This is a genomic window from Rhodanobacter sp. DHB23, from assembly GCF_014842975.1.
Taxonomy (GTDB): Bacteria; Pseudomonadota; Gammaproteobacteria; order Xanthomonadales; family Rhodanobacteraceae; genus Rhodanobacter_A.
This window is the reverse complement of record NZ_JACYXK010000029.1, coordinates 55,508-110,783: the sequence shown is the minus strand read 5'-3', so window position 1 is coordinate 110,783 and position 55,276 is coordinate 55,508. Positions and strand designations below refer to the sequence as shown.

Genomic DNA, 55,276 nt, shown 5'->3' with positions numbered 1-55,276 from the left:
CATACGCATGGGCAAGGTGCATGCCGACGAGCTGTCGCTGGGCGTCTAGCCGGCGACCCGGTGCTACCATGGCGCGCGCCGGTCCACGGCCCCCCAAACCCCACGAAAAGCCCCACCCATGGCCCATCCCGACGACCTGCGCCGCGCCGCGCTCGAATACCACCGCCATCCGCGCCCGGGCAAGATCCAGGTCAGCCCGACCACCTCGCTGCTGACCCAGCGCGACCTGTCGCTGGCCTATTCGCCGGGCGTGGCCTATGCGTGCGAGGCCATCGTCGAGGACCCGAACGCGGCCAGCGAGCTGACCGCGCGTTCCAACCTGGTGGCGGTGATCACCAACGGCACCGCGGTGCTGGGCCTGGGCGACATCGGCCCGCTCGCTGGTAAACCAGTCATGGAAGGCAAGGGCGTGCTGTTCAAGAAGTTCGCCGGCATCGACGTGTTCGACATCGAGCTGGCCGAGCGCGACCCGGACAAGCTGGTGGACATCATCGCGGCGATGGAGCCCACCTTCGGCGGCATCAACCTCGAGGACATCAAGGCGCCGGAATGCTTCGTGGTCGAGCGCAAGCTGCGCGAACGCATGAAGATCCCGGTGTTCCACGACGACCAGCACGGCACCGCGATCATCGTGGGCGCGGCGGTGATCAATGCGCTGGACGTGGTGGGCAAGAAGATCGAGGACGTGAAGCTGGCCACCACCGGCATGGGCGCGGCCGGCATCTCCTGCGTGAACATGCTGGTGGCGCTGGGCCTGAAGCCGGAGAACATCCTGGCGCTGGACCGCGACGGCGTGCTGCATACCGGCCGCACCGACCTCGACCCGGACAAGCAGCGCTACGCGCGCGACACCGGCAAGCGCACGCTGGCGGAGATCGTCGAGGGCGCGGACATCTTCCTCGGCCTGTCCGCCGGCGGCATCCTCAAGCCGGAGATGGTGGCCACGATGGCGGAGCGTCCGATCATCCTGGCGCTGGCCAATCCCAGCCCCGAGATCATGCCGGAGGACGCCAGGAAGGTGCGTCCGGACGCGATCATCGGCACCGGCCGCTCCGACTACCCCAACCAGATCAACAACGTCCTCTGCTTCCCCTACCTGTTCCGCGGCGCGCTGGACGTGGGCGCCACCGCGATCAACGAGGAAATGAAGATCGCCTGCGTGCGCGCCATCGCGCGGATGGCGCGGATGGAGGCGGGCGACCTCGCCTCGGTATATGGCGGCGAGGCACCGACCTTCGGCCCGGACTACCTGATCCCGCGGCCGTTCGACCCACGCCTGGTGGTGGAGCTGTCCTCCGCCGTGGCGCAGGCGGCGATGGACTCCGGCGTGGCCACGCGGCCGATCACCGACATGGAGGCGTACAAGGAGAAGCTGGGCCAGTTCGTCTACCGCACCGGCCTGCTCATGAAGCCCGTGTACGATCGCGCCCGCGCCGACCAGAAGCGCGTGGTCTACGCCGAGGGTGAGGAAGAAACCGTGCTGCGCGCGGTGCAGACCGTGGTGGACGAGAAGCTCGCCTTCCCGATCCTGATCGGTCGCCCCGAAGTGATCGAGATGCGCATCCAGCGCCTCGGCCTGCGTTTGCGCCAGGGCGTGGATTTCGAGCTGACCAACATCAACGACGACCCGCGCTACAACGAGTACTGGCAGCAGTACCACGCGATGACCGAGCGCCGTGGCGTCACGCCGGACGCGGCCAAGGCCCTGATGCGCACGCGCACCGCGCTGATCGCCGCGATGATGGTCGAGCGCGGCGAGGCCGATGCGCTGATCTGCGGCCTGGTCGGCCGCTACCACAAGAAGCTCGGCTACCTGCGCAGTGTGATCGGCCTCGACCCGGGCGTGTCCTGCACCTCGGCGATGACCGGGGTGATCAACGACAAGGGCGCGTGGTTCTTCCTGGACACTCACGTGCAGGCCGACCCGTCCGCCGAACAGATCGCCGAGGCCACGCTGCAGGCGACCTACCGCCTCAAGCTGTTCGGCATCGAGCCCAAGGTGGCGCTGCTGTCGTACTCCAACTTCGGCAGCTACGACAGCTCGAGCGCTGCGAAGATGCGCAAGGTGCGCGAGATCCTCAAGGCGCGTGCGCCCAGGCTGGACATGGACGGCGAGATGCAGGCCGACACCGCGTGGGACGAGGCGATGCGCAAGCGCGTGTTCCCCGGCACCACGCTCGGCGGCCGCGCCAACCTGTTCGTGATGCCCAACCTCGACGCCGCCAACATCGTCTACAACATGGTGCGCGTGATGACCGACGGCGTGGCGATCGGGCCTATCCTGATGGGCGTGAACAAGCCCGCGCACATCCTCACCACTTCATCCAGCGTGCGCCGCGTGGTCAACATGACCGCGATCGCCGCGGTGGATGCGCAGATCCGCGCAAAGAATTGAGGTTGGCGTCGAAGGAGGGGGCTTCTGCTTCCTCTCGCCTCCGCCTGACTGGCATCGAGCCTCGGTCGTGCAATGTCCTGTCTCCCTCCCCTGCGTGCAGGGGAGGGGCAAGTCAGCACACAGCCGAGACTCGACGCTGACCAGGCCCTTTGGGGGAGCGGGAGAAAGCCTCCGGCCATGCGCCGCCGCATGGCCTCCCTAGACAGACGTCCAACTGGCAGCGCCCAGCCGCGAAAGCTAAACTCGGGCGTCGGCCCGTCGCATCCCCTCGGCGGCCGCTTCCCCTTAGGCATTGCGCCGCTTGGCGCCGCGGAGAATCTCCCATGGATCAGCTCGACGACATCCTCAGCCAGGATCTCGATCCCACCGAAACCCGCGAGTGGATCGACTCGCTCAACGCGGTCATCAACCACGACGGCACCGAGCGCGCGCACTTCCTGCTTGAGCAGATGGTCGATTCGACGCGGCGCGCCGGCGGCTACCTGCCGTTCGACCCCACCACCGCCTACGTCAACACCATCGCGCCGGCCAACGAGGCGAAGATGCCGGGCGACGCGGCGATGGAATGGCGCATCCGCACCCTGATCCGCTGGAACGCGATGGCGATGGTGGTGCGCGCCAACCGCAAGCCGGGCGAGCTGGGCGGGCATATCGCGAGTTTCGCTTCATCGGCCACGCTGTACGACGTGGGCTTCAACCACTTCTGGCGCGCGCCCAGCGCCGAGCATCCCGGCGACCTGGTGTTCCACCAGGGCCACTCCAGCCCCGGCATCTACGCGCGTTCCTTCCTGGAAGGCCGCATCGGCGAGGACCAGCTCGACCTGTTCCGCATGGAAGTGGCCGGCCACGGCCGCGGCCTGTCCTCCTACCCGCACCCGTGGCTGATGCCGGACTACTGGCAGGTGCCCACGGTGTCGATGGGCCTGGGCCCGATCCAGGCGATCTACCAGGCGCAGTTCTGGAAGTACCTGGAGCACCGCGGCCTGATTCCCAAGAGCGACCGCAAGATCTGGTGCTTCATGGGCGACGGCGAGACGGACGAGCCCGAATCGCTGGGCGCGATCTCGCTGGCCGGCCGCGAAGGCCTGGACAACCTGGTCTTCGTGATCAACTGCAACCTGCAGCGCCTGGACGGCCCGGTACGCGGTAACGGCAAGATCATCCAGGAGCTGGAAGGCGTGTTCCGCGGCGCCGGCTGGAATGCCATCAAGGTGATCTGGGGCAGCTACTGGGATCCGCTCCTCGCGCGCGACAAGAACGGCGTGCTGCGCAAGCTGATGATGGAAACCATCGACGGCGAGTACCAGGCGTGCAAGGCCTTCGGCGGCGCGTACACGCGCGAGCATTTCTTCAACAAGTACCCCGAGACCCGCGAGATGGTCGCCAACCTGTCGGACGACGACATCTGGCGCCTCAACCGCGGCGGCCACGACCCGCACAAGGTCTATGCGGCCTACCACCAGGCGGTGAACACCAAGGGCATGCCCACGGTGATCCTGGCCAAGACGGTGAAGGGCTACGGCATGGGCGCGGCCGGCGAGTCGCAGAACCCCACGCACCAGCAGAAGAAGCTGGACAACGACGCCGTGCGCCACTTCCGCGACCGCTTCAACATCCCGGTGACAGACGACAAGCTGGCTGAAGTGCCGTACTTCCATCCCGGCAAGAACTCGCCGGAAGTGGAATACATGATCGAGCGCCGCCGCGCGCTGGGCGGTTTCCTGCCGCAGCGCCGGCGCCACGCCGACGCCAAGCTCAAGGCGCCGGAGCTGTCTGCGTTCGAGCAGATCACCAAGGGCACCGGTGACCGCGAGATCTCCACCACCATGGCGCTGGTGCGCGGCATGAACCTGCTGCTGCGCGACAAGCAGATCGGCGAGCGCATCGTGCCGATCGTGGCCGACGAGGCGCGTACCTTCGGCATGGAAGGCATGTTCCGCCAGATCGGCATCTACGCGCCGTTCGGCCAGAAGTACCGTCCGCAGGACGCCGACCAGCTGCTGTACTACCGCGAAGACCAGAAGGGCCAGGTGCTGCAGGAAGGCATCTCCGAGGCCGGCGGCATGGCTGCGTGGATGGCGGCGGCCACCAGCTACAGCATCAGCAACCAGGCGATGCTGCCGTTCTTCATCTACTACTCGATGTTCGGCTTCCAGCGCATCGGCGACCTGGCCTGGGCGGCCGGCGACATGCGCGCACGCGGCTTCCTGATCGGCGGCACCGCGGGTCGCACCACGCTCAACGGCGAGGGCCTGCAGCACGAGGACGGTTCCTCGCACCTGATGGCCGGCGCGATCCCGAACGTGAAGTCGTACGACCCGACGTTCTCGTATGAAGTGGCCGTGATCCTGCAGGACGGCACCCGCCGCATGGTGCAGGAGCAGGAAGACGTCTACTACTACATCACCGTGATGAACGAGAACTACAGCCACCCCGACCTGCCGCAAGGCGTCGAGGAGGACATCATCAAGGGCATGTACCTGTTCAAGGACGCCGGCAAGCCGAAGAAGGGCGAGACGCGCGTGCAGCTGCTGGGTTCGGGCACCATCCTGCGCGAGGTGATCGCCGCCGCCGAGCTGCTGGAGAAGGACTTCGGCGTGACCGCCGACATCTGGTCCTGCCCCAGCTTCGTCGAACTGCGCCGCGACGGCTTCGACGCCGAGCGCTGGAACCGCCTGCATCCGGAAGCGGAGCAGCGCGTGCCGCATGTCACCGGCCTTTTGCAGGGCCGCCAGGGTCCGGCCATCGCCGCCACCGACTACGTGCGCGAATACGCCGACCAGGTCCGCGCCTTCCTGCCCGACGGCATGCGCTACACCGTGCTCGGCACCGACGGCTTCGGCCGCTCGGACACGCGCGAGCACCTGCGCGGCTTCTTCGAGGTCGACCGTTACTGGATCGCCCACGCCGCGCTGGCCGCGCTGGCGAAGGACGGCAAGGTCAACGCCAAGGACGTGGCGCGCGCGATCAAGGAATACAAGCTCGACCCCGAGAAGCCCAACCCGACCACGGTGTGAGTGGCTTGAAGCAGGACGAGAAAACCCGCCGAAAGGCGGGTTTTCTTTTTTCCTTTGGCGTGCCCGGCAAGCGGCGCCTCAGTCCCCGTCGTTGCGGCGCAATACCTGGCGCAGCAACAGCAGCGCGCCGACGGCGCCGGCCACGATCGCCACGGTGGCGACCGGATGGCGGCGCACGTGGCGTTTCACGCGCCGGTAGCGATAGCTGGTCTCGTCGGCCAGGGCCTCGGCTGCGCGTGCGACCCGGCGCCGGTAAGCGTCGCCGTCGAAACGTGCCGCCGCGCTGCGTCCGCGGGCGACCCAGCCGCCGAGTTCGTCCATGGGGCTTTCGAGATCGCGTGATCCGCTCATGGTGGTTTTCCTTGATTCGTCGAAACCACACTGCCAGTCGTCGCGTTAGCCGGTCGTGTACGCGTTTTGGAACAGGCTCCTACTCCGACAGCGTGCGCTGGATCGCTTCCAGCGCGTGCCCGCGCGTCTCGACGCCATGGCGTGCCAGCAACCAGCCGGCCGCGGCCATCGGCAATGCAATCAGCAGCGCGGACAGCGCGAAGTGCGCGAACAGCCCCAGCACGCCCAGTGCCGCGCCGAGGATGCCGCCGAACTTCGAGCTGGCGGCGATCAGGCCCGAACCGCTGCCGCGCAGGTGCACCGGATAGATTTCCGCCGCGTACGGAATCATCGTGGCGATCACGCCGCCGCTGCTCAGCAGCAGGCCCGCCGTGGCGGCGATCATCGGGATCTCGGCCTGCGTGCCGCTGAAGGCAAGGGCGCAGAACGTGGCCAGCGACGCCGCGGTCAGCGCGATGAACAACACCAGCGTGCGGAAACTGCTCCAGCGCTGGTACAGCCACACCACGGCGGCCGTGCCCGGCACCGCCAGCAGCGCCGAGCGCGCCAGCAGGGCGCTGGCGGCGTGGGCATCCATGCCGAGTTTCGCCAGGTTTGCCGGCAGCCACAGCAGGAAGCCGAAGTTCACCAGGCCCCACGCCAGCCCGCAGGTGCACAGCGCGAGTGTGAGCCGCGCATGCCGGCCGCGCAGCAACTGGCGCAGGTCGGCGACCGGATGCGCGCTCTCCAGGATCGGCGGATCGCTGTCCACGCCGCTGGCGTCCTCGCGAACCGCCGCCGGCGAGCCGGCGAAGCGGGCCAGCACCGCGCGCGCCTGCGCGTGCAGGCCGGCGTCGGCGAGGAAGCGCGGCGATTCCGGGATGTAGCGGTTGATGAAGACGATCAGCGCGCCGGTGGGCAGGTTCAGCAGCCACAGGGCGCGCCAGCTGAAGGTGGGTTCCAGCGCACTGGCCGCGCCCGAGGCGGCGAGGTAGCCGGCCGAGGTGCCCAGCCCGCCCAGCGCCACCAGCAGCCAGCCGCGGTGCGCGGCGGGCACGGTCTCGGCCATCAGGGTGAAGGCGATCGGCAGCATGCCGCCGGCCGCCGCGCCCATCATGAAGCACATCGCCAGGTTCCAGCCGAACGACGGCATCGTGCCGCAGATCGCGGTGCCCATGAACAGCAGCGCCGACAACAGGATCGCCGCGCGGCGACCGAACAGGTCGGCCAGGCGGCCCCACACCAGCGAGCCCAGCGCGGTGCCGGTGAGCGCGAACAGCGCCAGCCAGCCGGCCGTGGTCATGGCGATGCCGTATTCCGCGGTCACGCCGGGCATCACGAAGGCCAGCGAGGCCGGCTTCATCACGTCGATCGCCAGTGCCACCGCCAGCGACGCCGCGAGGACCCAGTGCGCGCGGTTCAGCGGCACGCTGTCGGCCACGTGCAGGTGCGGCCGGTCGCCATGCCCGTGCCGGTTGCGCCGCAATTGCGCCAGCCGCGGCATCAGGCCGTAGCCGGCCAGCAGCACGCCGCCGGGGATCAGCACCATGCCGACCAGCATGCCGGCGTCCATCGGCATGCCGGCGAGCCGGTAATGCATCGGCGCCGCCATCAGGAACATCGGCATGTGCAGCAGCACGCCGGCCGCCACCGCGACGCAGCCCAGCCAGAACGCGAGTGGATGATGGAAGCGCAATTCGTTGGACATGGCGACTGGCGGGTGGACGACAATCGCGAGCTTAGCAGCGGCGCCGCCGCCGCGATGCGATCAGCGCATGGCCAGTCACGGCCGGAATTCGTCGCGCACCTGCGCGCTGCACAGGCGGCGGATGATCCAGCCGAACAGTACGCAAAACACCAGCGCCATCAGCGTGCCGAACACCTGCGCGACGCGCATGAAGCCGTGCATGACCGCGCCCGCATCGGCGGGCATGCCGGCTGCGCGCGTGAAGGCGTCCATCGAGCCCATGAACCACCACTGCCATGCCAGGCCGAACAGCTGGTAGGCGATGGCGAAGCCCATCAGGCCGATGAACAGGCGACGCGCCCATTCGTGCCGCAACAGCAGGCCGATGCTGGCGACCAGGGTGGCGGACGAGACCAGCAGGAAGCCACGGAAGAACCACGCCATGTGCCCGAACATCCACTGCGTTGGCGCCGGCAGGCCCGGCGGCTGCGGTGGCATGGGATGGGCCTGCATCTCCGGCAGGAACAGCAGCTGCAGCATCAGGTTCTGCAGCAGGGCGATCAGCGTGGCGAAGCCGGCCAGGCCGATGAACACCCAGGCCAGCACGGTGACGAAGGTGGAGCGCAGGGGTGGTGGTGTGGACATGCGCGACTCTCCATGGTGGGCATGACGGCCGCCAGCATCGCGGGTTTGCGCGCGCCGGGCAACGGCCCTGCGCAGTCTCAGTATCGCCAGCTCCGGAGGTCCGTGTTCGGGGGCGCGTGGCCGTCGATGTAGCGGGTGATGTCCTCGATCAGCTCCTTGCCGCGCGGCCCCCAGCAATGCGGTGCCATCGGCTGGTAGGTGACGCTGCCGCCGAAGGCGGGATCGTGTGCGCTGCGCAGGAAGGCATCCATCTCGCGCACGCCCATGTTGAGGTTGTAGGTGTCCATGTCGCCGACGTAGATGTGCAGCTTGTCGGCCAGCTTCGGCCCCAGCTCGGGCCAGTGCGTCTGCAGCAGGTGGCGCAGGTCGAAGTGCTGCTTCCAGTACGCCGCCACCGCATGGTCGATGTCGCCGTTGCGCTTGTTCCACAGCCGCTGCGGATAGCCGTCCGCGCCGAGCGGGCCGAAGGCGGCCTCCCAGATGTCCCACTGGCCACCGGAGCGGTCGTGGTCGCCCACCGCCAGCTCGTACCAGTTCTCGTCCTTCATCATCGCCGTGGCGTTGCCGTCGGGCAGGCGCGTGTCCACGCGCTCGACCTTCACCCAGCCCTTGTCGATCCAGTAGGCGTTGGCGTCGTCGTAGATGTTCACCACTTGGTGATAGCGGAAATCCAGCGCATCCGGGCAGGAGGCGAACGCGCCACCGTAGTAGTCCGGATGGAACACGGTCTGTGCCACCGTGATCCAGCCGCCGGTGGAGCCGCCTTCGAGGATGCGCGCCCAGGGTTGCTCGATGGTGCGGAAGCGCCGTGCGATCTCCGGCAGCAGCTCCTGGTGGATGGCGTCGTCGTAGGGGCCTTCGTTGGCCGAGTTCACCGCGTAGGAGTCGTCGTAGTACGGCGAGGGGTGCTGCAGGCTCACCATGATGTAGCGCGGCGTGCCGTCGGCCAGCCAGTAGTCGCGGAAGCCGCTCTTCGGACGGTCGAAGCCGCCCGGCGCGGCGGTGGAGAAGTGGCCCTGCTCGTAGATCACCGGATAGTGCAGGCCAGGGTGCTTGTCGTAGTCCTTCGGCAGCAGCACGGTCGCACCCAGGTAGATCGGCTGGCCCCACCACGCGCTGAGCAGCTTGCTCTTGATGCGGAAGCGCTTGACCTGGGCCGTGTCCTTCGGAAACGGGATCGGCGCGATTACCTGGTCGGCGACCAGGTGCAGCGGCTCATGCGCGGCCGGGTCGTAATGCACCTTCACCGGCTTGCCGTAGAGGTTGCCGGGCGAGTGCTTCCAGTCCTGGCCTTCCCACTGGTCCATGTGCAGCCACACGGTGTGGCCGTCGGCGCGCTTGAACTCGGTGTAGACGTTGACGAAGGGCTGCATCCAGTAGTCGCCGGCGGGCAACTGGCGCAGGCTGGCCAGCGGCGCGCCGAAATCGTCGGCGTCGATCGCCACGGCCTGGCCCGGCGCCAGCGCGACCACGTCATGGCCGAACAACGGCACGCCAGTGACGTCGGCCTCCTCGATCGGCGGCTTGTCGGCATCGCGGCTGATCGCCACGTAGACGCGGCCGGTCACCGGCTGTGCGTGTGCCTGCGCGCTGAAGCTGACCAGGATGCGCGGGCCGTCGTCGGCCGCGTAGGCGGCGGGTGCGAGGGCGGACAGGGCGAGCGCGGCGATGGCGGCGCGGAGGATGGCGAGTGCGTTCATCCGCCGATCCTAGCGGTCCGCGGCGGCGGCGCCCACTGCCTGCTAGATCGATTCGGCCGTGCCCGGTGCTTCGCTGGCGGGCGCTTCCAACTGCAGGCTTTGCCGCCGTCGCAGGCCCGGGAACATCGCCATCCACAGGCCCACCACTACCAGCGTGCCGATGCCGCCGAGCACGGCGGAACCCATCGCGCCCACCCACGCGGCCAGCATGCCGGACTCGAATTCGCCGAGCTGGTTGGAGGTGTTGATGAAGATCGAGTTCACCGCGTTGACCCGGCCGCGCATCGCGTCCGGCGTGTCCAGCTGCACCAGCGAGCCGCGGATCACCATGCTCACCATGTCGAACGCACCCAGCGCGAACAGTGCGGCCAGCGACAGCCACAGGTTCGCGGAAACGGCGAACACCAGGGTCGCCACGCCGAAGCCCGCCACGGAGGCGAACATGGTCATGCCCACGCGCCGCCGCAGTTCGTGCTTCGCCAGCCACAGCGACATCAGCAGCGCGCCCACCGCCGGCGCCGCGCGCAGCAGGCCCAGGCCCCACGGGCCGGTGTGCAGGATGTCGCGTGCGAAGATCGGCAGCAGCGAGGTGACGCCGCCGAGCAGCACCGCGAACAGGTCCAGCGAAATCACGCCCAGCACGTCCTTGCGCTCGCGGATGAAATGCACGCCGGCGAACAGCGTCTTCAGCGTGGCTGGTTCGCGTCGCGGCGGCGCCTGCTCATAGCGCAGCATCGCCATCGTCGTCGCGGCGACCAGGTAGAGCACGGCGGCGCCGAGGTACACCACGCCTGGCCCAGCCGCGTAGAGCAAGCCGCCCACCGCGGGGCCGAGGATGGTGGCCATCTGGAAGGCCGAGCCGCTCACAGCCACCGCGCGCGGCAACAGGGCCGGCGGCACCAGCGCCGGCAGCAGCGACTGCATCGAGGGCGACTCGAACGCCTTGGCCACGCCGATCACGAACACCAGCGCGAGAATGCCGGCCTCGTGGATGCGCCCGCTGAACGTCAGCGCGGCCAGCAGCACGATGGCCGTCCATTCCACGATCTGCCCGATCAGCACCACGCGCCGCCGTTCGAACTGGTCGGCCACGTGCCCCGCCGGCAATGCCAGCAGCACGGAAGGGATGAACTGCACCAGGCCGATCAGGCCGAGATCGAAGGCGCGCCCGGTGATCGCATACACCTGCCAGCCCACCGCCACCGACAGCATCTGGAAGCCGAAGCCGGAAGCGATGCGCGAGCACCAGAACTGCACGAAGGCGGGGTGGCGCAGCAGCGAATCGGAACGTGGGGACATGGAGCGGGCAGGGCCGAAAAACCGCCAGTCTAACCGGGCCGCCGGATGTACAAGCGGCCCATCACGATCCCTGCGACTCAACTGACGATGCGGCGCGATCAGCCCGTGCGCGTAAAGCCGTCCGCGCTCCAGTCCTCGCTGCCGACGCCGTGGTGCACAAAGAACAGGCCGTCGGGGTCGTACTTGCGCTTGGCCGCGGCGAGGCGCGGATAGTTGTCGCCCCAGAATCCACGTTGCCAGTCGCGCAGGAAATAGTCGCTTTCCGAAACGTAGGAACCGGCGCCGGGTGCCACGGCGCGGATGGCGTCCATCGCCTGGTCGATGGCGGTCGCTTCGTGCCGCGCCTTGGCCAGGTCGGGCTGCGCGCCCGGCATGCCGGGATACGCCGGCGGGCCGCCGTTGGCGCAGATCAGCAGGGCGAATGCGTCGAGCACCTGCGGATGGGTGGCGGTGTCGCGGGCACGGGCGAGCGTGTCGGCCGGTGCGCCGGCCAGCCCTTTGTTGAAATGCAGGGCGAAACCCCAGTGCTCCGTAGCGTTGAACAAGGCCTCCGCCAGCTGCGCCTGCCGCCCGGGTTCCAGCAGTGAGGCCGGCAGCCAGGCCGACTGGTAGCCGTGGATGAACCAGCCGGCCTGGTCGTGGTCGCCGGACCACAGGTAGTGATGGCGGGGTGCGCCCGGCCGATTGTCCGGCACGATGGCGTCCGGCAGGTGTTGGCGCAGGAATTCGGCGTCCCAGAGATGTCGGGCCGGCAGCACCAGCGCCTGGAACGGCTTGGTGACGTGGCAATCCTTGCGGGCGCGCACCCAATCGAGGAAGGGCACCCAGGTCTGTTCGGCCTGTTGCCGGGTGAGCCCCTGGAACATCATCGAGACCTCGAAGGTGTCGCCACCGTAGAACTTCATCTGCTCGCCCCAATGCGGGTTGAACAGCGCGCGCTGGTAGAAGTCCATCGCCTCGGCGATCAGGGCGCGGTAGGCCGCGTCCGAGTCGGCCTTGACGGTGAGGTTGATGCCGCCGAAGAACTCCGGCAGCTCGAAGGTGCGCAGGGTCAGCCGCGTGACCACGCCCAGGCTGCCGCCACCACCGCCCTTGAGGCCCCAGAACAGCTCCGGGTTGGTGCGGGCATTGGCGATGCGCACCTGGCCATCGGCGGTGACCACTTCCGCCTCCAGCAGGTTGGACGCCGCGCTGCCCCAGCGCTTCGAGAGGCTGCCGAAGCCGCCGCTCTGCACCAGCCCGGCCACGCCCACCGTGGTGCAGCCGCCGCCCTGCACGTAGCGGCCGCCGCGGGTGGTCACGGCGTTGTAGGCGTCGATCCACATCGCACCGGCTTCCACGCTCACCGCCGGCAGCGGTGCCATGTGGCCGGCGCAATCTTGCGGCACGAAGGCGTCGTGCAGGCTCACCTGGTTCATGTGGCGCGTCCACACCAGCAGCGAATCCGGCGCGTCCGAAGTGCCCTGGTAGCTGTGGCCACCGCCCTTCACCACCAACCGCAGGCGATGCCGGCGCGCGAAGTCGACGGCTGCCACCACGTCGGCGGTGCTTTCCGCCGCCACCGCATAGGCGCTGGGTTGCGAAGCCCAGGCATCGGCCCAGCCGCTGGTCTGGGTCAGCGTGGGGTTGTCGCCCATAGCGAATGGGTTGTCCAACTGCTTCAGTGCCTGCGACGCCTCGCCATGGGCGAACGGTGGCTCCAGCTTCAGCAACCGGCCGCCGACCTGCCGTTTCAGTTGTTCCCATTCCACGGCCGCGGGCCAGCCCGGCTGGCCCGGGCGTACCCGCGAGCGCAAGGCGGTCGCGAGCGTGCCGACGCCGCGCGCCAGGGTCGTGCCGCCGCGCATCAGCAAGGGCAGCAGGGGAAGGGTGACGGCAGCCTTCAGCAAGTCGCGCCTTTTCATCGTATCGCTCCGGACGGGATGTGAGGTGGCCAGCATGGGCCGGTATCACCGCCAATCCCAGCGTGCGGTGACGGATCGCGGGCCGTCGGGGACGAATCGACTTCGACGTGGGACGGGATGCGCGGGGATCTTGCCGTGGCCACGTAGAATCGCCGGGATGAACGAACAGGCGGATGTGGGATACAGGGATTTCCAGCGTTGGCACACCTCGGTCGAGGTGGCCTTCTGGGTGGCGCTGTTCACTCTCAACACGGTGTTCAACTGCATCGTTGCGCAGATCGACGATGCCCGCACGGCGGCTTGGGAGCCATGGGTGAGGGAATCGAGCAGCGCGCTGCTGGTCCTGCTGCTGATTCCCTTCGTCAAGGTGGCGGAGCGGCGCTGGCCATTCCGCTTCGATACGTGGCGCCACAGCCTGCCGTGGCATCTGCTGGCCAGCGTGGCGTTCAGCCTGGTGCACGTGGCCGGCATGGTCGGGCTGCGCAAGCTGGCTTACGGGATGGCCGGCCACCACTACCATTTCGGCGCGTGGTGGCCGAACTTCGGCTACGAGTACCTGAAGGACATCCGCAGCTATTTCACCATCGTCGCGCTGATCTGCCTGTCGCGGCTCTGGCTGCTGCGCCAGCAGGGCGAGGCGAAGCTGCTGGCCGAACCGGACGACGGTCCGCCGGTGGAGCCGGTGGAGCGGCCGGAACGTTTCCTGGTGCGCAAGCTGGGCAAGGAGTTCCTGCTCAACGCCAGCGAGATCGAGTGGCTGCAGGCCGCGGGCAACTACGTGAACCTGCACGTGCGCGGGCGCGACTATCCGTTGCGCAGCACCATGGCCGGCATCGAGGCGCGGCTGGACCCAGCGCGCTTCCTGCGCGTGCATCGCGGCTACTTCGTCAACCTCGACTACCTCGCCGAGATCGAACCGCTGGAAACCGGCGATGCGCGCCTGCGCCTGCGCGATGGCACCACCATTCCGTGCAGCCGCCGTTATCGTGCCGCGCTGCGCGAACGCTACGGCGGCCAGCCTGCCGCAGGCGAATGAGCTTGCGCCGCGGCGCGTGATCGTTCCAAGCTAGCCGCTGGTTCCACCCCGGATGATTCTCCGATGACACCTGCCTCGCCACGCCCGCGTTCCGCACTCGCCGCCCTTGCCGGCGCGCTGCTCCTCGCCGCCTGTTCGCAGGGTGGCGCGCCTGCGCCGGATGCCGCGCAACAACAGGCGCAGGCGCAAGCCAGCGAGGCGGCGCAGAACCTCGCTACCTATCGCCAGTTGCTGGCCATGCACAACGACCAGATGGCGGCAACGATGGGCGAGGACATCGTGCAGCGCTTCCCCGGCAGCGCCGCGGCGAAGGAAGTGCAGCAGACCCTGCCCGACGTCGAGAAGCGCTGGAAGGAGAACAGCGAGAAGACGCGCCTCGCCGCGCTGTGGCAGTACCAGGTGGCGCCGATGGAAGGCGGCACGCAGTCCACCGCATCGATCTACGAAAGCCAGCCCACCGACGTGCGCGTGCGGCTGGTGCTGCGCCGGCACACCAGCTGGGGCCAGAGCGCGTTCCTGTACAGCGATGCCCACGGCTTCGTCTGCAAGGGCGATTGCACCATCGCCGCGAAGTTCGACGACAAGCCGCACCCGATCAAGGCCTATGCGCCGCCCACCGGCGAGCCGGCGCTGATGATCCGCGACGACAAGGGCTTCATCGCCCTGTTGCAGAAATCGAGGAAGATCAGCCTGCCCGTCACCATGCAGGACGGCGAGAAGAAGGTGGAACTGGTCTACGAGGTGGGCGGCTTCGTGCCCGACCAGTGGCAGGCGCTGCCGAAGAAGGGCGGCAAGAAGTAGGAGCCTGTGCAATAGCTCCGCGGGCCACGTGGAGGCATGGGGCAGGCCCCGGCAGGTACACCCGCCGACCGCTCGCGCGTTACAGCACGCATCGACGATGAGGAGTGCCGCCATGTCCCGCAAGACTTCGTGGATGGTCGCCATGCTGGCGATGCTGCTGGGCGCATGTTCCAGCGTGCCCTATGCGCAGCGGATGGCCCAGCGCCAGGCCGCCTATGCGGCGGCCGCCGGTGCGCCGGTGCGCAGCTTCCACTTCTACAACCTGTATTCGTGGGAGTCGTTGGGCAATGACCAGTTGGCCGTCTATACGCAGGCCAACCGCGCCTGGTTGCTCGACGTGAACGCCTGCCCGAACCTGGCCTTCGCCAATGCCATCGGGCTCACCTCGTTCGCCGGCGACGTGTCGGTGAATTTCGACAAGGTGCTGACCGGTCGCGGCTACCCGCCGTGCTTCATCGCGAAGATCCGTCCGGTCGACGTGGCAAGGCTCAAGCTGGAGCAGCAGGCACAGCGCAAGATCGACGCGGTGCCGCGCGAGCAGGCGGCCACGGCGCAGTAGGCACCCGTCGGCGTTCTCGAGAAGCTTCGCGCCGCCATCGAATGGCTGCAGGGTGGATCGAGATATTGGGCAGGCGGCAGCGCCGCTCAACGCACCACGGTCACCGGCACGTGCGCCCGCGCCAGCACGTTGTCGGAAACCGAGCCGACCAGCCAGCGCGCCAGCGCGCCACGTTCGGTATGCCCGATCACGATGTGGTCGATGCCGCGCTGGGCGACCTGGCTGAGCAGCACGTCGCCGGGGCTGCCGTGGGTGAGCTCGATGTCGACGAGGCGGGCGGTGTCGGGATCGAGCGCGGCCAGTTCGTCCTTGAGCTCCTGCATGCGCTGCGTGCCGGAGTCGGTCATCATCAGGGCGCAGGTGTCGCCGCCTTCGGCCACCTGCAGCACCGACACCACGCGCACCCGCCCGCCGCAGCCGCGCGCCAGTTCCATCGCGAAAGCGAAGGCGCGCCGTGCCGCGTCCGAACCATCGTAACCGACCAGCGAATACTTGGGCATGCCCGCTCCTGTCGCGGTGGACGAGTGTGGCATGCAGTGTGGATGCCATTGCGTTAGCGAAACATCAACAAGATGAACGGAGGCGCGTGGAGCTCACGTCGTCGTCACGATGCGGCGCCGAGGCTGCATCGTGCGTTCCCGCCGAGACCTGGCCGGATCGCGACGATCCCGCAAACCTAGGAGACGACAATGAGCAAGCGCACCCTCGCCTTGACCGCCGCCCTGTTGCTGGGTTCGGGCACCTTGGCAATCGTGCCGGCCGTGCCCGCCCATGCCGCCGAGGCGAACGTGAAATGCCACCTCGACTTCAACCTGTCGGGCTGGTCGATCCTCTACAAGCATGCCGAAGGCAGCGGCACCGTGCACTGCGACAACGGACAGCAGGCCGCGGTGAAAATCGCGGTGATCGGCGGTGGCCTCACGGCCGGCAAGTACCGCATCGACCACGGCACCGGCGACATCACGCACGTGCGCAACATCGACGACGTGTTCGGCGGATACGCGCAGGCCGGCGCGGAAGCCGGCGTGGTGAAGAGCGGCACCGTGCAGGTGCTGACCAAGGGCACCACCTCGCTGGCGCTGGCCGGCCATGGCGAAGGCATCAACCTCGGCGTGTCGGTCGGACGGTTCACCATCAACCGCCCCTGAGCACCGGGTTCATTGCGCAAGCGAAGGGCGCCGTGCGGCGCCCTTCGCTTGCGTGGCGGCGTACACTGGGCGTTGCCCTTCCTTCCCTGGAGTACCGCCATGCGCCGCCTGTCAGTGTTGCTCGCCTTGACCTTGCTGTGCGGCCTGCTCGCCGCTCCCGTATTTGCCGACGAGGCCCTGCCGCAGGCCGGCACCGCCGCGCCGGCCTTCCGCCTGCAGGACCAGAACGGCCATTGGCGCAGCCCGGCCGATTACCAGGGCCATTGGCTGGTGCTGTATTTCTATCCCAAGGATTTCACGCCTGGCTGCACCACCGAGGTGTGCACCTTCCGCGATGACGTCGCCAAGCTGCGGCAGGCCGGCGCGTCGGTGGTGGGCGTGAGCCTGGACGACGTGAAATCGCATGCGGATTTCGCCGCCAAGTACCACGTGCCGTTCCCGCTGCTCGCCGATTCGGACCGCAAGACGGCCACCGAATACGGTGTGCTCAACAGCATGGCGGGCATGCACTACGCCAAGCGCACCACCTTCCTGATCGATCCGCAGGGCAGGATCGCCAAGGTCTACGTGGACGTGGATCCCAAGGCGAATTCCAGCCAGGTGCTGGCCGATCTCGCCACCTTGAAGCAGGCCGGGCATTGATGCCGGTGGCGGCACCTGCCGGGCCGCGCGGTTTCGCGGCCTGGCGCGTGGTGGTCTGGCTGCTGTTGCTGCTCGCGGCGTTCGGCTGCGTGCAGTACGCCGGCCATGCGCAATTGCTGTGGGCGCAACGCGTGGACCTGTCGCCTGCCGACAGCGCCGCGATGCACCGCATGCTGGCCTGGGACATCGGCTATTTCGCGGCCGCGTTCGCGGTCATCGTGCTCTGCGCCGGTTGCATCCTGCGCCAGGCCTGGGCGCGCGCACCGTTGCGCGTGGCCTGTGGTGCGCTGGCGCTGTGGGCGCTGGTCGGCGGCGGCATGATGCTGGCGCAGTGGCCACAGTTCGACCGCGCCAGTGCCGACGCGCTGGTCCAGTTCGGCAGCGATGAAGTGATGCACAACGCCGTGCTGCATGCGCGGCGCGTCTATCGCATCACGCTCGCACTGAAAGCCGTCGCGGTTCCGCTGCTGGGGTGGCTGGCGTGGAAGTTGGGTACGCCGGCCGTGGGCTTGCAGTTCCAGCGGCGCCATTGAGACCTGGAAAGGGTCGCGGGCGCCCACGGTTGGACGACGGGCTGATCCCGGGCAGTGCCGATGCCATGCCGGCTGGTGGCGTCGATCGGCTCGGGCAGGGTCTGCATCCTGCGGGCAGGGCGGAAGCACGCGTGAACCGTCGCGCGTTCAGCACGGGTTGACTTGCCGGCAGGTATCGCTGTGCCACTTCGTCCGTGGAATCCGCTCGATGTGCTTACGCCACCTGTCGCTTTGCCTCCTGCCGCTGCTTGTCGCATTGCCGCTGCACGCGCAGGATCTGGCCACTACCTGCCATGCCACCAGCAGCTATGACGTGACGTTGCGGCCGGACAGCCTGCTGTTCGACCGCCCCTCGCCCGCGCCCACGCGGGTGGAGTTGAACCAGGGCGCGTTGCGTGTGGATGGCGCGGTGGTGGGGTTGAACGCGGAGGACCAGGATCGCCTCGCCCTGTTCGAGCGCGACCTGCGCGCGCTGGCGCCGCGCGTGCGCACGGTGGCCCGGCATGGCGTGGACATCGCGGTGCAGGGCCTGCACGAGGAAGCGGCTGGCATGGGCCTGGGCGCCGATGCGCGCATGCAGCTCGATCAGCGGCTGGCGGCGGATGCGGCCAGCCTCAAGCAGCGCATCGGGGCCAGCAACAGCACGAAGGATTGGCAGGGCGACGCGATGAACCAGTACGTCAGCCGGATCGAGAGCGACCTGCTGCCCCTGATCGCCGGCGACCTCGGCCAGCAGGCGCTGAATGCCGCCATGGGCGGCGACCTGCAGACCGCCGCCGATCTGCGCGACCGCGCCGCGGACCTTGCCACGCAACTGGAGCCGCGCATGCGCCGGCGGATGCAGGCGTTACGGCCGCAGATCCTGGCGTTGTGCCCGGCGATCCGGCAGCTGTCCGAGTTGCAGCAGGGCGTGCGCGACAACCGCGGCCGTGCGCTGGACCTGTTGCAGATTGGCGGGTGAGCAGGCTTCGCGCGCACTTTCGCCAGCGACAAAGCGGCTCCCCCGGTGGCGCGGGCCGGCAGAGATTCAGGTGAGCTGGATCGTGTGCCATGGGGCGTCCGGAACTGCCTTGTTCACCGCTCCGGCGCACGTGGTCGACGAGCCCTGCAAGCCGGCACGCGGCCGCGGATTAATCTCCGGCTAAGTAGCCATGAATGAGGATGGCCCATCCATCCCGGCATCCGTCCGCGGCGACCATGGCCATGAATCCCGTACGCGCAACCTGCAACCAGCTGATCCGCCGCAGCGTCGACTTGTGCCGCCTGTATCGCCATGCCGCGCTGGCGGTGAACGAGCCAGGCCTGCGCGTGGTGCTGGTGGAGGAGGCGCAGGCGCTTGCTTCCGTGATCGTCGAGCTGCAGCACGGAATGGAACTGGCCGGCGGCAAGCCGCGCACCAACGGCAGTTGGCGCGCCGCCTTGCGTTGCCGCCTGGTGGGCAGCATGGCGCGGGCCAGCGCGCGGCGCGACCACGTCTGGATCCGCGCCCTGGCGCAGGACGAGAGCGCCTTGCTGCAGGCCTTCGAGCATGCGATTGGCGTGCTGCCGGAGGAGTTCGCGCGCTGCCTGCGCCGGCAACTGCCGCGCCTGCGCGGCATCCATCTGGACATGCACAACCTCGCCGGCGCCACGCATTCCTGACCGTGCGCCCGATGGCGTACGACTACACGAACGTCTGCAGCACGCCCACCGGATCGCCGGTCGTCGACTGGCGTCGCCGCCGATCCGGGCGGGTTAGCTTGCCTGACCGGGCGCGCAGCGCCTACGCATGGAGGACGCGTGATGCATCGTCAGGCATTGGCCGGCCTGCTGGCCTTCACCCTGTTTGTCGTCGCCACTGGCGCCGTCGCCTCCGACAGCCTGCGCGTCGGCAACCGCGTGCTGGTGGTGGGCGACAGCGCGGCCACCGTGACCGACCTGCTGGGCAAGCCCTCGCACAAGTCGCGCCGCGGCGGCGGGCAAGGCAAGGGGCGCCGCGGGAAACGCACGCGTGCGGCGCCCGGCAATGCGGCGCCGGGCGAGCAATGGCAGTACCGCCGTGACGGCCATGTGGTCGTGGTCACCCTGGTCGACGGCCGCGTCAGCGACATCGACGAACGCAGCCACTAATACTCCACGCGGGTTGCGTGGAGGCATTGAACAGGCTCTGAGCCCGCCAGGCTTTACTGCATCGTCACCGGCTTGCGGTTGTCGTCCGGCACCCGGTCGACCAGCTCGTTGTACGGATCGATGCCGGCCATCGCGGGCTTGCCGTCCACGGTCACCGTGATGGTGCTGTCGCCGTCGGGCAGCATGCGCTTCTCCAGGTACAGCGGCTTGCCGTCCTTGCCGTCGCCGGGCGAGGCGGCGAACACGCCGATGGCGATTGGGATGTCCGGCGCGGCAGCGACTTCCTTGCCCTTGCCATCGGCATGGACCATGCCGGCGTGCACCTTCATCGTCACCTCGTATCTGCCGTCGGGGAGCTTCTTCGCGGTGGCGCCGAGCATGCGGTCGTCGAACAGGGTGATCTTCCAGAAGAAGTCGTCGAGCAGCGGTTGCCATGGCGACCCCAGCCCGGCGGACAGCGCACCCATGAATTCCTTCGAGGTGGTGTAGGGCGGCTGCTGGAAGCCCTTGTCGACTAGGAACTGCTTGAGGATGGCGTCGAGCTTGTCCTCGCCCACGTAGTCCTGCAGCGCATAGAAGATCACCGAGCCCTTGTTGTAGTGGATGTACTGCTCGTTCTCCACCTTCGCCAGCGGCTCCTCGGCCACCTTGTCGGTGCCGCGGCCGGCCAGGTACTTGTCCAGCTCGTACTTGAGGAACTTGCGCATCTGGTCGGCGCCGTATTTGTGCTTCATCACCATCAGCGCGCTGTATTGCGCCAGCGATTCGCTCAGCATGGTCGAGCCCTGCATGTCCGCGCCGATCACGCGGTGCGCCCACCACTGGTGCGCCACTTCGTGCGCGGTCACGTAGTACACGTAGTCGATCTGGCTGGGGTCGCGCAGGTCGGCGATGAAGCCGATCGATTCCGAGAACGGGATGGTGTTGGCGAAGCTCTGCGCGAACGAGGCGTAGCCGGGGAACTCCACGATGCGCAGCTGCCTGAACTGGTAGGGCGTGTAGTGGGCGTCGTAGTAGTCAAGCGAGTCCTTCACGCTGGCGATCATGCGGTCCACGTTCCAGGCGTGGTCGGGGTTGTAGTAGACCGAGATGGCCACGCCCTTCCAGTCCACGGTCTTCACCGCGTAGCGCGCGGACAGGTACGCGTAGAACGGCAGCATCGGCTGCTGCATCGTGTAGTGGAAGTAGCGGCGGTCGCCCTGCGTCCATTCCTTCACCAGCGTGCCGGGGGCCAGCGCGATCTGGTCGGCGGCGGTGGAGACGGTGGTGTCGAAAGCTATCCAGTCCGCGTCGTTGGCGATGTAGGTGTTGGCGCGCGCCTTTTCGTCGCCCAGCGGCGGCATGCGCGGTACGTTGGGCTTCAGGCCATACTTCCGGCGGTCGTTGCGGTCGGTGAGCTGCCCATCGGTCTGGTAGCCGAAGTGCGGCAGCACCGCGCTGTTGAAGAAGCTGCCGTTGTGCACCAGGAAGGTCTCCCCGGTGCCGTTGGTGAAGCCTCCGGGGGCGTAGTCGAGGTCGAAGTCGAACGGCATCGATGCGCCGGGCGCCAGCGGCGTCCTGAGCTTGTAGATGGCCACGCCGAGGCGGTGGTCGAAGCTCGTCGTGTCGTGCGGCGCGAACGCGAGCGTCTTCGGCTCGAAGCCGTCGGCGTAGTTCACCAGCAGCTCGGTCACCGGCACGTCGTGCTTGTTGACCAGGGTGTAGTGCGCATGGATATGCAGTTGCCGCCGGTACGGGTGGATGTCCACCTCGGCCTTCACCGCGGTGATGCGCGGTTGCGGCAGGTCGGCGTACTTCGCGTACTGCTTCTCGTAGTCGGCGTGCTCGCGCTGCCGCGCGGTGCCGTTCTGGTAGTGGTTGAGCACGTTGGTGTTGTAGAAGATCCAGCCGCCGAGGCCGGCGAAACCCAGCAGCGAGCAGGCCAGGACCACTGCCAGGGCCGGGTGCAGGCGCGCGCGGGCCTCGCGCAGCCGCTCCGCCCAGCCGGTCCCGGTGCCGCGCACCCACAGCAGCGCGGCCAGCACCAGCAGCGCCAGCGCCAGGCAGGCCCAGTAGGCGTAGAACCACAGTGCGCCGACCAGGAAATGGCCGAAGCCGTTCAGGTCCGAATACGGCACGTCGGGCGCGCTGGCGTAGTTGTACAGGTTGTGGTCCCAGTGCAGCCACGGCAGGGCGAGCTGGCTGACGAACCAGACGATCACCAGCAGGTAGCCCACGTAGCGGTTGTTGGTGGCCACCTGCAGGAACAGCGCCAGCACCGCCAGCAGCACCAGCGGAATCGCCTGCAGCGCCAGCGTGCCGAGATAAAGCCCGGGCTCGATGTGCGTGTAGCCGTGGCCCAGCTGCCAGCCGATGCCGAACACCGCGCCGGCGAGCATGTACAGCGCGATCACCGCCAGCAGCGCGCCCAGCTTGGCGGCCAGCGCGATCCAGTCGGGCAGCGGGAACGCGTCGCTCACCTCGGCGCTGTGCTGGCTGCGCTCGCGCCACACCAGTTCGCCGGCGTAGAACATCACGATCACGTACAGCAGCCAGTGCGTGCCGCCGACGACCATGTCCAGCACGCTGTGCGTCACCGGGTAGGTGGCGGTGCCGTAGATGCGCCCGCTCAGCGCCAGCGCGAACGCCAGGTTGACCAGGCCGAACACCACCATCACCAGGAACGGCACGCCGCGCAGCACGCTGCATGTCTCGAACGTCGTCAGTTGCCGCAGCTGGACCAGTCGTGCGCGCCAGTTGCTGGCCAGTCGCACCTTGGGCAGGTCCATCGAACTGGCCATGAAGGCGGGGCGCAGCATCGGCGGTTCGGCGCGTTTCGCGCGGCGGCGCAGCCGGATGCCCTCGCGGTCCGTGCGGAACAGCGCGAACGCGGTGCCGGCCAGCACCGCGGAGACGCCGACCCACAGCAGCCGGTTGAACAGCAGCAGGCCATCCAGCGATGGCAACTGGTGGTTGGTCTGCTCCGGCGCCCAGTAGCGCGTGACGATCTGCAGCGTGCGGCTGCCGAACGGATCGAGGATGGCCGCCAGCGTGTAGTGGTTCACGTCCTGCGTGAGCAGCCGGGCGATGGACAGCAGCACGATGAAGGCGATGACGCCGATCAGCGTGGCCAGCAGCGAACGCGTGGCGGTGGCGAGCAGGAACAGCGCCGCGGCGATGAACAGCAGGTTGGGCAGCACCAGCACGCCGAACCCCCACGCGTAGCCGCGCCAGTCCGGCGGGCCCAGCCGTGCCGCGTCGATCCACGGCATGCTGCCGCCCGCGGCCAGCGCCAGCGCGCACAGCAGCATGATCGCCGCCATCACCAGCAGGCCCGCGGCGAAACGCCCGCCCAGGTAGTCGCGCTTGCGCAGCGGCGTGGAGAACACCAGCTCGGCGGTGCCGAGGTCGAAATCGCGCAGCGCGGCGCCAGCCACGAAGGCGGCGGCCAACAGCATGCACAGCGGCGCGAGCGCGTTGAGCAGGCGCACGATCACCAGCGGGGCGTTGCGCAGCACGTTGCCGCTGGCGCCTCCCGCCATCACCGCGTCGGTGCAGGTGAGCACGAAGGCCAGCGCCGCAAACACCGCGGCGATGATCCAGAACAGCGGCGCCTTCAGCTGCTGGCGCAGTTCGAAGCGGAGGATCTCGAAGAACATGGCGGGTCCGTCCGTCAGGCCGCGCGGGTGGTGGCCTGCGCGCGCAGGCGGCCGAAGTAGACGTCTTCCAGGTCCGGCGCCACCGGTTCGAAGCCCGCCTCGGGCCGTTCGTCGGCCAGCACGTGCAGCAGGGTGCGGCCGCCGGCGAGGCGGGTGGAGAGGATGTTCATGCGGGCGCGGTAGCCGTCCAGCTCGGCCTTGTCGATGCTGCGCCGCCAGACCCTGCCCTCCAGCGCACGGATCGCCTCGAGCGGCTCGCCGGCGAGCAGCACCTGGCCCTGGCCGATGATGGCCATGCGCTGGCAGAGGTCGGTGACGTCCTCGACGATGTGGGTGGAGAGGATCACCACCACGCGCTCGCCGATCTCGGCCAGCAGGTTCAGGAAGCGGTTGCGTTCCTCCGGATCGAGGCCGGCGGTGGGCTCGTCCACGATCACCAGCCGCGGGTCGCCGATCAGCGCCTGGGCGATGCCGAAGCGCTGGCGCATGCCGCCGGAATAGGTGCCCAGCTTGCGCCGGCGCACGTCCCACAGGTTCACCTGGCGCAGCAGCGCCTCCACCAGCTCGCGCCGCTCGCCCCGGGCGGTGACGCCCTTGAGCACCGCGAAGTGGTCCAGCATCGCCTCCGCGGAAACCTTCGGGTACACGCCGAATTCCTGCGGCAGGTAGCCGAGCAGGCGGCGGGTGGCCTCCTTGTCGGCCAGCAGGTCCAGCCCGTCCAGCCGGATGCTGCCTTCGTCCGGCTCCTGCAGGGTGGCGATGGTGCGCATCAGCGAGGACTTGCCCGCGCCGTTCGGCCCCAGCAGGCCGAACATGCCGTTGGGGATCTCCAGCGAGATGTCGCGCAGCGCGCGCACGCCGTTGGCGTAGGTCTTGGACAGGTGGCTGATGCTGAGCATTGGGTGGCCTGGTTCCATGGGCTGGCCAGTGCAGTGTGGGCCAGCCGGGCGGGGCCGTGCATGGGCTGCAGGTCACGGGGGAGGGCGCTCGCGCATTGCATACGTATGCGCATGTGCGGGCGCGGCGAAAGTAGTGCTTCCGCCGGATGCCTCGTTCGCTATCATGCAAGTCTTGCGGCCGCTTCCTGTCCCCCTCGCGGTCTGCCTTCGCCATCCCCAGGAGACACCATGGCCATCCAAGAAGCCCGCGTACCCGACATCGGCGGCCACGACAACGTGCCGGTGATCGAGGTGCTGATCAAACCCGGCGACCGCGTGGAGAAGGAGCAGAGCCTGATCACGCTGGAATCGGACAAGGCCACCATGGAAGTGCCGGCGCCGTTCGCGGGCATCGTGAAGGAAGTGAAGGTGAAGCTGGGGCAGGAGGTTTCCGAGGGTGCGGTGATCGCGCTGATCGAGGCCGAGGGCGCCGCCGCTGCGCCCGCCCCTTCGCCTGCGCCCGCTCCGCAGCCGGCCGCTGCAGCCAGCCCCGCCCCGGCCGCCGCCGTATCCGCGCCTGCGCCCCAGGCCGCCGCAAGTGGTGGCGTGCGCGAAGCGCGCGTGCCCGACATCGGCGGCCACAGCGGCGTGCCGGTGATCGAGGTGCTGGTGAAGGTGGGCGACCACGTCGCCAAGGACCAGGGCCTGGTCACGCTGGAATCGGACAAGGCCACGATGGAAGTCCCCGCGCCGTTCGCCGGCGTGGTCAAGGAAATGAAGCTGAAGCTGGGCGACGAGGTTTCCGAAGGCGCGCTGATCGCGTTGATCGAGGCCGAAGGCGCTGCTGCCCCGGCACCCGCGGCACCGGCTCCCGTGCCCGCTCCGACCCCGAAGGCGGAAGAAAAGCCCGCGCCGCAGGGCGGCCGCAGCGTGCTGCCCGGCAACCCGCCGGAAGGCGACGTGCCGCCGCAGGTGCGTCCGCCGTTCGACGCCAACATCGTGATGCCGGGCGATGCGCCCTACGCCAGCCCCGCGGTGCGCGCCTTCGCGCGCGAGCTGGGCGTGGACATCCAGCAAGTGAAGGGCAGCGCGCGCGGCGGCCGCATCGTGCGCGAGGACATCAGTGCCTATGTCAAGCACGCGCTGGCCTCGGGCGCGCGGCCGGTGCAGGGCGGCGCGGCCGTCGCCGGCGGCGGCGGGCTCAACCTGCTGCCGTGGCCGAAGGTGGACTTCAGCAAGTTCGGCGCGGTCGAGGAGAAGCCGCTTTCGCGCATCCAGAAGATCTCCGGCGCCAACCTCGCGCGCAACTGGGCGATGATCCCGCACGTCACCCAGCACGAGGACGCCGACATCACCGAGCTGGAAGCCTTCCGCAAGAAGCTCGGCGAGGAGAACAAGGACCTCAAGATCACCCCGCTGGTGTTCCAGATGAAGGCGGTGGTGGCGGCGCTGAAGGAGTTCCCGCAGTTCAACGCCTCGCTGGACGAGACCGGCGAGAAGCTGATCCTCAAGAAGTACTACCACGTCGGCATCGCGGTGGACACGCCGGACGGCCTGGTGGTGCCGGTGATCCGCGACGTCGACAAGAAGGGCCTGCTCGACCTCGCCCGCGAGCTGGGCGAGATCTCCAAGAAGGCGCGCGACAAGAAGCTGGGGCCGAACGACATGTCCGGCGGCTGCTTCTCGATCAGCTCGCTGGGCGGCATCGGCGGCACCAGCTTCACGCCGATCGTCAACGCGCCGGAAGTGGCGATCCTCGGCGTCTCCAAGTCGGCGATCAAGCCGGTGTGGAACGGCAAGGAATTCGCGCCGCGGCTGATCCTGCCGCTGTCGCTCTCCTACGACCACCGCGTGATCGACGGCGCGCTCGCCGCCCGCTTCGCCGCCTTCGTGGCCAAGCAGCTTGGCGACATTCGCCGGCTCTTGCTCTGACTTTCATCCCCTCTCCCCCGTCAACAGATTGGTGAACGGGGGAGAGGGTTGGGGTGAGGGGCTGCCCTTGGCGCCACCTCCCACGCCTCCCAGATTCAAGGATTCCCCATGGCGAACACGATAGAAATCAAGGTTCCCGACATCGGCGGCCACGACAACGTGCCGGTGATCGAGGTGCTGGTGAAGCCCGGCGACACGGTGGCGAAGGAACAAAGCCTCATCACGCTGGAATCGGACAAGGCGACCATGGAGATTCCCTCCAGCGCCGCCGGCGTGGTGAAGGAAATGAAGGTCAAGCTCGGCGACGAAGTGTCCGAGGGCGCGGTGATCCTGGTCCTCGAAACCGCCGATGCTGCACCTCCCCCTGCGAAGGCCGATGCCTCGCTCCCCTCTCCCTCCGGGAGAGGGGCCGGGGGTGAGGGTTCGGTCTCGCCGGGCGCTTCCGCAAGCCCCGCTCCCTCTCCCCAACCCTCTCCCCAGCGGGGAGAGGGGGCAAACGCGCCGCAAGCGGCAGCTTCCACTGGAAAAGCGGCCGACATCGAGTGCCAGCTAGTCGTCCTCGGCTCCGGCCCCGGCGGCTACTCCGCCGCGTTCCGCGCCGCCGACCTCGGCCTCGACACCGTGCTGGTGGAGCGCTACGACACGCTGGGCGGCGTCTGCCTCAACGTGGGCTGCATCCCGTCCAAGGCGCTGCTGCATGCCGCCGCGGTGATCGACGAGGCGGAAGCCATGGCCGCGCACGGCGTCACTTTCGGCAAGCCCAAGCTCGACATAGCCAAGCTGCGCGACTTCAAGGCCAGCGTGGTGGGCCAGCTCACCAAGGGCCTCGCCGGCATGGCGAAGCAGCGCAAGGTGCGCACCGTGGTCGGCACGGGCAGCTTCGTGTCGCCGCACGAGATGGAAGTCCAGACGGCCGAAGGCGTGAAGCTCGTCCGCTTCGCGCAGGCGATCATCGCCGCCGGCTCGCAGTCGGTGAAGCTGCCCGCGTTCCCGTGGGACGACGAGCGCGTGATGGATTCCACCGGCGCGCTGGAGATGAAGGACGTGCCCGGCAAGCTGCTGGTCGTCGGCGGCGGAATCATCGGCCTGGAAATGGCCACGGTGTATGCCGCGCTAGGCAGCGAAGTGACCGTGGTCGAGTTCATGGACCAGATCATCCCAGGCGCCGATGCCGATCTCGTCAAGCCGCTGGCCAAGCGCCTCGGCGGCAAGCTCAAGGGCATCCACCTCAAGACCAAGGTGACCGAGGCCAAGGCCGGCAAGAAGGGCATCGAGGTCAAGTACGAAGGCGAGAGCATCCCCGAGACCAGCGTGTTCGACCGCGTGCTGGTGGCGGTGGGCCGCTCGCCCAACGGCAACAAGATCGGCGCGGACAAGGCCGGCGTGGCGGTGACCGACCGCGGCTTCATCAACGTGGACACGCAGCTGCGTACCAACGTGCCGCACATCTTCGCGATCGGCGACATCGTCGGCCAGCCGATGCTGGCGCACAAGGCGGTGCACGAGGCGCACGTGGCGGCGGAAGTCGCGGCGGGCCACAAGGCGCATTTCGATGCACGCGTGATCCCGTCGGTGGCCTTCACCAATCCCGAAGTGGCCTGGGTGGGCGTCACCGAGCGCGAGGCCAAGGAGAAGGGCCTCAAGGTCGGCGTGGGCAAGTTCCCGTGGGCGGCCTCCGGCCGTGCCATCGGCATCGCGCGCACCGAGGGTTTCACCAAGCTGATCTTCGACGAGGCAACCCACCGCATCGTGGGCGGCGCGGTGGTCGGCGTGAATGCGGGCGACCTGATTTCCGAAATCGCGCTGGCCGTGGAGATGGGTGCCGAAGCCGCCGACATCGCGCTCACCGTGCACCCGCATCCGACGCTGGGCGAATCGGTGGGCATGGCGGCCGAGGTCTTCGAGGGCACCATCACCGACCTCTACATCCCGAAGAAGAAGTAGGACCACGCTCCTGCGCAAAAAGCCCGGCTCCGGCCGGGCTTCTTGCGTGGTTCCTCAATGTGCTGCGGCAGGCATGCCGGAGTCGGGTGCCAGATCCGGAACCACCGCATGGATCCGCTGCGCGAGTGCCTGCAGGCCGTGCGTGGCTTCGCTGGCGACGCCGCACATCTGGTTGACGACATGCAGCAGGTCGCGTGGCTGGTAGTCGCCGGTACGTACGTCGAGGAGGACGTTCTGCATTTGCGGGCCGTCGAAGATGGATGGCACATCCATGAATATCAGCCGGGTGCTTGCTTCCTGTGCGGCATAGACCGCTGAATAACTGCGCAGGCGGTCGACCGCGATCCAGCCCGCCGACTGGTTGGCCACGGTCACGTCCCACGCCTCGCGGCGCAGCACTGGCCAGCGCCAGTCCAGATCGATGCCTTCGGGTGCCAGCTGATGGATGTGCTGCTGGATGGTGTCTGGCGCGGCATGCGATGCCACGTCCGCCTGCAGCTGGTCGCGCAGCTTTTCCAGGAACTGCATGCGGGCGTTGTCGTGGGCGATGTCGGTGTCGATGTCGGCCAGGTTCTGCCGGATCTCGGTTTCGATCTGCGCACTGGCCGTGGCCGCCGCGTGCGCGTGGTGCATGTGCTCGATCCATGCTTCCAGCCCCAGCGCGGTGAGGATGCTGAGCACGATCATCAGGTAGTGCTTGGCGAAATCCCTGAAGGACGCCAGGCGGCTCTCCATCGGTTCGATGTGCATGGGTTCTCCGGCGCGGACTTGGTCGACTGTGAAGCGTAACGGATTGCCCGAAGGGGTTGCCGCGCGCGACATGCCCGGGGCCTGCGGTGCGTTCAGTCGTGCGCGCCGCTCTCCGCTTCCTTGCCGAGCGCGTCGACGAGATGGCTTTCCAGTTGCTGGAGATGCGACTGGGTTTCCATCGAAGTGTGCAGCATCTGCCGCACGGTGCCGGCGAACTCCAGCGGGTCGACGGGCGCGCCGAAGTCGATGCGCGTGCGCAGCCGTTCCATGGCCGGTACGTCGAGCAGGGCGATGCCGTCGTGCGAGACCCAGTTCGAGGTTTCGCGCAGGTCGGCGTAGGCCTGGGAATAGCGGCGTAGCCGCGCATCATCGATCCAGCTGGCCGACTGGTTGGCTACGGCCACATCCCAGGATTGCGAGGAGAAAGTCGGCCAGTTGATGCTGAGCTGGAAGGCATTCTTCTGCGTCTGGATGTGCTGATTGATCGTCGCGGCAGGCAGGTTGCCGCGGATGTCCCCGCTGACTGTCGCGTCGAGCTGCTGCAACGGGGTGATCAGCCGGTCGTTGGTCTTGATCGATTTGCGTATATCCGCCAGGTTCGCCAGCAGTTCGGTGCGGATGTGCTGGCTGGCTTCCTCGGCTGCACGCGCGTGGTGCGCGTGCTCGATCCATGCCTCCAGCCCCAGCGCGGTGAGGATGCTGAGCACGATCATCAGGTAGTGCTTGGCGAAATCCCTGAAGGACGCCAGGCGGCTCTCCATCGGTTCGATGTGCATGGGTTCTCCGGCGCGAGGGTGGTCGGCTATGGCCATGAAGCGTAGCCGATCATCCGGCGCTCAGCCGGTCGCGGCGTGCCTCGGCTTTTGCCACAACCCCAGCAGCCACGACACGCCCAGGCAACTGCCCAGCGCCAGTATCCAGCTCGTCGCGGGTGCGCCGGATGCAGGCAGCAGTTGGCGGAACGCGGGCAGCCAGGCACTGCCATAGTCGGCAACCACCACGCCGGCCGCCACGGCCAGGGCGGCGACGAGCGCGCCCATCAGCACGAATTCGATGCGCGAATCATCGGCTCCGCCACGGGCCGGCGCAGCGGCGACCCGCGCCGCCATCTGCCGCGCGAAGTCGTCCGGCAATGCCGATGGCACGGGTTCGCGCAATGCACGCGCCAGCATGCGGTAACGGCGCACGCGTTCGTCGCCGTTCGAGGGGTCGAGGCCAAGGCGCTCCGCGTGCAGCGCGCGCTCCTGCGCCTGCCATTCGCGCTCCTGCGCGGGGTTGTTGAAGGGAGGGATGTCGTGGTTCATGCCGCAACTCCTGTCCGGTTTTCCAGCGCCTCGCGCAGGCGCAGGCGTGAGCGGAACAAGTGGCTCTTGATGGTACCCCCGGCCAGCCCGGTGATGCGGGCGATCTCGGGTATGGGCAGTTCGTCGAGGTAGTACAGGGTGAGCACGGTGCGCTGCAAGGGCGGCAGCGCGTCGATGGCTTCGTGCAGGTGGCGCCGGGTTTCCTCGCCCACGCAGGCGGCTTCGAGGTCGAAGCCGTCGCCGATGTTTTCCAGCAGCGCGTTGCCTTCGTCGTCGTCCTGCGGTTCGACCAGCGGGATGCGCTTGTGCTGCAGGTGGCGCAGGGCGATGGTGTAGGCCACGCGGCCGATCCAGGATTTCAGCGCGCTCTCGCCGCGGTACTGGTGCAGGCACTGGTGCACACGCAGGAAGGTGTCCTGGCACAGCTCGCGCGCGTCCTCGGGGTTGCGCACCATGCGCTGGATGATGTGCCAGCACAGGCCCTGGTACTCGCGCACGAGGCGCTCGAACGCGCCGGGCCGGTTGGCCAATACGGCGTCGACCAGGGCGAGGTCCGGGTTGTCGGGGCTGCCTTCCATCCTGCAAGGGATACGCGCACCGCCGGGACGGTTGCAAGTGGCTGGCTGCAACCGTCGCGCAGGTGACCGTATCCATGCTTCCGACAGCCAGGCATTCCGCCGACGCTTCCAAGGAGAACCCCATGAATTTCGGCGACTTCATCCCGATCAGCCTGTTCATCTGCATCGCCTACGCGATCAAGGTCTGCGTGGACGCGATGGTGCGCAAACGCATGGTGGCCACGGGCGGTTCGGCCGAATTGGTCGCCTCGGTGCTGCGCGACGAGGAGCTGCGCCGCCGCCATTCCTCGCTGCGCTGGGGCATCGTGCTGCTGTCGGTGGCGCTGGGCTTCGGCCTGATCCAGTGGTTCGGCTGGCAGGAGATCACACCCGGCCTGGTGGCCGTGCTGGCAGGCGCCACCGGCCTCGGCAACCTGGTGTTCTTCGCGGTGTCGCGCAAGCTCGGCTGAAACCGCTGCGGGGCGGGCAGCGCCGCATCGCCGGCATGCCCGCGTGGGCCGCGCGCGGGATGGGCGCGCGGCCCCCTGCCCGCCACGCCGCGGGCGAGCGTGACCAAGGGCAGGGTGGTTCTCCGCCGGTGCCATGCTAAGTTGGGCGGCGACGGGTCGGGGAGACCCGCGAACAGGGAGCAGCACACGTGTCCACGCCCAGCGTCAGCGTCGAATCGGTGACCAAGCGGTTCGCCGGCCATACCGCGGTGAGCGATCTGTCGTTGCAGGTGCCGTCCGGCGGCATCTACGGCCTGCTCGGCCCCAACGGCGCCGGCAAGTCCACCACCATCCGCCTCATCATGAGCATCCTGCAGCCGGACGAGGGGCGCATCGCGCTGTTCGGCGACGGCCGCAACAGCCGCGACCTGTCGGCGCGCATCGGCTACCTGCCCGAGGAGCGCGGCCTGTACAAGAAGATGAAGGTGCTCGACCACCTGGTGTTCCTGGGCGAGGTGAAGGGCATCGCGCGCAATGATGCGCGGCAGCGCGCGCAGGCGTGGCTGGAGCGCCTCGAGATCGCCGGCTGGGCGCAGAAGAAGGTGGAGGATCTCTCCAAGGGCATGCAGCAGAAGGTGCAGTTCGCCGGCTCGCTGCTGCACGAGCCGGAGCTGGTGATCCTGGACGAGCCGTTCTCCGGCCTCGACCCGATCAACGCGCAGGCGATGAAGGACATCGTGGTGGAGATCGCCGCCGGCGGCCGCACCGTGCTGTTCTCCACCCACGTGATGGAGCAGGCCGAGCGCATGTGCGACCGCGTGGCGATCATCGCGCGCGGCAAGCTGGTGGTGAACGGCACCGTGGCGCAGGTGAAGGCCGACTTCGGCGGCCGCCACGTGGCGCTGGGCTTCGCCCACGACCGCCACCAGGCCGATGCGATCCTCGCCGACCCGCGCCTGGTGGCGCGGCTGGACGACTACGGCGCCAGCGCCGAGCTGAAGATGGCCGACGGCGCCGATCCCGGGCAGTTGCTCGCCGCGCTGGTCGGCGCCGGCGTGGGCCTGCGCCGCTTCGAGGTGGTGGAGCCTTCGCTGCACGCCATCTTCGTCGCCAAGGTCGGTGCCGACCCCGATGCCACTCCCTTGCCTGCCGTCGCCGGAGCCAGCGCATGAACAAGACCTTTGCCGTGATCCGCCGCGAGTACGTGGAGCGCGTGCGCACCAGGGCCTTCCTGATCTCCACCCTGCTGCTGCCGGTGTTCATGCTGGCGATGGCGGTGCTGCCCGTCCTGCTGATGAGCGGCGGCGACCACGGCAGCCGCGTGGCGGTGGTGGACGCCTCCGGCAGCGGCCTGGGCCAGCCGGTGGTGGCCGCGCTGGATGCCGCCACCTTCGACGACGGCAAGGCGGCCAGGCCGCGCTACGAGGCGACGCTGTTCCCCGCCGACGCCGCCAGCCTCGGCCAGGTGCGCGACGGCCTGATCGCCAAGGCCGGCTTCGCGAAGGGCAAGGGGCAGGACGGCTGGGACGGCGTGCTGGTACTCGACGCCGACACCCTGGCCAGCGGCAAGCTGCACTACTACGGCGACAACGTCAGCTCGCCGGATGGCATGAACCGGCTGCAGCGCGAAGTTTCCAAGGCACTGGCCGGCGTGCGCCTGGCGCATGCCGGCGTGGACCAGGCGCTGGTCACCAAGGCGATGGCGCCGGCGGACATGGACACCGCCAAGGTCACCGACGGCAAGCTCACCGGGCAAAGTGGCGAGGCTTCGTTCGCGCTGGCCTATGGGATGGGCTTCCTGCTCTACATCGCCATCATCACCTACGGCAGCCGCACCCTGGTCTCGGTGATCGAGGAAAAGAACTCGCGCATCATGGAAGTGCTCACCTCCTCGCTCACCCCGTTCCAGATGCTGATGGGCAAGGTGCTGGGTGTGGGGCTGGCCGGCCTGACCCAGATGGGGATCTGGGTGGGCACGGCCTTCGTGCTCGGCAGCCAGGGACCGCACCTGGCCGGCGCGTTCGGCATGGGCGCGGACGCCGCGGGCAAGTTCGTCATCCCCAGCATGCCGCCGGCGCTGCTGGTGGTGTTCCTGCTCTACTTCACGCTGGGCTTCCTGATCTACGGCTCGCTGTACGCGGCGATCGGCGCGATGTGCAACACCATCCAGGAGGCCCAGCAATACGCGGTCTTCGTCACGATGAGCATCCTCGTGGGCTTCATGTCGATGTTCGGCCTGATCAACGACCCCGCGGGCACGCTGGGCACCACGATGTCCTTCATCCCGCTGTTCGCCCCGTTCACCATGCCGGTGCGCTGGTCGATGACCGCGGTGCCGCCAATGCAACTGGCGCTGTCGCTGGGCCTGATGGTGGTGGGCCTGCTGGCCTGCGTGTGGCTGGCCGGGCGCATCTACCGCACCGGCATCCTGATGTACGGCAAGAAGCCGACCTGGGGCGAGCTGTGGCGGTGGATCCGGGCGTGAGGCAGGGATGCGTCGGAGCCCCATAGGGACATCACGATGATTCAACAGGTCTTCTTTGCCTTCCTCTGCTCGCTGGCGGCCGGGCTCGTGCTCATGCTTCTTGCAAGGCTCGGCCGCACCCGTTCCAATCCCGGGGCTGTCGCGGGAATCGTGCTGGGCATTCCGTTGGCCGTCGCAATCCAGCTGGGTGCGGGCCTGGAGCAACGCTGGCACCCGCTGGTGTCCGGTCTGTCGATCGGACTCTGTGGTGTCGTGTTCGGCTGGATTTGGCGTAGCCGCAAGAATGGGGCCTGACCAAGTGGAAGCGCGTACCGCACGCCGCTTGACTCAAACGTTGGCCATGGGGAAGCAGCAGTAGCACCATGAATCTACAGTCGGCGGAGTCCACCAGCGTCCTTGCCTGCAAGCTCAGCGCCGCTCTCGATGCCCAGCTGGCGAGCATCCGGCACGACTGCGCGCCCGAAGAATTCAAGCGGCAGCGTCGTCTGTTCGGGGCCGCAATGGCAGGCCTGCTCGACATCGCCAACGCCATCTATCGCGAGCATCCTGGCCTCAAGCCCACGCAAATGGGCGGTCCATACGTTCTGCCGGATCCTGTTCTTGCGCAAAGCGTCGCCCGGCTTCTTCGCGATGCCTAGCACTTCGTCGAGGCAGCTGCTGCGCGCCACCTGGCCCCGGCGTCACTCGAACAGTTCGTACTGCGCCACATACTGGTCGGCTTCCACGAACCCGGCCAGGCCCACGCCGACGAGGCGATAGAGCGCGTCGGCAGGGCGCTCCACCCGCTCGCGCAGCGCGCAGGCGATCTCGGCCAGCTCGTGTCCGGACGCCGGGCGCTGTGCAGGCGTGAGGCTGCGCGTGAGCGTGTGGAAATCCGCGGTTTTGAGCTTGAGCACCACGGTGCGCGCGATGCGGCCATCGTCGGCCTCGCGCTGGTGCGCGGCCCAGGTCTTTCCGGCGAGCCGGCGGATGTGCGGCTCCAGTTCGTCCAGCGTGAGGTCGTGCTCGAAGGTGTCCTCGGCGGACACCTGCAGGGTGGGGCGGTCGGGCGTCACCGGGTGCTCGTCGATGCCCAGTGACAGCTCGTGCAGGCGCCGGCCCCAGCGGCCGAAGCGTTGCTCCAGTTCCTCCGCCGCGAACGCGCGCAGCTCCCCCACGGTGGCCAGGCCCAGCGCGACGAGCTTGCCTTCCATCACCTTGCCCACGCCGGGCAGGCGGCCGATCGGCAGCGGCGCGAGGAAATCCAGCACCTCGCGCGGGCGCACCACGAACAGGCCGTCGGGCTTGCGGAAGTCCGAGGCGATCTTGGCGAGGAACTTGTTCGGCGCCACGCCGGCGGAAGCGGTGAGCTGCGTCTCCTCGCGGATCGCCGCGCGGATCGCCTCGGCGGTGGCGGTGGCCGAGGGCAGGCCGGTCTTGGTCGCGGTGACGTCGAGGTAGGCCTCGTCCAGCGACAGCGGTTCGACCAACTCGGTATGCCGCGCGAAGATCTCGCGCACCTGCCGCGACACCGCCTTGTAGCGCGCGAAGTCCGGCGGCACGAAGATCGCCTGCGGGCACAGCCGCTCCGCACGCACCGCCGGCATCGCCGAGCGCACGCCGAACTTGCGCGCCTCGTAGCTGGCAGCGCAGACCACCGAGCGCGCGCCCTTCCACGCCACCACCACCGGTTGCCCACGCAGCGCAGGGTCGTCGCGCTGCTCCACCGACGCGTAGAACGCGTCCATGTCGACGTGGAGGATCTTGCGGGAAGGCGTGGGCAAGGGGCGGGGATGGGCAGTGCGGGTGCGCGTGATTCTAGAACGCGCCGATACCGCCGCGCCGGCGGCACCGGCGCGGACCGTCACTCCGCGCGCACGTACATCCACGCCCGCAGGCCGGAGGCGAGCACCACGGCTGCGCGGCGGTAGTCGTCCACCTCGTAGGCGTCCGCCTGGGCCAGCTCCCGTGGCGTGAGGCGGAACACCACGCCGCGCACGAAGTCCGCCGGATCCGCGCTGGGCACCGCGATGGGATGCTGCGCGGCGCCACTGGTGGCGACGACCTGCGCGTTGCGGATCGCCAGCTGTTCGAGGCGATAGCCGGGCAGCGCGTCGGGCACGCCGTCGAGGCGGCGGCCGAAGATGGCGAGCTGGACCGCTTCGCTTTGCAGCGTGCCGTAGGAGAACAGCAACGCGTCGGCACGGACTTCCATCAGCTGCGCTCCAGCGTGCGTGGTGCGTTCGTGCGGCGCAGCGCCGCCAGCCGCGCGGCCACGAGATGCGCCAGGCGTTCGGCGGCATCGGGCCGCCCGGCAAGGAACAGCGACGGCTCGATCAGCTCCAGCTCCATCAGCAGGAAGCGGCCGTCCGCGACCACGCCGTCCACCCGCGCGTACACCGCCTCGCCCAGGTCCAGGCTGGCGCAGGTCGCCAGCACCTGCCGGGCCGCAGCCAGCGTGGCGGTCTCCGGTTCGGCGGCTTCGGTGCGGCCGCCGTGCTCGTTCTGCACGCGGTAGTCGCCCCGGGCCGGCCGCTTGACGACGGCGTGGCTGAACGTGCCGCCGAAGAACAGCAGCGACCATTCGCCCTGCTCGACCACCGCCGGCACGAAGGGTTGCAGCAGGTAATCGCCGGGCGGCAGTTCCCGCACGGCCTGCCCGAAGGCGGGATCGCCCACGGTGCCGCGCACCGTGCGCCACGCGCCGCCGCTGACGCTGGGCTTGACCACCATGTCGCGGCCTTCGGCTGCGGCCAGGGCTGCGCCCAGCCCGGCGTGCGCGACGAAGCGGGTGGGAATGGCCGGCACGCCCAGTGCTTCCAGCTGCGCCAGGTAGCGCTTGTCGCTGTTCCAGCGCAGCAGGCGGCTGTCGTTGATGGTGGGCACGCCCAGCGCGTCGAGCCGGTCCAGCCAATGCAGGAACTGCGCATGGTGCTTGAAGTAGTCCCAGACGGTGCGGATCAGCACGGCGTCGTGGCGCGACCAGTCCACGGCGGGGTCGTTCCACACGCAGGGCGTGGCGTGCACGCCGAGGCCCGCGAGCGTGGCGGCGAAATGCGCGTCGTCGGGGTGGATGCCCGGATGGTCGGCGTCGGTGGCAAGGGCAAGCTGAATGGACATGAGAACCCTCTGTGTCGAGGGCGCCCTTGTCTCGAAGATCGCGGGCCGAGCGTGGCGGATGGCTCCGTCGCAGCACCCCTCGGCGCGGACTGCGCGGCGTGGATCGCCGACGCAACAGGGAAGCGTCGCGCAGGCGACGCATGGCGCATATTCTTCGGTCGCGCGGGGACGGCTGTCAATCGCACGGGCGTATGCTGCGTGCCTGAACCCGCTGCGCGACGGAGCCCCCGTGCCGATTGACTGGATCCATGCCGGTGCCACCGTGCTGGCCTCCTTCCTCGCCTCGCTGGTGGAGTGCGTGGAAGCCTTGACCGTGGTGCTGGCGGTGGGCGTGACGCGTGGCTGGCGCAGCGCGCTGGCGGGCTGCGCCACGGGTTTGCTGGTGCTGCTGTTGCTGGTCGCGCTGCTGGGCCACGCGCTCGCCCGCGTTCCCCTGCACGGTTTCCAACTGGTGGTGGGCGCCCTGTTGCTGCTGTTCGGCATGCGCTGGCTGCGCAAGGCGGTGCTGCGCGCGGCCGGCGTGCTCGCCCTGCATGACGAGGATGCGATCTACCGTCGCGAGACACAGGCGCTGGGCGGGCAGGGTGGTGCGCGCCCCGGCCTGGACAGGCTCGCGTTCGTGGTGGCGTTCAAGAGCACCGTGCTCGAAGGCATCGAGGTGGTGTTCATCGTGCTCGCCATCGGTGCCGGCCGCGCCGACCTGCTGTGGCCGGCCAGCCTCGGTGCGCTGGCCGCACTGCTGGTGGTGGTGGCACTGGGCGTGGCGCTGCACCGGCCGCTGGCGCGGGTGCCGGAGAACACGCTGAAGTTCGCGGTGGGCGTGCTGCTGTGCGCGTTCGGCACGTACTGGGCCGGCGAGGGCATGGGTTACGCGTGGCCGGGCGAGGACGGCGCCATTCCCGTGCTGGCGTGCGCCTTCCTCGCGGCGGCCGCGCTGTGCGTGGCGTGGTGCCGGCGCACGACACGGGAGATCGCCCGATGAGCTGGCTGCGCAGGTTGCTGGTCGAACTCTGGGGCCTGTTCGTCGACGACGGCCGCTACGCGCTGGCCATCGTGGCGTGGCTGCTGCTGGCGTGGCTGGCCTTGCCGCTGCTGCAACTTGGCGGTGGCTGGAATGCGGCGGTCCTTGCCGCGGGCCTGCTCGCCATCCTCGTCGAAAGCGTGTTGCGCCGCGCGCGGCGTTGAGCCGCGGATCTGGCGTGGGCTACGTGGCGATATTGGACAGGCCCTACGCCTCGTCGTCCCAGCGCACATCGATGGCATCGCCGTCCACCGAGCCCCAGAACGTGCCCAGTCGTATCCAGGCGCGGCGGATGCGCTGGGTGGATTCGTCCAGTACTTCCACGTGGTAGAGGGTCTGGGCCCTTGATGAGGTGAACCACAGCGACAGCGGCGGGATGCCAGTACGCCTCTTGCTCAGGATGAGCAGGTTGTTGGCGCGCGCCCAGTCTTGCAGCAGGGACTGCACGGCGCGGTAATGCTGCCATGCCCAGAGGCCGGCGATGACGCCGCCAACCGTGGCTAGCAGCAGCGGTGCGGGATGGGACATGGCGTTCGATTTCCCCCTGAGACTCGGCACAGGGTGCGCCGGCCGGCCAGGTTGCGCAAGCCATGGCATGAGCGGCATCGCGCATGGATGTTCAGTGGCCGGTCGAAGACGAGACGATCAGATAGGTACGCGTATCTGCCGGTCCGCCGTGCAGCAGAAGCGCGGCCCCGTGATCGACGTGAATGCCATCGGTCAACGGCGGCATTGCCACGGCTTGAAGCAGCGCCTGCGTCAGCGCGTCGTCGCGACGTTGGCGTTGGATCATGCCGGGCAGCCAGGCAAGCGCGAGCAGGGCCAGCGCACAGGCGCCGGTCGCCACGGGGAGCCAGGGCCGGATGCGCGCGCGCTTCGGCACGTGTCGCGTATGCAGGCTGCGTTGCAGGCGTCGCAAGCCATCGGGCGGCGGTGTGAGTTCGGGCAGCAGATGTTCGAGTTCACGCATGGTCGGGTTCTCCGAGCAGGATCTTCAACCGCTCCATGGCGTGGTGCTTGCGTGAGGCCACGGTACCGGCGGGGATGCCGAGCACCCTGGCGATCTCCGCGCCGCGCAGGCCGCTGAATTCGCTGAGCAGCAACACATCGCGGGATACCTTGGGCAATTCGCGCAATGCCTTGCGCAGGCGGCGCGTGGCGAGGAAATCCGTGGGTGCGCCGCCTTCGTCCGGCGGCGGCGCGGTCTCGTCCAGCGGCTCGTGCCGCCACAGCTTGCGCCAGCGCAGCCGGTTGCGCGCAAGGTTGAGCGCGGTCGTCCAGAGCAGGGCGTCCAGCGTGGTCTCGTCCACGCCGGTGCGGCGCTCCCATACGCGCAGGAAGGCGTCGTGGATCACGTCCTGGCAATCCTGCGCCTGCCATAGCTGGCGATACAGGACGTTGTACAGCGGCCGTTCCAGCCGGCGATAGCTGGCGTAAAGCGCGTCCTCGCGCAGCGTCATGCGCTGGGCTCAGTCTTGGGTGTTCAGGCGATCCACGCGCATCACGAGCAGGCGCATCACGAGTTTGTCGGTGCAGTTTGCGGTTGAGGTGTTGGTGGATGGTTGCGGGCAGGCACCGGGTGCCTGCGCCAGCACGATGTACTGGCCGAACGTGGCGTCGATTTGCGTATTGATCTCGCGGAGCCCGTTGCTGGAGAAAGAATCTTGATAGTCGAGTTGCAGCTTCGCCGTCCCGCCGTCAATTGCATTGACACGGAGAAGGTAGACGCGTTGACGCGCTGGGTCGTCGGAGGTGGTCAGCTTGCTTTTATCGTTGCCATTGCTGACCAGTGATGCTGCCTGGTCGAGATGAAAGTGCATCGGCCCCATGGCCTTCTTCAGCGAGTCGAGGCTGCCGGCCAGATCCTTCAGGGCAGGGTCGTCATTGCCAGCGCCGGTTTCGCCATCGATTACCCAGAAGTGTGTGACCACCTGTGCTGGGGCTGCCGCTGGCGCTGTCGTTTTGCTCAAGGTCTCGATGACGCCACCGACCGATTCCTGCATGTCTGCTGGTGCAGCGACCAACAGTTTGCCTGGCGCGGCGACGGTAATGTTGGCACCGCCGGATATCGCCGCGCTGATGAGGGTGTCGCGTATCGACTGGGTGCGATCAGGCGGTACGGTGTAAAGCTGCAATGTGACGTTGGGTGTTGCTTTGTCGCTGATGGCCGTACTGGCACCGTGCCCTTGGCAGCCAGCGAGTGCAAGCAGGGCCATCGCACCGATGGCGGCGCATCGAATCTCGGGTTTCATGGATATCCCCTCGCGGCGGGCCCGATGGCCGCCTTCCCGACTGTATACACGCGAGCGTGGATTTTCTTCATCGCCGTCGCCGCCGGGGACTGGCCTAACCACGCCCGCCATGCCAAGGTTGCCGGATGACGAACGAAACCAACTCCCCTGCCTACCTGCGCCGGCTCGGCGTGTGGGACGGCGCGATGATCGTGGTCGGCGGCGTGATCGGCGCCGGCATCTTCCGCACGCCGGCGACGGTGGCGGAGCGCACGGCGTCCGGCCTGCCGCTGCTGGCGGTGTGGGTGCTGGGCGGCCTGCTCACGCTCACCGGCGTGCTGTGCTACGCGGAGCTGGGTTCGCGGCGACCTTACGCGGGCGGCATCTACCTCTATATCCGCGAAGCCTTCGGTTCGTTGCCGGGCTTCCTGTTCGGCTGGGCGATGGCGCTGATCAACTACCCGGGCAGCGTGGCGGCGGTGGCCACCACCTTCGCCGATTACTTCTGCAAGGCGCTGGACCTGCCGTTGCCGTGGGTGAAGCCGGTGGGCGTGGCGGCGATCGTGTTCATCGTGGGCGTGAACCTCACTGGCATCCGCGCCGGCGCGATGATGCAGAACATCTTCGCGGTGCTGAAGCTGGCGGCGATCGCGATGCTGGTGGCGGTGGGCCTGGTGCTGGCGCATGGCCATCTTGGCGGCGTGCTGGCGACGGATACCGTGCATCCGGTGCCCGGCGGCGCCTTCGTGGGCGCGTTGCTGCCGGTGCTGTTCACCTATGGCGGCTTCCATTATCTGAACGACCTCGCCGGCGAGGTGCGCGACCCGCAGCGCACGCTGCCGCGCGCCCTGCTGCTCGGCATGCTGGGCGTGGTGCTGGCCTACGTGCTGGCGAACGTGGCCTACCTCACCGGCCTGGGTCATGCGGGGCTGGCCGCCAGCTCCGCGCCCGCGGCCGACCTGATGCGCCGCTTGTTCGGCGAGGCCGGCGCGAAGGTGATGGCGGTCGGCATCGCCTGCTCCACCTTCGGCTATTGCAGCATCGCGATCGCCGGCGGCGCGCGCGTGATGCAGACCATGGGCGCGGACGGCATGCTGTTCCGCGCGGTAGGCTACATCGATCCGCGCACGCGCACGCCGCAGGTGGCGCTGGCGGTGCTGGGCGCGTGGACGGTGGTGCTGGTGCTGTGGGGCAACTTCGGCCAGCTGGTGGACTACACCGCGGTGGGCGAGTGGCTGGGCCACGCCGTCGGCATCGGCACACTGTTCTGGTACCGCTGGAAGTTCGTGGACGAACCCGCGCCGTACCGCGTGCCGCTGTTCCCGCTGATGCCGCTGGTGTTCGTGCTGACCGTGACCGGCGTGATCGTCGCCACCGCGATCTCCTCGCCGCACGATGCGGGCATGAGCCTGCTGATCATCGCGCTGGGCGCGCCGGTGTACTGGCTGTGGCAGTGGTGGCAACGGCGCTGAGTTGCACATCGTTTGTGCTGAGCACGGGCCCGGAATTCCGAGGCCGGAGGGCCGTTTCGACTCCGCTTGCCGATGCAGGCTGTGTTCGGCGCGAGTGGAAGATTGAGCGTCGCCGCCAAACAGGTGGTGCAATCGTCCATAAGGGGGAGTCATGAATCGGATTCGACTCTGCATGCTGGTTCTGGCGCTTTTCTTTGGATCGGCACATGCCGCCGGGGTGACGCCATGCAGCCAGCAACAGTTGCTGGCCTATGCACCTGATGCAAGCGAGGTGAAGATGCACCGGTCATTTGCCGCGCCCGTCATCAGCTACCCCTACGGCACGAAGATGGCCGGGTGGGGATGGCGGCTCGCCGTCCGGGTCGATGAAGCAGGACGGGTTGCCTGCTACGCGACGAAGGACCAGTTCGGCGACGACTTGCCCATGAATGCGGCGCGGCAGGCGTTCCTCGACGGGCTGGCTGGATGGCGCTATGCCCCCTTCGTCAGGGATGGCTCGGCGACTGCGGCCATCGTTGTCGAGCAGGTTTCCGAACAGGAGTCGCCCGGGAGGCATCTGCCGCTGCCCGGCGTGCCGTTGGTCGAGGTGCATGTCGCCTTGGGACGTTCCGGCTGTTACGGATCGTGCCCGCGTTACCAGGTGGACATCCGTGGTGACGGTCGAGTCGCGTATCAAGGCGATGCATACGTCGATGTCATCGGCCGGCACGAATACAACGTGCCGGCGGCGGACGTGGCGAAGTTGGTGGACAGCCTGCGCGCGAAAGACATCTGGTCGTTGCGTTCGAGCTATCGTGCGCGCATTACCGACAACCCCGACTACGAATTGATCCTGACCATGGGCGGGCAGGTGCACAGGCTCGACGATTACGTCGGCCAGTCGGCTGGCATGCCGGCCGCGGTCAGCGAGTTCGAGGATGAGGTCGATGCGGTTGCACATTCCGCGATGTGGACGCATCTGTCGCGGGAAAGCCTAGAGCGCCTCAAGGCCGAAGGGTTCCGTTTCGATTCGCGCGACGGCGCGGATTTGCTGGCTCGCGCGATGGCGAATCGCGATTCGCGTGACGATGGCGCCATGCTCGAACTGGTGAAGCTCGGCGCGCCGCTGGATGGCAGTGCATTCGACGCGCCGTGGCTTCGCCAACGCGGCGGTACGGTCCTCGACGATGCGTTGAGGAACCATCGAAGCCAGGCGCTGGTGGACGCCCTGGTTGCCGAGGGCGCCTTGACGACGGATGGCCGCCCCGACCAGAACAAGATCGACGCCGCGTTCCGCGAAGCGATCGAGGGCGGGAGGTTGGCACTGGTACAGCGGATCTGGGCCGTTGCCGGCACGCAAGCGCATCCATCGCTCAGCTTCAAGGACGTCGAGGGCAAAATCAGCAGGCAATCCCCCGTGACCCTGCTGCTTTCCAGACCCTACGACGATGACTCCTGGGAAGGCCTCGCCATCGCCCAATGGCTGGCCGCGCAAGGGTGCGATCTCAAGGCGAAGGCAACCAATGGCCGCACGCTGCTGCATATCGCGGCCTCGGCGAACGATGCGGGTTTCGTGCGCTACATGCTGGATGCGGGCGTGGGTGCGTCGACGCCGGGCGAATACGGTCTGCCGGCTCTTGGCAGTACGCAGAACGAGGACGTCGCCATGATCCTGTTGCAGGCCGGTACCGATTTTTCGCGCATGGACGACACGAACCACCAGTTCCTGCGTTATGCGCGATCCAACCACTGGGCACGCGTGGTGGCCTGGTTGAAAGCGCATCACGAGGGCTGATGCCGCCCGCTGTTCGCGTGGTCGCTTTTGCCCGGCATGCGCAGGCGGGATCATCCGATAATGAGCGCTTCGCACCGAGATGGAGCCGCCCATGTGCCTGATCGCCTTCGCCTGGCAAACCCACCCCCGCTGGCGGCTCGTGCTGGCGGGCAATCGCGACGAATTCCACGCGCGGCCCAGCGCGGAACTGGCGCGCTGGAACGACTCGCCCATCGTCGCCGGCCGCGACCTCGAGGCCGGTGGCACGTGGCTGGGCGTGACCGATGCGGGGCGTTGCTGCGTGGTCACCAACGTGCGCGACCCGCGCGATCCGCAGCACGGTGCGTCGCGCGGCCTGCTCGCCACCGACTATCTCGCGGGCGGTGCGGATGCGACGGCGCATGCGCAGGCGCTGCTGGGCGCCGCGGCGGGCTATCGTCCGTTCAATCTGCTCACCTTCGATGCGCAGGCCGCGTTCTATCTCGGCAACCGGCCCGAGCCGCGCGCGCAGGCGGTGGCGCCCGGCGTGCACGGCCTGTCGAACGCGGACTTCAACACGCCGTGGCCGAAGACGCGCGCCTTGATCGCGCAACTGGAGGCATGGCTGGCCGCCGGCCACGACGAGGATTTCGCGCCGCTGTTCGCCGCGCTCGCCGACGAGCGGCAGGCGCCCGACGCGGAGTTGCCCGACACCGGCGTGGGCCTGGAGCGCGAGCGCTGGCTGTCCGGCGCCTTCATCCGTGGCGAACAGTACGGCACGCGCGCCAGCACGGTGGTGGCGCTGGCGCGCGATGGGAACGGCGTGATCGTCGAGCGGCGCTTCGGACCGGAGGGCCGCTTCCTTGGCGAAAGCCGGTTGGGCATCGGTGTGGCCGCCGCCACGGACTGAGGCACTGCGCCTACGGCGCATGGCGTGCGTCGCCAGCTGACGGCGCGTGCCGCCGCAACTAGCGTCATGCTCCCGTCACGGTTGGAGCGAACGCATGCGCATGGCCTGCCTGTTGCTGATGCTGGTCGCGTGCCCCTTCGGCGTGGCGCATGCGGACGATTGTCCCGACTGGCCGCCCGGGCGGGCGCGCGGGGAAATGGCGGCGCTGCGCGAGCGACTGGACGGCTGGAACCACGCCTATCGCGTCGAAGGCCGTTCGCCGGTGAGCGATGCCGTGTATGACCAGGCCGAGCAGCAGCTCGCGGCATGGCGGCGGTGCTTCCCGGCACAGGCGCCGGCGCCGTTGGTGCACCTGGCGGACGACGGCGGCCGCGTAGTGTCGCCGGTGGCGCAAACCGGCCTGGCCAAGCTGCCGGATGCCGCGGCGGTGGAGGCATGGATGCAGGCGCGCGGCCATCGCGACCTGTGGGTGCAGCCGAAGGCCGACGGCGTGGCGGTGACGCTGCTGTATCTGGACGGCCGTTTGCGGCAAGCCAGCAGTCGCGGCGACGGCCTGCATGGCTCGGACTGGACGACGCTGGCGCAGGCCATCGATGCGATTCCCAAGCGCCTGCCGGACGCGCCGTCGCGCGTGGTGCTGCAAGGCGAGCTGGTGTGGCGCCTGCCTGGCCACGTGCAGGCCGGGGCAGGTGGCGTCAACGCGCGTTCGGCGGTGGCCGGCGCCTTGGCGCGCAACGTGCTGGATGCCGCCACCGCCGCGAGGATCGACCTGTTCGTGTGGGACTGGCCCAGCGGCCCGGCCGACATGCCGGCGCGGCTCGCTGGCCTGCGCGCGATGGGCTTCGCCGACAGCGCGGCGCTCACGCAGCCGGTGTCCGGCATCGACGAGGTGCAGCGCTGGCGCGAGCAGTGGTATCGCCACGCGCTGCCGTTCGCCGCCGACGGCACGGTGCTGCGCCAGGGCCATCGCCCGCCTGCCGACACGTGGAAGGCCAGCCCGCCGGACTGGGCGGTGGCGTGGAAATACCCCGCCGCCACCGCGCTGGCGGAAGTGCGCGCGGTGACGTTCCCCGTGGGGCGTAGCGGGCGCATCACGCCGGTGCTGGAACTGGCACCGGTGCAGCTCGACGACCATCGCGTGCAGCGCGTGAGCGTGGGTTCGCTCGCGCGCTGGCGCGAACTCGACATCCATCCCGGCGACCAGGTGGAACTCGCGCTGGCAGGATTGACCATCCCGCGCCTGCAATCGGTGGCGTGGCGCGCGACGCAACGCGTCGCGGTGGATGTGCCGGACCCCGCGCGTCACGGCCCGCTCACCTGCTGGCAATCCACGCCCGGTTGCGAGGCGCAATTCCAGTCGCGGCTCGCCTGGCTGGGGGGCAAGCAAGGTTTGCGCTTGCAGGGTGTCAATGCGGGCACGTGGCAGGCGTTGACGGAGGCTGGCCTGGTCCATGGCCTGCTGGACTGGTTGGATCTCGTGCCGGCGCAACTCGTCGCGGTGCCGGATGTGGGCGAGCACCGGGCTGCGGCGCTCGCGCAAGCGTTTGCCGAAGCGCGCGGGCAGCCGTTCGGCGACTGGTTGCATGCACTGGGCGCACCCGACGGCGCGGTGGACGCCGGCCAGGACTGGGCCACGCTGGCCGCATTGGGCGAAGACGATTGGCGTGGGCGCGGCACCAGCGCATCACGCGCACGTCAGCTCGCGGCGTTTTTCGCGCATCCCGACGTGCGCGCGCTGGCGGCGCAGTTGCACGCGGCTGGTGTGCAGGGGTTTTAGGTGTCCTGCAGCAGCTCTCCGTCCACGTAAAACCAGCGCCCCGCTTCGCGCACGAAACGGCTGACCTCGTGCTGGCGCTGCGCGCGGCCGCCGCCGAGGCGGTAACGGGCCACGAATTCCACCGTGGCGTGTTCGTCGTCGCTGCGTTGCTCGTTGCCCACGTCCAGGCCCAGCCAGGTCGGCGCAGGCTGCTGCGCGGCGAGTCGCAGCGAAGCGGGACGGGTGTCGGCGTGCCAGGTGGCCAGCAGGTAATCCTCGCGCTTCAGCACGTAGGCGCTGTAGCGCGAGCGCATCAGTTGCGCGGCATTGGTGGCCACCGCGCTGCCGTCGTGCAGTGGACCGCAGCAGGTGGCGTAGCCGGCGGGATTGCCGCAGGGGCAGGGGGTAAGCGTGTCGATTGCCTTCATGCCGTCTTTGTACACGAGAGCCTGCCCCATATCTCCACCTGGCTCGCATTGCCTTGCCGTGGCCGTCAGGTGGTGGCGCGTGGCGCAGCGCCTGCCTGGCTGGCAGGTCAAGCCGCGCGCTGCCGCATGGCGGCCACGGCAAGGCAACCCTTCCTCGCTCCTCCACGCGGAAAGAGCACATGGATGTGCTCGGCTTTGGGGAGCGAGGAAAGCCGAGTCCATCCATGGACTCTTCCCGCGTGCGGGTCGGGTCTGTTTGCCCGCATGCCGGCGTCATCGCTCAGTCGCGGACGGACGTCCACTCCTCGCTCCTCAAAGCCGGCGCCATCCCTGGCGCCTCCCCGCGTGCCTTCGCTCTTCCTTGGCCTGCGCACAAACAGCTCCCGATGCGGGCCAGGTGGAGATATGGGGCAGGCTCTTGGCGTCGGCGCGCAGGCTCTTGTTGATCCGGACCGGATCGGGTGCGAGGTACATGCCCTCCGACTCCGCTCCGCTTCGCCACGCCCAGGGCGAACGGGAAAATCTACCTGTTTGAATGATGCCGGGTGCGCTGCCAGACGCGGCAGCGGTTGTTCGCCGGCATTGCCACGTCGTCGACCAGCGTGAAGCCCACGGCTGCGGCCAATCCGTCCACCGCTTCGGTGTCGCGGATGCCCATGTGCGGGCCGCGCGCCTTCAACCACTGGTCGAACGCGGCATTGCTGTCGCTGGTGTAGTGGCCGCCGTCATTGAACGGACCGTAGATCACCAGTCGCGCGTCGTCGGCCGTGACGGCTTGCAGTTGCGCGAACAGTGCCTCTACCTCGTGCCAGGCCATGATGTGCAGGGTGTTGGCGCTGAACATCGCGTCGAACGGGCCGCGTGGCCACGGTCCAACGACGTCGAGTTCCAGTGGCGGCGGCGTGTTCGGCAGCGAGGCCTCGTCCAGCCAGCTGTGGATGCCCGGCAAGTTCTCAGCGCGCTCCGAACATTGCCAGTCCAGCCAGGTCAGCGCAGCGGCGAAATGCACGGCGTGCTGGCCGGTGCCGCTGCCGATCTCCAGCACCCGCCGCCGATCGGCAAAGTGCCGGCGCAACACCTCGAGGATGGGTTCGCGGTTGCGCTCGCAGGAGGGGGCGTGGGGCTTGTCCACGCCCATGCCGTCAGGCCGGGCGGCCGCGCAGCACGCGGGCCGGCAGCATCAGCAGCGCACCGAGGAAGGCGAATACCGCGCCCACGGTGATGCCGACCAGCCGCAGCGGCAGGCAGATCAGCCACACGATGGGATACAGCACCAGCGCCAGCAGCGCGAGCGGCCAGCAGAACACCAGCAGCAACAGCCAGAGCAGGAAGGCGGCCATGGCACGACCTCACGGGGGGGCAGAGGGATGCACTCTAGCGCGATCTGCAGGCGGCTGCGCAGATGGCTTTCGGCATACCTGCAGGCGCTCACATCACTGGCTTCACGCCGATCAGCAGCGCGTGCAGCCAGAGCGCGAAGACCGCCCAGGCCACCACGCCGGCGACGACGGTGATGACGGTGCCCTTGAGCGTGCCGGGCGGATAGACCGCGCCCTCGCGGCGATCGCGCCGGCGTGAGGCGGCGAACAGCGCCACGGCCCACAGCAGGAAGGCGCCGAACAGCACCACGTCGTGCAGCATGCCGGTGGCGAGCAGGTGGCCGAACGCCCAGGTCTTCACCGCCAGCACCTGCGGATGGTGCAGGCGCGCCTTGATGCCGTTGCGCGGCACCCGCGCCGCGGCGAGCAGCACGAAGGCCACCAGGGTGAACAGCGCGTTGAGCCGCATCAGCCACGCCGGCGGCGTGTACAGCAGCACGGGTTCATGCCGCGCGAGCCCGAAGCCCCAGCAGATCAGCACGAAACCGACGATCGCCGTCAGCGAGTACAGGAGCTTCCACTTCTTCTCGCCGAGGCGGGCGATCTGCCGCTTGCGCCAGCCATCAGCAAAGATGCGCAGCGAATGCGAGCCGAGAAACAGCACGAGACCGAGGATCAGCACGGACATCGCGGTACTCCGGGGAAGGCGACCGGTCGAGTATAGGCGCCCGCGTGACGTTTTCGCGGCAAGCTTCAGGCAAGGATTTCGACACGCACGGCCAGCGCCAGTGCATCTGCATGCAGGATGATCGCCCCGCCGGTCGCTGCCGGCGGTCGCCACGCGTCGCCTGCCTGCAGGCTGCCATCGGCGCAGTCGAGGCACCCGCGCACGCAATACACCAGCACAATGCCGGCATCGGCTTGCCGCGTACCTGCGCCGTGCCATGCCTCGATGCCGCCGCGCGCCCGACCGCGGCGCAACATCAGGTTGAAATCGTGGCTGGGGCCGCCAGCCAGCGTCACGTCCACGCCGGCTTCGCCGGGAAAGGCGAACGGTGCGCACGGCGTGGTGAGCGCATGGCTGCGGCCATCGTCCAGCGTCATCGTGAAGCCGTCACCGGCCAGCAGGGCGATCACGCGATCGATGCCGGGAAACGCGGAGAACGGTGCGGCGCTGTCCACCTCGGCGAGGCTCACCCGCCAAAGGAAATCGTCCATCCCAGCGCCGGACGGATGGACGGCCAATTCCCGGGTGCGGCCGCGGCCGTTCTTCCATGGCATCGCGGGGCAATCGGCGAGACGGACGATGCTCATGCGCTACCTCTCGATCACGCGCCGGAACGGCGGCAACGCGCGCAGCATGCCCGCGCCGTAACGCTTGGTGACCACCCGCCGGTCCAGCAGCACGATGCGGCCACTGTCGCTCTCGTTGCGGATCAATCGTCCGCAGTACTGGGTGAGCAGGCGCGTGGCCTCGGGGATGCTCACCTCGATGAAGGGATTGCGCCCGCGCGACTCCAGCCATTCCGCGTAGGTGGCGCCGACCGGGTCGGTGGGCACGGCGAACGGCAGCTGGGTGATGACCACGGTCTCGCACAGCTTGCCGGGCAGGTCGAGGCCTTCGCCGAAGCTGGCCAGGCCGAACAGCGTGCTGCCTTTGCCGGCTTCCACGTCGCTGACGTGTTCGGCGATCAGCTGCGTCTTGCCCAGCGAGCCCTGCGCGCGCACCTTGCGCACCTTGTCGATCGGCAGGCGCTGCAGCACGCGGTCGAGCTTGGCGCGCGAGGTGAACAGCACGAGGTTGCCGGCGTTCCAGTCGAGGTGGTCGGCCAGCCAGTCACTGATCGCCTGCGCGTGCTCCTCGCGCGCATCGGGCAGCGCGTCCATGGCCGGCACTTCGAGGCTGGCCTGCGCGGCGAGGTCGAAGGGCGAAGGCAGGCTGAGCGTGGCCGCGTCGTCGGGCAGGCCCACGGCATCGGCGTAGCCGCGGAAATTGCCGCCCGCGCTCAGCGTGGCCGAAGTCAGCACCACGCCGCTGGCGTTGCCCCACAGCACGTTGCGCAGCAGGCCCGCGGCGGATACCGACGAGGCGTGGCAGATCAGTTGCTGGTCGCCGGTGAGGGTGACCCAGCGCGCCAGCGGCGGCGCCTGCTCGGGATCCTCCGCGGCCCAGGCATGCCAGCAGGAGGCCTGCTTGCCGATGCGCTCCAGCGCCATGCCGAGCTCGCGCGAGAGCGCTTCCTGGGTGGGGCCGCCGTCGGTCATCTCCACCACCGCGCGGCGTACCGCGGCGAGCCAGCGCTGCACTTCGGCGGTCTGCAGGCTGAGCAGGCGCGCGTGTCCGATCCAGGCCTCGGGCAGGCGGCCCAGCGAGCCGCGGTACATCGGCTCGCTTTCGGCGGGATCGGGCAGCCAGCCGAGGCGGATTTCCTTTTCCAGCGCTTCGAGCGAATCGCTCAGCTCCTGCAGCTTCGCGTCGCCGGCGTCCAGCGTGAGCTTGCCGAGGTTTTCCTTGTCGGTAAGCGAATAGGCCGCGTGCACCTGCCGGCCGAGCCGGCTCAGCTGGCGCACGCCGACGGCCATGTGCACGTCGGAGGCGCCGCGGTCGATCGCCTTGCCGGGGATGTGGTGGGCCTCGTCGAACACGTACAGGGTTTCGTCCGGGCGCGGCAGGATCACGCCGCCCCAGCCGTCGTCCTCGCCCGGCATGGTGAGGTCGGCCAGCACCAAGTCCTGGTTCGCCACGATGATGTCGGCGTCGTCCACCGCGCGGCGCGCGGCGAAGAACGGGCAGATCATGAACTGCCCGCACTTGCGGTTGGTGCAGCCGCCGGCGCTGGTGGTGAGCATGGGGCGCAGCAGGTCGCCCACCGGCTCGGGCGCGGCGTCCATGTCGCCGTTCCACTCGCCGTCGTCGAAGGCCTGGGCAAGCTTGGACAGCGCCTGCTTGTCGCGTTCGGCGGGCGGCCTGCTCCACAGCGCGAGGTCGGCGTCGAAGCCGAGACTCGATTGCGCCGGGCCGGCGAGGCTGTTGCGCGCCATCGCAAGATTCCGCGGGCACAGGTAGCGGCCGCGGCCCTTGGCCAGGGCCACCTTGGCCGCGTGGCCGGACAGCTGCAGGTAGAGCGGGATGTCGCGCTCCACCAGCTGCTCCTGCAATGCCACGGTGGCGGTGGCGATCAGCAGCTTCTTCTTCTGCGCGCGCGCCACCTCGTGGCCCGCGATCAGGTAGGCCATCGACTTGCCGGTGCCGGTGGGCGCCTCGATCGCGGCGACGCCGCCTTCACCGGCCAGCGCCTTGGCCACCTCGGCGATCATCTTTCCCTGCGAGGCGCGCGGACGGAAGCCGGGCAGGCCGTCTTTCAGGCGCGCATAGGCGGCGCGGATGGCGTCCTTGGTGGTGTCGGCGAGCATGCGGGGTTCCGGAGCGGGCCGGTCATTCTAGCGATTGGGGTGGGCGGGGGTGTGCTGTGCGCTGCGCCGGCGGAGCGCTACCATCGTGCCGAGGGAGCCATCGGCACATGAATCCGTACCGCGAGTCGCATGCCACGATTCCGAGCGAAGCCGACCAGTTGGCCTGGCTGGGGCGGCTGGTCGTCGCGCCCACGCCGCAGGCGGTAGCCGAACTGGTGGTGGAGCTGGTCCGCAGGTGCCCGGACTGTCGCGATGCACGCGTGTGGTGGCTGGAGCACGGCGAATGCCGCGGCACGCCCGGCGCACCGGATGCGCAGGACGCGGCGCGCATGCTGGCCGTGCTGCGCGACGAGGCCGATGCGCCGCTGCCCGCCGACGGCGAGCTGATGCTGTGGCTGGCGCCGGGTGTCCCGGCGGTGTTGTGCGTGTTGCATGGCGATGCCGAGGCGGGCCCGGCGTTGCGCGTGGGGCTGGAGCGCTGCCTGGTGCTGGCCGGGCGGCAACTGCAGCAGTTGCTGGCACTGACCGAGCTGCACGATTCGCACCGCCAGCTGGAGCGCTCGGAACACCTGCTGCGTGCGCTGTTCTCCATTGTCGACCTCGCCGGCGCCGACCTCGACATGCCCGAGTTCCTGCGCGGCATCCACGCCATCGTCGGCACGCTGATGTACGCGGAGAACTTCTTCATCGTGCGGCACGACCCCGACGGCGGCACGACGCGTTTCCTGTACTACGCCGACACCGAGGACGCCGAAGGCCCCGACATCGTGCGCGAGGACTCGCTGGAGGCGATGCGCGGTTCGCTGACCTGGCACCTGCTCACCCTGGGGCGGCCGCTGATGGGCAGCACCGAGCAACTGGCCGCCCAGATCGGCGTCCCGCTGGACGTGATGGGCCCGGACAGCGTGGACTGGCTGGGCGTGCCGATGCTGCGCGGCGGGCGCACGCATGGCGCGCTGGTGGTGCAGAGCTATCGCCAGGGCATCGGTTATTCCGACGAGGACCGCGCGGTGCTCGGCTTCGTCGCCGAGCACGTGCTCACCGCGCTGGAACGCCGGCGGAACAAGGACGAACTGGAAGGCCGCGTATTGCAACGCACCCGCGAACTGGCCGCCGCCAACCGCGAGTTGCAGGAGGAGGTGCTCGAGCGCCAGCGCGCGGAGCGCCTGCAGTCGGTGCTGTTCCGGCTGGCCGAGCTGGGTACGGCCGACCTCGACGAGGAGGCGTTCTATCGGCGCGTGCACGCCGAGGTCGGCAGCCTGCTGGACGCGTCGAACTTCTACATCGCCTTGCTGGACGAGCAGCGGCAATGGCTGGATTTCCCGTATTTCGTGGATGCCGGCGTGCAGAGCTCGTTCAGCCTGCCGCTGGAGCGCAGCCTCACTGCCTACGTGCTGCGTACCGGCCGGCCGTTCCTGGGCAGCCGGCGCGAACTGGATGCCCTGGCGCACGCGGGCGAAGTGGTGCCGCATCACATCGGCAAGCCATCGGCCTGCTGGCTTGGCGTGCCGTTGCGCACGGGCGAGACGGTGATCGGCGTGGTTGCCGTGCAGGGCTACGGCGACCAGACGCGCTTCGATGCGGCGGACCAGGAACTGCTCAGTTTCGCCGCGCTGCAGATCGCCAACAGCATCCACCGCCGCCACGCAGCCGCCGCGTTGCTGCAGGCCAACCTGCAACTGGAGCACCGGGTGGAGGGGCGCACCCGCGAGCTGCGCGAGCAGATCGTCGAGCGCGAGCAGGTGCAGCGGCAACTGCGCCACGAGGTGATGCACGACCCGCTGACCGGCCTGCCCAATCGCGGCTTCCTGCGCGAGCGGCTGGGCGAGCGCCTGGCGCGGCGGTCGGCGGGCGCGCCGTGCGCGCTGCTGTACCTCGACGTGGACCGCTTCAAGGTCATCAACGACAGCCTCGGCCACCTGGCCGGCGACGCCTTCCTGCAGGCTGTGGCGAACCGCCTGCGTTCCTGCGTGAGCGCGCCGGACGTGGCGGCGCGGCTGTCCGGCGACGAGTTCGCGATACTGCTGGACGCGGTGGCCGAGCCGGCCGTCGCCGAGCGCATGGCGCACGGCGTGTTGCAGGCGCTGCGCCAGCCGCTGTCGATCGGCGGCCGCGAGCTGGAGCCTTCCGCCAGCGTGGGCATCGCGATCGCCGCGCAGCACGAGCGGCCCGACGCCTTGCTGCGCGACGCCGACATCGCGCTGTACCGCGCCAAGCAACTGGGGCGTGGGCGCTACGCGCTGTTCGACGAGACGATGGCGCGGAGCGCGGTGGATGAGCTGGCGCTGGAGGTCGAGCTGCGCCACGCCCTGCAGCACGGCGAGTTCGTGCCGTACTTCCAGCCGATCTTCCGGCTGGACGACGGCGAGGTGGTGGGTCACGAGGCGTTGCTGCGCTGGAACCACCCGCGCCGCGGCGTGTTGCCGCCGGGCGACTTCGTGCGCGTGGCGCAGGATTGCGGCCAGCTGGAGGCGATCGACTGGCAGTTGTACGGCAAGGTCTGCGAGCGCATGGCGCTGCCGGATGCGGGCAAGGGCTTCGTGACCATCAATGTCTCGCCGCTGCACCTGCGCCACGTGGATTTCGACCGCCGCTTGCTGCAGTTGCTGGCGGACAGCGGCCTGCCGCCGGAACGCTTGCTGATCGAGCTGACCGAGGACGCGCTGCTGGAGGATCCCGTGCAGGTGCGCGCCACGCTGGAGCGCCTGCGCGCCGTCGGCGTGCAGGCGGCGCTGGACGACTTCGGCACCGGCTACTCCTCGCTGGGCTACCTGCACACCTTGCCGCTGGGCAAGTTGAAGATCGACCAGATGTTCGTGCGCGAACTGGATACCGCCGGCGGCGCGGGCGCCAACACCGTGGTGGCGGCGATCCTCGCGCTGGCCACCCGTGCGCTGGGCATCGACGTGATCGCCGAGGGCATCGAGACCGGCGCGCAGCGCGATGCGCTGCGGGCGATGGGCTGCGAATTCGGGCAGGGCTTCCTGTTCAGCCGCCCGGGCCCGCAGCCGCATGACGGCTAGCGGGCGGCGCGCCTTCCAGGGCGTCAGCGGGTGCCGCGCACCACGATGGTCTTGCCTGAGACGTCGATCATGCCCTGCTCCTCGAGCTGCTTGAGCACGCGGCCGACCATCTCGCGCGAGCAGCCCACGATGCGGCTCACTTCCTGGCGCGAGATGCGGATCTGGGTGCCCTCGGGGTGGGTCATCGCGTCCGGCTCCTCGCACAGGTCGAGCAGGGTGCGCGAGATGCGGTTGGTGACGTCCATGAAGGCCATGCGGCTCACCTGGCGCGAGGTGCGCAACAGGCGGTTGGTGAGCTGGGCGCCGATCGCGAACAGGATCTTGGGGCACTCCTCGGCGAGCGGGCCCTTCATCAGCGTGAACAGTCGCTCGTAGCTGACCTCGGCCATCTCGCACACGGTGCGCGTGCGCACCACCGATTCGCGCTGCGACTGCTCCACGAACAGGCCCATCTCGCCGATGAACTGGCCACGGCTGATGTAGGCGAGGATCAGCTCGCGCCCCTGCTCGTCCTCGGTGCATACCGCCAGCGAGCCGTCGATCACGTAGTAGAGCGTGTTGGCCGGGTCGCCGGGGCGGATGATCGCGGTCTTGCTGGGGTAGCGGCGGCGATGGCAGAGCGCGAGGAAGCGCTCCATCGAGGCCGGGTCCGGGGCGAAGGCGAGCGGCGCCTGGGAACGTTCGAAAGCCTGTTGTAGCTGGTATTTGAGCAGCGCCACTGTGCTGGGTTCCCCTTGATTGGGTGGCTTCCCCCACCTGATCCGGCCATTATGGCAAACGCGGGCGTGTTGACGCAGGTTCTGTTTTCCGCAATTTTGCCGCATACTTCGCAGTCTTTCGCTCGTGGCCGTCGGCCGCGGGTGTTCGCCGGGTCGCGGGAGACAAGGGTCCCCATGGCCCGAATTCCCGCGGGGACCCTTGGTGCTAACCCGCCTCATCTGCTGGCCGTCGCCCGGCCATGGAGAGTCGTCGTGGTCAAGCCGTTGCCCCGCCTGCGCCTGCAGGGTTTCAACAACCTCACCAAGGCCCTGAGCTTCAACATCTACGACATCTGCTACGCGGTGTCGGAAGAACAGCGCCAGCGCTACATCGAGTACATCGACGAGCAGTACGACGCCGACCGCCTCAC

Annotated in this window: 55 protein-coding genes and 1 riboswitch (2 of these 56 cut by a window edge); of the genes, 27 read left to right on the top strand and 28 right to left on the bottom strand. The window is 68.7% G+C overall.

Annotation, left to right across the window (positions count from 1 at the left end; all coding sequences use genetic code 11):
• From IHE47_RS15330 to aceE, 3 genes are all read left to right on the top strand, one after another.
• A protein-coding gene (locus IHE47_RS15330; RefSeq protein ID WP_192107441.1) for a flavohemoglobin expression-modulating QEGLA motif protein crosses the window boundary here: on the top strand, positions 1-49 show its end. The gene continues 1,214 nt to the left of window position 1, outside the view; only the last 49 of its 1,263 coding nucleotides appear in the window; its start codon lies off the left edge, out of view; the stop codon is at positions 47-49.
• A 69-nt stretch (positions 50-118) separates the two neighbouring features.
• On the top strand, positions 119-2,395 hold the full coding sequence (locus IHE47_RS15325) for an NADP-dependent malic enzyme (protein ID WP_192107439.1): 2,277 nt from the start codon (positions 119-121) through the stop codon (positions 2,393-2,395).
• Between the two features lie 323 nt (positions 2,396-2,718).
• Positions 2,719-5,412 (top strand): pyruvate dehydrogenase (acetyl-transferring), homodimeric type, encoded by a 2,694-nt coding sequence (gene aceE, locus IHE47_RS15320; protein WP_192107437.1) that lies wholly within the window; start codon positions 2,719-2,721, stop codon positions 5,410-5,412.
• Between the two features lie 78 nt (positions 5,413-5,490).
• Here the strand turns inward: aceE and IHE47_RS15315 are convergent, their stop codons facing one another.
• The 6 genes from IHE47_RS15315 to IHE47_RS15290 form a co-directional block, all read right to left on the bottom strand.
• A complete protein-coding gene (locus IHE47_RS15315) occupies positions 5,491-5,763 on the bottom strand; it encodes a hypothetical protein (RefSeq protein WP_192107435.1) in 273 nt (90 codons plus the stop codon).
• Between the two features lie 79 nt (positions 5,764-5,842).
• Positions 5,843-7,450 (bottom strand): MFS transporter, encoded by a 1,608-nt coding sequence (locus IHE47_RS15310; protein WP_192107433.1) that lies wholly within the window; start codon positions 7,448-7,450, stop codon positions 5,843-5,845.
• A gap of 75 nt (positions 7,451-7,525) precedes the next feature.
• Positions 7,526-8,074 carry a hypothetical protein gene (locus IHE47_RS15305; protein ID WP_192107431.1) on the bottom strand — a complete coding sequence of 183 codons (549 nt, stop codon included), beginning with the start codon at positions 8,072-8,074 and terminating at the stop codon, positions 7,526-7,528.
• Positions 8,075-8,151: 77 nt separating this feature from the next.
• Positions 8,152-9,774, bottom strand: a complete 1,623-nt coding sequence (locus IHE47_RS15300; RefSeq protein WP_192107429.1) for an alpha/beta hydrolase-fold protein — start codon at positions 9,772-9,774, stop codon at positions 8,152-8,154.
• A gap of 42 nt (positions 9,775-9,816) precedes the next feature.
• Positions 9,817-11,073 carry an MFS transporter gene (locus IHE47_RS15295; RefSeq protein ID WP_192107427.1) on the bottom strand — a complete coding sequence of 419 codons (1,257 nt, stop codon included), beginning with the start codon at positions 11,071-11,073 and terminating at the stop codon, positions 9,817-9,819.
• Positions 11,074-11,171: 98 nt separating this feature from the next.
• Positions 11,172-12,977, bottom strand: a complete 1,806-nt coding sequence (locus IHE47_RS15290; protein ID WP_192107425.1) for an FAD-binding oxidoreductase — start codon at positions 12,975-12,977, stop codon at positions 11,172-11,174.
• A 157-nt stretch (positions 12,978-13,134) separates the two neighbouring features.
• Between IHE47_RS15290 and IHE47_RS15285 the strand changes: the two genes are divergently transcribed.
• From IHE47_RS15285 to IHE47_RS15275, 3 genes are all read left to right on the top strand, one after another.
• A complete protein-coding gene (locus IHE47_RS15285) occupies positions 13,135-14,013 on the top strand; it encodes a LytTR family DNA-binding domain-containing protein (RefSeq protein ID WP_192107424.1) in 879 nt (292 codons plus the stop codon).
• Positions 14,014-14,076: 63 nt separating this feature from the next.
• Positions 14,077-14,814 carry a hypothetical protein gene (locus tag IHE47_RS15280; RefSeq protein WP_192107422.1) on the top strand — a complete coding sequence of 246 codons (738 nt, stop codon included), beginning with the start codon at positions 14,077-14,079 and terminating at the stop codon, positions 14,812-14,814.
• Between the two features lie 112 nt (positions 14,815-14,926).
• A complete protein-coding gene (locus IHE47_RS15275) occupies positions 14,927-15,373 on the top strand; it encodes a DUF6491 family protein (RefSeq protein ID WP_192107420.1) in 447 nt (148 codons plus the stop codon).
• Between the two features lie 86 nt (positions 15,374-15,459).
• On the opposite strand, the gene IHE47_RS15270 is transcribed toward IHE47_RS15275, so the two are convergent.
• A complete protein-coding gene (locus IHE47_RS15270; protein ID WP_192107418.1) occupies positions 15,460-15,873 on the bottom strand; it encodes a universal stress protein in 414 nt (137 codons plus the stop codon).
• Positions 15,874-16,062: 189 nt separating this feature from the next.
• Between IHE47_RS15270 and IHE47_RS15265 the strand changes: the two genes are divergently transcribed.
• From IHE47_RS15265 to IHE47_RS15240, 6 genes are all read left to right on the top strand, one after another.
• Positions 16,063-16,521, top strand: coding sequence for a hypothetical protein (locus IHE47_RS15265; RefSeq protein ID WP_192107416.1), 459 nt, complete (start codon positions 16,063-16,065; stop codon positions 16,519-16,521).
• Between the two features lie 99 nt (positions 16,522-16,620).
• On the top strand, positions 16,621-17,163 hold the full coding sequence (locus IHE47_RS15260; protein ID WP_192107414.1) for a peroxiredoxin: 543 nt from the start codon (positions 16,621-16,623) through the stop codon (positions 17,161-17,163).
• A gap of 5 nt (positions 17,164-17,168) precedes the next feature.
• Positions 17,169-17,696, top strand: coding sequence for a hypothetical protein (locus IHE47_RS15255; protein WP_343227491.1), 528 nt, complete (start codon positions 17,169-17,171; stop codon positions 17,694-17,696).
• Between the two features lie 208 nt (positions 17,697-17,904).
• Complete coding sequence (locus IHE47_RS15250; RefSeq protein ID WP_192107410.1) at positions 17,905-18,657, top strand: DUF2884 family protein; 753 nt, start codon at positions 17,905-17,907, stop codon at positions 18,655-18,657.
• 242 nt (positions 18,658-18,899) lie between these two features.
• The gene (locus tag IHE47_RS15245; protein ID WP_225561993.1) at positions 18,900-19,337 is read left to right on the top strand and encodes a DUF2383 domain-containing protein; all 438 of its coding nucleotides are present in this window, start codon (positions 18,900-18,902) and stop codon (positions 19,335-19,337) included.
• 141 nt (positions 19,338-19,478) lie between these two features.
• A complete protein-coding gene (locus tag IHE47_RS15240) occupies positions 19,479-19,805 on the top strand; it encodes a DUF2845 domain-containing protein (RefSeq protein ID WP_192108316.1) in 327 nt (108 codons plus the stop codon).
• A 53-nt stretch (positions 19,806-19,858) separates the two neighbouring features.
• Here IHE47_RS15240 and IHE47_RS15235 read toward each other — a convergent pair whose 3' ends face one another.
• The gene (locus IHE47_RS15235; protein WP_192107407.1) at positions 19,859-23,443 is read right to left on the bottom strand and encodes a M1 family aminopeptidase; all 3,585 of its coding nucleotides are present in this window, start codon (positions 23,441-23,443) and stop codon (positions 19,859-19,861) included.
• Positions 23,444-23,457: 14 nt separating this feature from the next.
• Positions 23,458-24,342 carry an ABC transporter ATP-binding protein gene (locus tag IHE47_RS15230; protein ID WP_192107406.1) on the bottom strand — a complete coding sequence of 295 codons (885 nt, stop codon included), beginning with the start codon at positions 24,340-24,342 and terminating at the stop codon, positions 23,458-23,460.
• Positions 24,343-24,570: 228 nt separating this feature from the next.
• Between IHE47_RS15230 and aceF the strand changes: the two genes are divergently transcribed.
• Complete coding sequence (gene aceF / locus IHE47_RS15225; RefSeq protein ID WP_192107404.1) at positions 24,571-26,253, top strand: dihydrolipoyllysine-residue acetyltransferase; 1,683 nt, start codon at positions 24,571-24,573, stop codon at positions 26,251-26,253.
• A 108-nt stretch (positions 26,254-26,361) separates the two neighbouring features.
• Entirely contained in the window at positions 26,362-28,197 is a 1,836-nt protein-coding gene (lpdA, locus tag IHE47_RS15220) for a dihydrolipoyl dehydrogenase (RefSeq protein WP_192107402.1), read from the top strand.
• A gap of 54 nt (positions 28,198-28,251) precedes the next feature.
• Here the strand turns inward: lpdA and IHE47_RS15215 are convergent, their stop codons facing one another.
• The 4 genes from IHE47_RS15215 to IHE47_RS15200 form a co-directional block, all read right to left on the bottom strand.
• The gene (locus IHE47_RS15215; protein WP_192107400.1) at positions 28,252-28,947 is read right to left on the bottom strand and encodes a hypothetical protein; all 696 of its coding nucleotides are present in this window, start codon (positions 28,945-28,947) and stop codon (positions 28,252-28,254) included.
• Between the two features lie 92 nt (positions 28,948-29,039).
• Positions 29,040-29,723 carry a hypothetical protein gene (locus tag IHE47_RS15210; protein ID WP_192107398.1) on the bottom strand — a complete coding sequence of 228 codons (684 nt, stop codon included), beginning with the start codon at positions 29,721-29,723 and terminating at the stop codon, positions 29,040-29,042.
• Between the two features lie 60 nt (positions 29,724-29,783).
• Positions 29,784-30,251: a hypothetical protein gene (locus IHE47_RS15205; protein ID WP_192107396.1), complete on the bottom strand. Its 468-nt coding sequence runs from the start codon at positions 30,249-30,251 to the stop codon at positions 29,784-29,786.
• A complete protein-coding gene (locus IHE47_RS15200; RefSeq protein ID WP_192107394.1) occupies positions 30,248-30,829 on the bottom strand; it encodes a sigma-70 family RNA polymerase sigma factor in 582 nt (193 codons plus the stop codon). The genes IHE47_RS15205 and IHE47_RS15200 overlap by 4 nt, the downstream gene beginning before the upstream one ends.
• Before the next feature lie 122 nt (positions 30,830-30,951).
• Here IHE47_RS15200 and IHE47_RS15195 point away from each other — a divergent pair, with 122 nt between their 5' ends.
• The 5 genes from IHE47_RS15195 (at position 30,952) to IHE47_RS15175 (ending at position 34,380) form a co-directional block, all read left to right on the top strand.
• Positions 30,952-31,278, top strand: coding sequence for a DUF6249 domain-containing protein (locus IHE47_RS15195; protein WP_192107392.1), 327 nt, complete (start codon positions 30,952-30,954; stop codon positions 31,276-31,278).
• 188 nt (positions 31,279-31,466) lie between these two features.
• Positions 31,467-32,429 carry an ATP-binding cassette domain-containing protein gene (locus IHE47_RS15190; RefSeq protein ID WP_192107391.1) on the top strand — a complete coding sequence of 321 codons (963 nt, stop codon included), beginning with the start codon at positions 31,467-31,469 and terminating at the stop codon, positions 32,427-32,429.
• On the top strand, positions 32,426-33,742 hold the full coding sequence (locus IHE47_RS15185) for an ABC transporter permease (protein ID WP_192107389.1): 1,317 nt from the start codon (positions 32,426-32,428) through the stop codon (positions 33,740-33,742). Before IHE47_RS15190 ends, IHE47_RS15185 begins: the two co-directional genes overlap by 4 nt.
• A gap of 36 nt (positions 33,743-33,778) precedes the next feature.
• Positions 33,779-34,036 (top strand): hypothetical protein, encoded by a 258-nt coding sequence (locus IHE47_RS15180; RefSeq protein WP_192107388.1) that lies wholly within the window; start codon positions 33,779-33,781, stop codon positions 34,034-34,036.
• 68 nt (positions 34,037-34,104) lie between these two features.
• Positions 34,105-34,380, top strand: a complete 276-nt coding sequence (locus IHE47_RS15175) for a hypothetical protein (protein ID WP_192107386.1) — start codon at positions 34,105-34,107, stop codon at positions 34,378-34,380.
• 42 nt (positions 34,381-34,422) lie between these two features.
• Here the strand turns inward: IHE47_RS15175 and dinB are convergent, their stop codons facing one another.
• The 3 genes from dinB to IHE47_RS15160 all read right to left on the bottom strand — a co-directional run bounded on the left by dinB (position 34,423) and on the right by IHE47_RS15160 (position 36,841).
• Complete coding sequence (gene dinB, locus IHE47_RS15170; protein ID WP_192107384.1) at positions 34,423-35,505, bottom strand: DNA polymerase IV; 1,083 nt, start codon at positions 35,503-35,505, stop codon at positions 34,423-34,425.
• An 80-nt stretch (positions 35,506-35,585) separates the two neighbouring features.
• Positions 35,586-35,936 carry a gamma-glutamylcyclotransferase family protein gene (locus IHE47_RS15165; protein WP_192107379.1) on the bottom strand — a complete coding sequence of 117 codons (351 nt, stop codon included), beginning with the start codon at positions 35,934-35,936 and terminating at the stop codon, positions 35,586-35,588.
• Positions 35,936-36,841 (bottom strand): hypothetical protein, encoded by a 906-nt coding sequence (locus IHE47_RS15160; protein WP_192107377.1) that lies wholly within the window; start codon positions 36,839-36,841, stop codon positions 35,936-35,938. Before IHE47_RS15160 ends, IHE47_RS15165 begins: the two co-directional genes overlap by 1 nt.
• An 11-nt stretch (positions 36,842-36,852) precedes the next feature.
• Positions 36,853-36,928: riboswitch (S-adenosyl-L-homocysteine riboswitch) on the bottom strand.
• A gap of 142 nt (positions 36,929-37,070) precedes the next feature.
• Here IHE47_RS15160 and IHE47_RS15155 point away from each other — a divergent pair.
• Complete coding sequence (locus IHE47_RS15155; RefSeq protein WP_225561991.1) at positions 37,071-37,823, top strand: hypothetical protein; 753 nt, start codon at positions 37,071-37,073, stop codon at positions 37,821-37,823.
• Entirely contained in the window at positions 37,820-38,026 is a 207-nt protein-coding gene (locus IHE47_RS15150; protein ID WP_192107375.1) for a hypothetical protein, read from the top strand. Before IHE47_RS15155 ends, IHE47_RS15150 begins: the two co-directional genes overlap by 4 nt.
• Before the next feature lie 43 nt (positions 38,027-38,069).
• Here IHE47_RS15150 and IHE47_RS15145 read toward each other — a convergent pair whose 3' ends face one another.
• The 4 genes from IHE47_RS15145 to IHE47_RS15130 form a co-directional block, all read right to left on the bottom strand.
• Positions 38,070-38,390, bottom strand: a complete 321-nt coding sequence (locus IHE47_RS15145) for a hypothetical protein (RefSeq protein WP_192107373.1) — start codon at positions 38,388-38,390, stop codon at positions 38,070-38,072.
• Between the two features lie 91 nt (positions 38,391-38,481).
• A complete protein-coding gene (locus IHE47_RS15140; RefSeq protein WP_192107371.1) occupies positions 38,482-38,832 on the bottom strand; it encodes a hypothetical protein in 351 nt (116 codons plus the stop codon).
• Positions 38,825-39,322, bottom strand: a complete 498-nt coding sequence (locus IHE47_RS15135; protein WP_192107369.1) for an RNA polymerase sigma factor — start codon at positions 39,320-39,322, stop codon at positions 38,825-38,827. Before IHE47_RS15135 ends, IHE47_RS15140 begins: the two co-directional genes overlap by 8 nt.
• 9 nt (positions 39,323-39,331) lie before the next feature.
• Positions 39,332-40,114, bottom strand: a complete 783-nt coding sequence (locus tag IHE47_RS15130; RefSeq protein WP_192107367.1) for a hypothetical protein — start codon at positions 40,112-40,114, stop codon at positions 39,332-39,334.
• Positions 40,115-40,239: 125 nt separating this feature from the next.
• Between IHE47_RS15130 and IHE47_RS15125 the strand changes: the two genes are divergently transcribed.
• The 4 genes from IHE47_RS15125 (at position 40,240) to ligB (ending at position 45,984) form a co-directional block, all read left to right on the top strand.
• On the top strand, positions 40,240-41,565 hold the full coding sequence (locus tag IHE47_RS15125) for an amino acid permease (RefSeq protein WP_192107366.1): 1,326 nt from the start codon (positions 40,240-40,242) through the stop codon (positions 41,563-41,565).
• Positions 41,566-41,737: 172 nt separating this feature from the next.
• A complete protein-coding gene (locus IHE47_RS15120) occupies positions 41,738-43,339 on the top strand; it encodes an ankyrin repeat domain-containing protein (RefSeq protein WP_192107364.1) in 1,602 nt (533 codons plus the stop codon).
• Positions 43,340-43,430: 91 nt separating this feature from the next.
• Positions 43,431-44,207 (top strand): NRDE family protein, encoded by a 777-nt coding sequence (locus IHE47_RS15115; RefSeq protein ID WP_192107361.1) that lies wholly within the window; start codon positions 43,431-43,433, stop codon positions 44,205-44,207.
• 94 nt (positions 44,208-44,301) lie between these two features.
• Positions 44,302-45,984, top strand: a complete 1,683-nt coding sequence (gene ligB / locus IHE47_RS15110; RefSeq protein ID WP_192107359.1) for an NAD-dependent DNA ligase LigB — start codon at positions 44,302-44,304, stop codon at positions 45,982-45,984.
• Here the strand turns inward: ligB and IHE47_RS15105 are convergent.
• The 7 genes from IHE47_RS15105 to dinG all read right to left on the bottom strand — a co-directional run bounded on the left by IHE47_RS15105 (position 45,981) and on the right by dinG (position 51,124).
• Positions 45,981-46,391 (bottom strand): YchJ family metal-binding protein, encoded by a 411-nt coding sequence (locus IHE47_RS15105; protein ID WP_192107358.1) that lies wholly within the window; start codon positions 46,389-46,391, stop codon positions 45,981-45,983. The two genes, ligB and IHE47_RS15105, sit on opposite strands and share 4 nt — an antisense overlap.
• A 312-nt stretch (positions 46,392-46,703) precedes the next feature.
• A complete protein-coding gene (locus IHE47_RS15100; RefSeq protein ID WP_192107356.1) occupies positions 46,704-46,865 on the bottom strand; it encodes a hypothetical protein in 162 nt (53 codons plus the stop codon).
• A gap of 49 nt (positions 46,866-46,914) precedes the next feature.
• Entirely contained in the window at positions 46,915-47,529 is a 615-nt protein-coding gene (locus tag IHE47_RS15095; protein WP_192107354.1) for a DUF938 domain-containing protein, read from the bottom strand.
• Between the two features lie 4 nt (positions 47,530-47,533).
• Complete coding sequence (locus IHE47_RS15090) at positions 47,534-47,731, bottom strand: hypothetical protein (protein WP_192107352.1); 198 nt, start codon at positions 47,729-47,731, stop codon at positions 47,534-47,536.
• An 88-nt stretch (positions 47,732-47,819) separates the two neighbouring features.
• On the bottom strand, positions 47,820-48,398 hold the full coding sequence (locus tag IHE47_RS15085) for an NnrU family protein (protein ID WP_192107350.1): 579 nt from the start codon (positions 48,396-48,398) through the stop codon (positions 47,820-47,822).
• Between the two features lie 65 nt (positions 48,399-48,463).
• Complete coding sequence (locus IHE47_RS15080) at positions 48,464-49,024, bottom strand: HutD family protein (RefSeq protein WP_192107348.1); 561 nt, start codon at positions 49,022-49,024, stop codon at positions 48,464-48,466.
• 3 nt (positions 49,025-49,027) lie between these two features.
• Positions 49,028-51,124: an ATP-dependent DNA helicase DinG gene (gene dinG / locus IHE47_RS15075; RefSeq protein WP_192107346.1), complete on the bottom strand. Its 2,097-nt coding sequence runs from the start codon at positions 51,122-51,124 to the stop codon at positions 49,028-49,030.
• A 107-nt stretch (positions 51,125-51,231) separates the two neighbouring features.
• Here dinG and IHE47_RS15070 point away from each other — a divergent pair, with 107 nt between their 5' ends.
• Positions 51,232-54,147, top strand: coding sequence for an EAL domain-containing protein (locus IHE47_RS15070; protein ID WP_192107344.1), 2,916 nt, complete (start codon positions 51,232-51,234; stop codon positions 54,145-54,147).
• 23 nt (positions 54,148-54,170) lie between these two features.
• On the opposite strand, the gene crp is transcribed toward IHE47_RS15070, so the two are convergent.
• Positions 54,171-54,866: a cAMP-activated global transcriptional regulator CRP gene (gene crp, locus IHE47_RS15065; protein ID WP_192107342.1), complete on the bottom strand. Its 696-nt coding sequence runs from the start codon at positions 54,864-54,866 to the stop codon at positions 54,171-54,173.
• A gap of 252 nt (positions 54,867-55,118) precedes the next feature.
• Here crp and speD point away from each other — a divergent pair, with 252 nt between their 5' ends.
• Positions 55,119-55,276, top strand: the 5' portion of a protein-coding gene (gene speD / locus IHE47_RS15060) for an adenosylmethionine decarboxylase (RefSeq protein ID WP_192107335.1). It continues 628 nt past the right edge of the window; the window shows 158 of its 786 coding nt (coding positions 1-158); it begins with the start codon at positions 55,119-55,121; the stop codon falls past the right edge of the window.

What these genes read in the sequence shown, in the direction of transcription:
- IHE47_RS15260 (WP_192107414.1), top strand. Translation starts at nt 16,621, where the DNA reads ATGCGCCGCCTGTCAGTGTTGCTCGCCTTGACCTTGCTGTGCGGCCTG.
- dinG (WP_192107346.1), bottom strand. Translation starts at nt 51,124, where the DNA reads ATGCTCGCCGACACCACCAAGGACGCCATCCGCGCCGCCTATGCGCGC.
- IHE47_RS15165 (WP_192107379.1), bottom strand. Translation starts at nt 35,936, where the DNA reads ATGGAAGTCCGTGCCGACGCGTTGCTGTTCTCCTACGGCACGCTGCAA.
- IHE47_RS15250 (WP_192107410.1), top strand. Translation starts at nt 17,905, where the DNA reads ATGTGCTTACGCCACCTGTCGCTTTGCCTCCTGCCGCTGCTTGTCGCA.
- IHE47_RS15100 (WP_192107356.1), bottom strand. Translation starts at nt 46,865, where the DNA reads ATGTACCTCGCACCCGATCCGGTCCGGATCAACAAGAGCCTGCGCGCC.
- IHE47_RS15265 (WP_192107416.1), top strand. Translation starts at nt 16,063, where the DNA reads ATGAGCAAGCGCACCCTCGCCTTGACCGCCGCCCTGTTGCTGGGTTCG.
- IHE47_RS15180 (WP_192107388.1), top strand. Translation starts at nt 33,779, where the DNA reads ATGATTCAACAGGTCTTCTTTGCCTTCCTCTGCTCGCTGGCGGCCGGG.
- IHE47_RS15145 (WP_192107373.1), bottom strand. Translation starts at nt 38,390, where the DNA reads ATGTCCCATCCCGCACCGCTGCTGCTAGCCACGGTTGGCGGCGTCATC.
- aceF (WP_192107404.1), top strand. Translation starts at nt 24,571, where the DNA reads ATGGCCATCCAAGAAGCCCGCGTACCCGACATCGGCGGCCACGACAAC.
- IHE47_RS15120 (WP_192107364.1), top strand. Translation starts at nt 41,738, where the DNA reads ATGCTGGTTCTGGCGCTTTTCTTTGGATCGGCACATGCCGCCGGGGTG.
- IHE47_RS15245 (WP_225561993.1), top strand. Translation starts at nt 18,900, where the DNA reads ATGAATCCCGTACGCGCAACCTGCAACCAGCTGATCCGCCGCAGCGTC.
- ligB (WP_192107359.1), top strand. Translation starts at nt 44,302, where the DNA reads ATGCGCATGGCCTGCCTGTTGCTGATGCTGGTCGCGTGCCCCTTCGGC.
- IHE47_RS15210 (WP_192107398.1), bottom strand. Translation starts at nt 29,723, where the DNA reads ATGCACATCGAACCGATGGAGAGCCGCCTGGCGTCCTTCAGGGATTTC.
- IHE47_RS15285 (WP_192107424.1), top strand. Translation starts at nt 13,135, where the DNA reads ATGAACGAACAGGCGGATGTGGGATACAGGGATTTCCAGCGTTGGCAC.
- IHE47_RS15310 (WP_192107433.1), bottom strand. Translation starts at nt 7,450, where the DNA reads ATGTCCAACGAATTGCGCTTCCATCATCCACTCGCGTTCTGGCTGGGC.
- IHE47_RS15185 (WP_192107389.1), top strand. Translation starts at nt 32,426, where the DNA reads ATGAACAAGACCTTTGCCGTGATCCGCCGCGAGTACGTGGAGCGCGTG.
- aceE (WP_192107437.1), top strand. Translation starts at nt 2,719, where the DNA reads ATGGATCAGCTCGACGACATCCTCAGCCAGGATCTCGATCCCACCGAA.
- IHE47_RS15200 (WP_192107394.1), bottom strand. Translation starts at nt 30,829, where the DNA reads ATGGAAGGCAGCCCCGACAACCCGGACCTCGCCCTGGTCGACGCCGTA.
- IHE47_RS15175 (WP_192107386.1), top strand. Translation starts at nt 34,105, where the DNA reads ATGAATCTACAGTCGGCGGAGTCCACCAGCGTCCTTGCCTGCAAGCTC.
- IHE47_RS15315 (WP_192107435.1), bottom strand. Translation starts at nt 5,763, where the DNA reads ATGAGCGGATCACGCGATCTCGAAAGCCCCATGGACGAACTCGGCGGC.
- IHE47_RS15085 (WP_192107350.1), bottom strand. Translation starts at nt 48,398, where the DNA reads ATGTCCGTGCTGATCCTCGGTCTCGTGCTGTTTCTCGGCTCGCATTCG.
- IHE47_RS15115 (WP_192107361.1), top strand. Translation starts at nt 43,431, where the DNA reads ATGTGCCTGATCGCCTTCGCCTGGCAAACCCACCCCCGCTGGCGGCTC.
- IHE47_RS15240 (WP_192108316.1), top strand. Translation starts at nt 19,479, where the DNA reads ATGCATCGTCAGGCATTGGCCGGCCTGCTGGCCTTCACCCTGTTTGTC.
- IHE47_RS15270 (WP_192107418.1), bottom strand. Translation starts at nt 15,873, where the DNA reads ATGCCCAAGTATTCGCTGGTCGGTTACGATGGTTCGGACGCGGCACGG.
- IHE47_RS15300 (WP_192107429.1), bottom strand. Translation starts at nt 9,774, where the DNA reads ATGAACGCACTCGCCATCCTCCGCGCCGCCATCGCCGCGCTCGCCCTG.
- IHE47_RS15095 (WP_192107354.1), bottom strand. Translation starts at nt 47,529, where the DNA reads ATGGGCGTGGACAAGCCCCACGCCCCCTCCTGCGAGCGCAACCGCGAA.
- IHE47_RS15195 (WP_192107392.1), top strand. Translation starts at nt 30,952, where the DNA reads ATGAATTTCGGCGACTTCATCCCGATCAGCCTGTTCATCTGCATCGCC.
- lpdA (WP_192107402.1), top strand. Translation starts at nt 26,362, where the DNA reads ATGGCGAACACGATAGAAATCAAGGTTCCCGACATCGGCGGCCACGAC.
- IHE47_RS15140 (WP_192107371.1), bottom strand. Translation starts at nt 38,832, where the DNA reads ATGCGTGAACTCGAACATCTGCTGCCCGAACTCACACCGCCGCCCGAT.
- IHE47_RS15275 (WP_192107420.1), top strand. Translation starts at nt 14,927, where the DNA reads ATGTCCCGCAAGACTTCGTGGATGGTCGCCATGCTGGCGATGCTGCTG.
- IHE47_RS15160 (WP_192107377.1), bottom strand. Translation starts at nt 36,841, where the DNA reads ATGTCCATTCAGCTTGCCCTTGCCACCGACGCCGACCATCCGGGCATC.
- IHE47_RS15135 (WP_192107369.1), bottom strand. Translation starts at nt 39,322, where the DNA reads ATGACGCTGCGCGAGGACGCGCTTTACGCCAGCTATCGCCGGCTGGAA.
- IHE47_RS15080 (WP_192107348.1), bottom strand. Translation starts at nt 49,024, where the DNA reads ATGAGCATCGTCCGTCTCGCCGATTGCCCCGCGATGCCATGGAAGAAC.
- IHE47_RS15325 (WP_192107439.1), top strand. Translation starts at nt 119, where the DNA reads ATGGCCCATCCCGACGACCTGCGCCGCGCCGCGCTCGAATACCACCGC.
- IHE47_RS15130 (WP_192107367.1), bottom strand. Translation starts at nt 40,114, where the DNA reads ATGAAACCCGAGATTCGATGCGCCGCCATCGGTGCGATGGCCCTGCTT.
- IHE47_RS15235 (WP_192107407.1), bottom strand. Translation starts at nt 23,443, where the DNA reads ATGTTCTTCGAGATCCTCCGCTTCGAACTGCGCCAGCAGCTGAAGGCG.
- IHE47_RS15305 (WP_192107431.1), bottom strand. Translation starts at nt 8,074, where the DNA reads ATGTCCACACCACCACCCCTGCGCTCCACCTTCGTCACCGTGCTGGCC.
- IHE47_RS15090 (WP_192107352.1), bottom strand. Translation starts at nt 47,731, where the DNA reads ATGGCCGCCTTCCTGCTCTGGCTGTTGCTGCTGGTGTTCTGCTGGCCG.
- IHE47_RS15290 (WP_192107425.1), bottom strand. Translation starts at nt 12,977, where the DNA reads ATGAAAAGGCGCGACTTGCTGAAGGCTGCCGTCACCCTTCCCCTGCTG.
- IHE47_RS15295 (WP_192107427.1), bottom strand. Translation starts at nt 11,073, where the DNA reads ATGTCCCCACGTTCCGATTCGCTGCTGCGCCACCCCGCCTTCGTGCAG.
- IHE47_RS15215 (WP_192107400.1), bottom strand. Translation starts at nt 28,947, where the DNA reads ATGCACATCGAACCGATGGAGAGCCGCCTGGCGTCCTTCAGGGATTTC.
- IHE47_RS15150 (WP_192107375.1), top strand. Translation starts at nt 37,820, where the DNA reads ATGAGCTGGCTGCGCAGGTTGCTGGTCGAACTCTGGGGCCTGTTCGTC.
- IHE47_RS15205 (WP_192107396.1), bottom strand. Translation starts at nt 30,251, where the DNA reads ATGAACCACGACATCCCTCCCTTCAACAACCCCGCGCAGGAGCGCGAA.
- IHE47_RS15105 (WP_192107358.1), bottom strand. Translation starts at nt 46,391, where the DNA reads ATGAAGGCAATCGACACGCTTACCCCCTGCCCCTGCGGCAATCCCGCC.
- IHE47_RS15125 (WP_192107366.1), top strand. Translation starts at nt 40,240, where the DNA reads ATGACGAACGAAACCAACTCCCCTGCCTACCTGCGCCGGCTCGGCGTG.
- IHE47_RS15280 (WP_192107422.1), top strand. Translation starts at nt 14,077, where the DNA reads ATGACACCTGCCTCGCCACGCCCGCGTTCCGCACTCGCCGCCCTTGCC.
- IHE47_RS15070 (WP_192107344.1), top strand. Translation starts at nt 51,232, where the DNA reads ATGAATCCGTACCGCGAGTCGCATGCCACGATTCCGAGCGAAGCCGAC.
- IHE47_RS15230 (WP_192107406.1), bottom strand. Translation starts at nt 24,342, where the DNA reads ATGCTCAGCATCAGCCACCTGTCCAAGACCTACGCCAACGGCGTGCGC.